Annotated in this window: 53 protein-coding genes, 1 tRNA gene and 1 pseudogene (2 of these 55 only partly in view); 29 read left to right on the plus strand and 26 right to left on the minus strand. The window is 72.6% G+C overall.

Annotation, left to right across the window (positions count from 1 at the left end; all coding sequences use genetic code 11):
- From FM119_RS03520 to FM119_RS03560, 9 genes are all read left to right on the plus strand, one after another.
- On the plus strand, positions 1-35 hold the 3' end of the coding sequence (locus FM119_RS03520; protein ID WP_087136308.1) for an ABC transporter ATP-binding protein. It extends 814 nt beyond the left edge of the window; the window shows 35 of its 849 coding nt (coding positions 815-849); the start codon falls outside the window, past its left edge; its stop codon occupies positions 33-35.
- Positions 32-847: an ABC transporter permease gene (locus tag FM119_RS03525; RefSeq protein WP_087136309.1), complete on the plus strand. Its 816-nt coding sequence runs from the start codon at positions 32-34 to the stop codon at positions 845-847. Before FM119_RS03520 ends, FM119_RS03525 begins: the two co-directional genes overlap by 4 nt.
- 226 nt (positions 848-1073) lie before the next feature.
- The gene (locus tag FM119_RS03530; RefSeq protein WP_087136310.1) at positions 1074-2204 is read left to right on the plus strand and encodes an ABC transporter substrate-binding protein; all 1131 of its coding nucleotides are present in this window, start codon (positions 1074-1076) and stop codon (positions 2202-2204) included.
- A gap of 212 nt (positions 2205-2416) precedes the next feature.
- Complete coding sequence (locus FM119_RS03535; protein WP_087136311.1) at positions 2417-3754, plus strand: aspartate aminotransferase family protein; 1338 nt, start codon at positions 2417-2419, stop codon at positions 3752-3754.
- A 103-nt stretch (positions 3755-3857) separates the two neighbouring features.
- Entirely contained in the window at positions 3858-4628 is a 771-nt protein-coding gene (locus tag FM119_RS03540; protein ID WP_087136312.1) for an SDR family oxidoreductase, read from the plus strand.
- Between the two features lie 80 nt (positions 4629-4708).
- Positions 4709-5869 (plus strand): TIGR03557 family F420-dependent LLM class oxidoreductase, encoded by a 1161-nt coding sequence (locus tag FM119_RS03545; protein ID WP_087136313.1) that lies wholly within the window; start codon positions 4709-4711, stop codon positions 5867-5869.
- A complete protein-coding gene (gene fgd, locus FM119_RS03550; protein WP_087136314.1) occupies positions 5823-6851 on the plus strand; it encodes a glucose-6-phosphate dehydrogenase (coenzyme-F420) in 1029 nt (342 codons plus the stop codon). The genes FM119_RS03545 and fgd overlap by 47 nt, the downstream gene beginning before the upstream one ends.
- Entirely contained in the window at positions 6848-7693 is an 846-nt protein-coding gene (cofE, locus tag FM119_RS03555) for a coenzyme F420-0:L-glutamate ligase (RefSeq protein WP_087136315.1), read from the plus strand. Before fgd ends, cofE begins: the two co-directional genes overlap by 4 nt.
- A 5-nt stretch (positions 7694-7698) precedes the next feature.
- On the plus strand, positions 7699-8427 hold the full coding sequence (locus FM119_RS03560) for a glycosyltransferase family protein (RefSeq protein ID WP_087136316.1): 729 nt from the start codon (positions 7699-7701) through the stop codon (positions 8425-8427).
- Here FM119_RS03560 and cofD read toward each other — a convergent pair.
- Genes cofD through cofG form a run of 3 tightly spaced genes read right to left on the minus strand, consistent with a single transcriptional unit; the run spans position 8391 to position 13689 of the window.
- Positions 8391-9515 carry a 2-phospho-L-lactate transferase gene (gene cofD, locus FM119_RS03565; protein WP_087136317.1) on the minus strand — a complete coding sequence of 375 codons (1125 nt, stop codon included), beginning with the start codon at positions 9513-9515 and terminating at the stop codon, positions 8391-8393. The genes FM119_RS03560 and cofD overlap by 37 nt on opposite strands.
- On the minus strand, positions 9512-11017 hold the full coding sequence (locus tag FM119_RS03570; RefSeq protein ID WP_087136318.1) for a flavin-containing monooxygenase: 1506 nt from the start codon (positions 11015-11017) through the stop codon (positions 9512-9514). Before FM119_RS03570 ends, cofD begins: the two co-directional genes overlap by 4 nt.
- Positions 11014-13689, minus strand: a complete 2676-nt coding sequence (gene cofG, locus FM119_RS03575; protein ID WP_087136319.1) for a 7,8-didemethyl-8-hydroxy-5-deazariboflavin synthase CofG — start codon at positions 13687-13689, stop codon at positions 11014-11016. The genes FM119_RS03570 and cofG overlap by 4 nt, the downstream gene beginning before the upstream one ends.
- A 130-nt stretch (positions 13690-13819) precedes the next feature.
- Here cofG and FM119_RS03580 point away from each other — a divergent pair.
- The 3 genes and pseudogenes from FM119_RS03580 to FM119_RS03585 form a co-directional block, all read left to right on the plus strand.
- A pseudogene (locus tag FM119_RS03580) lies at positions 13820-14665 on the plus strand (DNA-methyltransferase); the annotation flags it as partial.
- A gap of 90 nt (positions 14666-14755) precedes the next feature.
- Positions 14756-14956: a DUF4287 domain-containing protein gene (locus tag FM119_RS14000; protein WP_218778721.1), complete on the plus strand. Its 201-nt coding sequence runs from the start codon at positions 14756-14758 to the stop codon at positions 14954-14956.
- Positions 14957-15036: 80 nt separating this feature from the next.
- Positions 15037-15948, plus strand: a complete 912-nt coding sequence (locus tag FM119_RS03585) for a DUF368 domain-containing protein (protein WP_245827245.1) — start codon at positions 15037-15039, stop codon at positions 15946-15948.
- 9 nt (positions 15949-15957) lie between these two features.
- Here the strand turns inward: FM119_RS03585 and FM119_RS03590 are convergent, their stop codons facing one another.
- Positions 15958-16212 carry a PspC domain-containing protein gene (locus FM119_RS03590; protein ID WP_087136321.1) on the minus strand — a complete coding sequence of 85 codons (255 nt, stop codon included), beginning with the start codon at positions 16210-16212 and terminating at the stop codon, positions 15958-15960.
- Between the two features lie 383 nt (positions 16213-16595).
- On the opposite strand from FM119_RS03590, the gene mgtE reads away from it, so the two are divergent.
- Entirely contained in the window at positions 16596-17942 is a 1347-nt protein-coding gene (mgtE, locus tag FM119_RS03595; protein WP_218778717.1) for a magnesium transporter, read from the plus strand.
- 81 nt (positions 17943-18023) lie between these two features.
- Here mgtE and FM119_RS03600 read toward each other — a convergent pair whose 3' ends face one another.
- The 9 genes from FM119_RS03600 to FM119_RS03640 all read right to left on the minus strand — a co-directional run bounded on the left by FM119_RS03600 (position 18024) and on the right by FM119_RS03640 (position 26276).
- Positions 18024-18719: a GNAT family N-acetyltransferase gene (locus FM119_RS03600; protein ID WP_087136323.1), complete on the minus strand. Its 696-nt coding sequence runs from the start codon at positions 18717-18719 to the stop codon at positions 18024-18026.
- A gap of 93 nt (positions 18720-18812) precedes the next feature.
- Positions 18813-19082, minus strand: coding sequence for an HPr family phosphocarrier protein (locus tag FM119_RS03605; RefSeq protein WP_087136324.1), 270 nt, complete (start codon positions 19080-19082; stop codon positions 18813-18815).
- A 157-nt stretch (positions 19083-19239) separates the two neighbouring features.
- Entirely contained in the window at positions 19240-21282 is a 2043-nt protein-coding gene (locus FM119_RS03610) for a PTS fructose transporter subunit IIABC (protein ID WP_087136325.1), read from the minus strand.
- A gap of 25 nt (positions 21283-21307) precedes the next feature.
- On the minus strand, positions 21308-22264 hold the full coding sequence (locus FM119_RS03615; protein WP_087136326.1) for a 1-phosphofructokinase family hexose kinase: 957 nt from the start codon (positions 22262-22264) through the stop codon (positions 21308-21310).
- Positions 22261-23037, minus strand: a complete 777-nt coding sequence (locus FM119_RS03620; protein ID WP_087136470.1) for a DeoR/GlpR family DNA-binding transcription regulator — start codon at positions 23035-23037, stop codon at positions 22261-22263. Before FM119_RS03620 ends, FM119_RS03615 begins: the two co-directional genes overlap by 4 nt.
- A 182-nt stretch (positions 23038-23219) precedes the next feature.
- Positions 23220-23726 carry a tetratricopeptide repeat protein gene (locus FM119_RS03625; RefSeq protein ID WP_245827246.1) on the minus strand — a complete coding sequence of 169 codons (507 nt, stop codon included), beginning with the start codon at positions 23724-23726 and terminating at the stop codon, positions 23220-23222.
- A complete protein-coding gene (gene sufU, locus FM119_RS03630; RefSeq protein WP_087136327.1) occupies positions 23723-24172 on the minus strand; it encodes a Fe-S cluster assembly sulfur transfer protein SufU in 450 nt (149 codons plus the stop codon). Before sufU ends, FM119_RS03625 begins: the two co-directional genes overlap by 4 nt.
- Positions 24172-25476, minus strand: coding sequence for a cysteine desulfurase (locus tag FM119_RS03635; RefSeq protein ID WP_087136328.1), 1305 nt, complete (start codon positions 25474-25476; stop codon positions 24172-24174). Before FM119_RS03635 ends, sufU begins: the two co-directional genes overlap by 1 nt.
- Before the next feature lie 206 nt (positions 25477-25682).
- The gene (locus FM119_RS03640; RefSeq protein ID WP_179205182.1) at positions 25683-26276 is read right to left on the minus strand and encodes a TetR/AcrR family transcriptional regulator; all 594 of its coding nucleotides are present in this window, start codon (positions 26274-26276) and stop codon (positions 25683-25685) included.
- A 193-nt stretch (positions 26277-26469) separates the two neighbouring features.
- Here FM119_RS03640 and FM119_RS03645 point away from each other — a divergent pair, with 193 nt between their 5' ends.
- Positions 26470-27375, plus strand: a complete 906-nt coding sequence (locus tag FM119_RS03645; protein WP_179205183.1) for an amidase domain-containing protein — start codon at positions 26470-26472, stop codon at positions 27373-27375.
- Between the two features lie 168 nt (positions 27376-27543).
- Here FM119_RS03645 and FM119_RS03650 read toward each other — a convergent pair whose 3' ends face one another.
- Positions 27544-28446, minus strand: coding sequence for a LysR family transcriptional regulator (locus tag FM119_RS03650; protein WP_087136331.1), 903 nt, complete (start codon positions 28444-28446; stop codon positions 27544-27546).
- Between the two features lie 131 nt (positions 28447-28577).
- Here FM119_RS03650 and FM119_RS03655 point away from each other — a divergent pair, with 131 nt between their 5' ends.
- Positions 28578-29033, plus strand: coding sequence for a CBU_0592 family membrane protein (locus FM119_RS03655; protein ID WP_087136332.1), 456 nt, complete (start codon positions 28578-28580; stop codon positions 29031-29033).
- A gap of 98 nt (positions 29034-29131) precedes the next feature.
- On the opposite strand, the gene pgm is transcribed toward FM119_RS03655, so the two are convergent.
- The gene (gene pgm / locus FM119_RS03660; RefSeq protein WP_087136333.1) at positions 29132-30748 is read right to left on the minus strand and encodes a phosphoglucomutase (alpha-D-glucose-1,6-bisphosphate-dependent); all 1617 of its coding nucleotides are present in this window, start codon (positions 30746-30748) and stop codon (positions 29132-29134) included.
- Between the two features lie 117 nt (positions 30749-30865).
- On the opposite strand from pgm, the gene FM119_RS03665 reads away from it, so the two are divergent.
- Positions 30866-31468, plus strand: coding sequence for a GNAT family N-acetyltransferase (locus tag FM119_RS03665; RefSeq protein WP_087136334.1), 603 nt, complete (start codon positions 30866-30868; stop codon positions 31466-31468).
- 10 nt (positions 31469-31478) lie between these two features.
- Positions 31479-32438, plus strand: a complete 960-nt coding sequence (gene pheA / locus FM119_RS03670) for a prephenate dehydratase (protein WP_087136335.1) — start codon at positions 31479-31481, stop codon at positions 32436-32438.
- 58 nt (positions 32439-32496) lie between these two features.
- Here pheA and FM119_RS03675 read toward each other — a convergent pair whose 3' ends face one another.
- On the minus strand, positions 32497-32994 hold the full coding sequence (locus FM119_RS03675) for a methylated-DNA--[protein]-cysteine S-methyltransferase (RefSeq protein WP_087136336.1): 498 nt from the start codon (positions 32992-32994) through the stop codon (positions 32497-32499).
- Between the two features lie 138 nt (positions 32995-33132).
- On the opposite strand from FM119_RS03675, the gene FM119_RS03680 reads away from it, so the two are divergent.
- Complete coding sequence (locus tag FM119_RS03680) at positions 33133-33939, plus strand: hypothetical protein (RefSeq protein ID WP_087136337.1); 807 nt, start codon at positions 33133-33135, stop codon at positions 33937-33939.
- Entirely contained in the window at positions 33936-34652 is a 717-nt protein-coding gene (locus tag FM119_RS03685) for a hypothetical protein (protein ID WP_087136338.1), read from the plus strand. The genes FM119_RS03680 and FM119_RS03685 overlap by 4 nt, the downstream gene beginning before the upstream one ends.
- Here the strand turns inward: FM119_RS03685 and FM119_RS03690 are convergent.
- On the minus strand, positions 34625-35659 hold the full coding sequence (locus FM119_RS03690) for a diacylglycerol/lipid kinase family protein (protein ID WP_179205184.1): 1035 nt from the start codon (positions 35657-35659) through the stop codon (positions 34625-34627). The genes FM119_RS03685 and FM119_RS03690 overlap by 28 nt on opposite strands.
- Positions 35660-35708: 49 nt before the next feature.
- On the opposite strand from FM119_RS03690, the gene serS reads away from it, so the two are divergent.
- The 5 genes from serS (at position 35709) to FM119_RS13485 (ending at position 39403) form a co-directional block, all read left to right on the plus strand.
- The gene (gene serS, locus FM119_RS03695) at positions 35709-36968 is read left to right on the plus strand and encodes a serine--tRNA ligase (RefSeq protein WP_087136339.1); all 1260 of its coding nucleotides are present in this window, start codon (positions 35709-35711) and stop codon (positions 36966-36968) included.
- Positions 36965-37768, plus strand: coding sequence for an HAD family hydrolase (locus FM119_RS03700; RefSeq protein WP_087136340.1), 804 nt, complete (start codon positions 36965-36967; stop codon positions 37766-37768). Before serS ends, FM119_RS03700 begins: the two co-directional genes overlap by 4 nt.
- A 66-nt stretch (positions 37769-37834) precedes the next feature.
- Positions 37835-37922: transfer RNA gene (locus FM119_RS03705), tRNA-Ser, on the plus strand.
- Between the two features lie 450 nt (positions 37923-38372).
- Entirely contained in the window at positions 38373-39029 is a 657-nt protein-coding gene (locus FM119_RS13480) for a hypothetical protein (protein WP_143822613.1), read from the plus strand.
- Positions 39030-39058: 29 nt separating this feature from the next.
- On the plus strand, positions 39059-39403 hold the full coding sequence (locus FM119_RS13485) for a hypothetical protein (RefSeq protein ID WP_147439023.1): 345 nt from the start codon (positions 39059-39061) through the stop codon (positions 39401-39403).
- A 670-nt stretch (positions 39404-40073) separates the two neighbouring features.
- Here FM119_RS13485 and FM119_RS14310 read toward each other — a convergent pair.
- Entirely contained in the window at positions 40074-40202 is a 129-nt protein-coding gene (locus FM119_RS14310; protein ID WP_276327857.1) for a hypothetical protein, read from the minus strand.
- Positions 40203-40372: 170 nt separating this feature from the next.
- Between FM119_RS14310 and FM119_RS03710 the strand changes: the two genes are divergently transcribed.
- Complete coding sequence (locus tag FM119_RS03710) at positions 40373-40639, plus strand: hypothetical protein (RefSeq protein ID WP_087136341.1); 267 nt, start codon at positions 40373-40375, stop codon at positions 40637-40639.
- A 4-nt stretch (positions 40640-40643) separates the two neighbouring features.
- Here the strand turns inward: FM119_RS03710 and FM119_RS03715 are convergent, their stop codons facing one another.
- Entirely contained in the window at positions 40644-41582 is a 939-nt protein-coding gene (locus FM119_RS03715) for an LLM class flavin-dependent oxidoreductase (RefSeq protein ID WP_087136342.1), read from the minus strand.
- A 235-nt stretch (positions 41583-41817) separates the two neighbouring features.
- On the opposite strand from FM119_RS03715, the gene FM119_RS03720 reads away from it, so the two are divergent.
- Together FM119_RS03720 and FM119_RS03725 are read left to right on the plus strand one after the other, a co-directional pair.
- On the plus strand, positions 41818-43104 hold the full coding sequence (locus FM119_RS03720; protein ID WP_087136343.1) for an LLM class flavin-dependent oxidoreductase: 1287 nt from the start codon (positions 41818-41820) through the stop codon (positions 43102-43104).
- A 92-nt stretch (positions 43105-43196) separates the two neighbouring features.
- A complete protein-coding gene (locus FM119_RS03725) occupies positions 43197-44273 on the plus strand; it encodes an acyl-CoA dehydrogenase family protein (protein ID WP_087136344.1) in 1077 nt (358 codons plus the stop codon).
- 30 nt (positions 44274-44303) lie between these two features.
- Here the strand turns inward: FM119_RS03725 and FM119_RS03730 are convergent, their stop codons facing one another.
- The 7 genes from FM119_RS03730 to FM119_RS03760 form a co-directional block, all read right to left on the minus strand.
- On the minus strand, positions 44304-45995 hold the full coding sequence (locus FM119_RS03730) for a dipeptide ABC transporter ATP-binding protein (RefSeq protein ID WP_087136345.1): 1692 nt from the start codon (positions 45993-45995) through the stop codon (positions 44304-44306).
- Between the two features lie 12 nt (positions 45996-46007).
- The gene (locus FM119_RS03735; protein ID WP_087136346.1) at positions 46008-46916 is read right to left on the minus strand and encodes an ABC transporter permease; all 909 of its coding nucleotides are present in this window, start codon (positions 46914-46916) and stop codon (positions 46008-46010) included.
- Positions 46913-47875 (minus strand): ABC transporter permease, encoded by a 963-nt coding sequence (locus tag FM119_RS03740; RefSeq protein ID WP_087136347.1) that lies wholly within the window; start codon positions 47873-47875, stop codon positions 46913-46915. The genes FM119_RS03735 and FM119_RS03740 overlap by 4 nt, the downstream gene beginning before the upstream one ends.
- Positions 47872-49479: an ABC transporter substrate-binding protein gene (locus FM119_RS03745; protein WP_179205185.1), complete on the minus strand. Its 1608-nt coding sequence runs from the start codon at positions 49477-49479 to the stop codon at positions 47872-47874. Before FM119_RS03745 ends, FM119_RS03740 begins: the two co-directional genes overlap by 4 nt.
- Before the next feature lie 55 nt (positions 49480-49534).
- Entirely contained in the window at positions 49535-50878 is a 1344-nt protein-coding gene (locus FM119_RS03750) for an LLM class flavin-dependent oxidoreductase (protein ID WP_087136349.1), read from the minus strand.
- Between the two features lie 16 nt (positions 50879-50894).
- Positions 50895-52124, minus strand: coding sequence for an acyl-CoA dehydrogenase family protein (locus FM119_RS03755; RefSeq protein WP_087136350.1), 1230 nt, complete (start codon positions 52122-52124; stop codon positions 50895-50897).
- Positions 52125-52197: 73 nt separating this feature from the next.
- Positions 52198-53268, minus strand: a complete 1071-nt coding sequence (locus FM119_RS03760) for a GNAT family N-acetyltransferase (RefSeq protein ID WP_087136351.1) — start codon at positions 53266-53268, stop codon at positions 52198-52200.
- A 174-nt stretch (positions 53269-53442) separates the two neighbouring features.
- Here FM119_RS03760 and FM119_RS03765 point away from each other — a divergent pair, with 174 nt between their 5' ends.
- Together FM119_RS03765 and FM119_RS03770 are read left to right on the plus strand one after the other, a co-directional pair.
- Positions 53443-55065, plus strand: coding sequence for an ATP-binding cassette domain-containing protein (locus tag FM119_RS03765; protein ID WP_087136352.1), 1623 nt, complete (start codon positions 53443-53445; stop codon positions 55063-55065).
- Positions 55062-55724: the 5' portion of an ABC transporter permease gene (locus tag FM119_RS03770; protein ID WP_087136353.1), read on the plus strand. Its footprint extends 273 nt past the window's final position; the window shows 663 of its 936 coding nt (coding positions 1-663); it begins with the start codon at positions 55062-55064; its stop codon lies beyond the right edge, outside the window. The genes FM119_RS03765 and FM119_RS03770 overlap by 4 nt, the downstream gene beginning before the upstream one ends.

Below are 55724 nucleotides of genomic sequence, written 5' to 3' on the forward strand. Positions count from 1 at the left end.
GCGCCGCCGCGGGCCAGGGGGTGGAGAACCGATGACGGCCGCGACCGCGGTCCCCTCCGCTCCCGTCGTCGCGCGGCGGCGGGGACTCCCGCCCGCGCTGGCGTCCGCGCTGCCCCCGCTCGTCCTCGTCGTCGTGGCCCTGCTGCTGTGGGAGCTGGCCGTCAGGGCGTTGGAGATCCCCGCGTTCCTGCTGCCGGCGCCGTCGGCGATCGGCGCGGAGTTCGCCCGGCTGACCCCGCAGATCGTCGAGGCGAGCGTCGCAACGGGCACGAACGCGCTCCTCGGCCTGGTGATCTCCGCCGTCGTTGCCGTGCTCCTGGCCATCGCGGCCTCCGGCGCCCGGGTCGTCGACGGCATGCTCGCGCCGGTGGTCGTCGCCCTCGCCGTCGTGCCGATCGCCGCCGTCGCCCCGGTGTTCTACATCATGTTCGGCTCCAGCTCGGAGACGGGGCGCGTGATCGTCGTCGCGATCGCCGTGTTCGTGCCCGTGTTCGTCAACGCCCTCCGCGGCCTGCGCCAGGTGAGCCCCGTGCACCGGGAGCTGCTGCGGGCCCTGAACATCACCGGATGGCGCGCCGTGCGCACCGTGACGGTTCCGACGGCCCTGCCGTTCGTGTTCACCGGCCTGCGCCAGGCGTCCTCCCTCGCCGTGATCTCCGCGCTCGTGTCCGAGTACTTCGGCGGGCCGAAGACCGGCATCGGATCGCAGATCACCACGGCCGCCTCCGGAAGCAACTACGCGCAGGCCTGGGCCTTCGTGCTGGGGGCGATCGTGACCGGACTGGCGTTCTACCTCGTCACGCTCGCGCTGGAGCGCGTCGTGTCCCGGCACCGTCCCTCCCCCTGAGCGGTCCGGCCTCGACCCGGCCCCTCCCGGTCCGGCGCCCGCTCGCCGGCGCCGCGTTCCGCCCACCGACCCGCTCCACCGACCCGCACCGCACCACCCCGCATGACCCGCACCACCCCGCACCACCCTGCATCACCCCGCACCACTCCACCGCTCCATCCGATTCGCTCCACGGCCGACCACGACGGACACCGTCCGCGGCCCCACCGAAAGGAACGTGACCACGATGCACAGCAAAAAAGCAGGCGCCATCGGCGCCGTCCTCGCCACCGCCCTCCTCCTGTCCGGCTGCAGCTCCTCCGGCTCCGAGCCCGAGGCGTCCGGTGACAGCGAGCTGACCCCCGTCAAGCTCCAGCTCCAGTGGCTCACCCAGTCGCAGTTCGCCGGCTACTACGCGGCCCTCGACCAGGGCTACTACGAGGACGAGGGCCTCGACGTCGAGATCATCCCCAGCGGAGGCGACATCGTGCCGCAGGACGCGCTCGCCGCCGGGGACGTCGACTACGCCATCGCCTGGGTGCCCAAGGTGCTCGGCTCCATCGAGCAGGGCGCCAACATCACCAACGTCGCCCAGATCTTCGAGCGGAGCGCCACGCTGCAGGTCGCCTTCGCCGACTCCGGTATCACCACGCCGGAGGACCTCGAGGGCAAGACGATCGGCTCCTGGGGCTACGGCAACGAGTGGGAGCTGTACGCCGGCCTGAACAAGGCGGGTATCACCGACCCGGACATCGTCACCCAGGCCTTCGACATGGAGGGGCTGCTCTCCGGCGAGATCGACGCCGCCCAGGCCATGACCTACAACGAGTACGCCCAGCTGCTGGAGACGACGAACCCGGACACGGGCGAGCTGTACACGCCGGAGGACTTCTCCGTCATCAACTGGAACGACGAGGGCACGAGCATGCTCCAGGACGCCATCTGGGCGGACGCCGAACGGCTCGCCGACGCCGACTCCGACTACGCGGAGACCACGGTGAAGTTCCTCAAGGCCAGCGTCAAGGGCTGGGTCTACGCCAGGGACAACGTCGAGGAGATCCCCGGCATCGTCACCGAGGCCGGCTCCACCCTCGGCGCCTCCCACCAGCTGTGGATGGCGAACGAGACGAACAAGCTCATCTGGCCCTCCGGCGACCGCATCGGCGTCATCCAGCAGGACGCCTGGGACCAGACCGTCGACCTGGCGCTGAAGACGAGCAACGAGAACGGCCCGCTCATCACCGCCGACCCGCCGGAGACGGCGTTCAGCAACGAGTACATCGAGCAGGCGCTCAGCGAGCTGGAGGGCGAGGACGTCGACGTGACCGGCGCGGACTACAGCCCGATCGAGGTCACCCTCGAGCCCGGCGGCGAGTAGCCGGACCGTGCCGGGCGGGCCACCCCGCCCGGCACCCGCGGGGCCGGGGCGCCCGTCACACGCACGGGCCGCCCCGTCCCGGGCAGCCGCCCCCACGCGCACGGCGGGCCGCCACGCCGCACACGCACCCACGCACGGCGGGCGGACCGACACCGCCTACCGCACCCGCCGCGGCCACCGCCGCACACCGCAGGAAGAAAGAGAGCGAAGCCATGCCCACAACCGCCGCAGCGGGACCGGGGCTCGACCCGGACGACAACCGCAGGGCACTCGAGCTCGACAGGGCCGGGGTCTTCCACTCCTGGTCGGCGCAGGCCGAGCTGTCCCCGATGGTCCTCGCCGGGGGCTCCGGCTGCCGGGTGTGGGACTACGCGGGCACGGAGTACCTGGACTTCTCCAGCCAGCTCGTCAACGTCAACATCGGCTACCAGCACCCCCGGGTGGTCGCCGCGATCCAGGAGCAGGCCGCGCAGCTGGTCACCGTCTCGCCCGCGACCGCGAACCTCGCCCGCGGCGAGGCGGCCAAGCGGATCCTCGAGGTCGCCGGGGAGGGGTTCAGCCGGGTGTTCTTCACCAACGGCGGCGCCGACGCGAACGAGAACGCGATCCGCATGGCCCGGCTGTCCACCGGGAGGGACACCGTCCTCAGCCAGTACCGCTCGTACCACGGCGGCACGGGCGCGGCCATCGTCGCCACGGGCGACTGGCGCCGCATCCCCAACCGCTACGCCAGGGGGCACCGGCACTTCTTCGGGCCCTTCGCGTACCGGAGCGAGTTCTGGTCGGACGGCGAGGAGCAGGAGTGCGAGCGCGCCCTGCACCACCTGGAGCGCACCATCCAGGCCGAGGGGGCTGGCACCATCGCCGCGATCCTCATCGAGACGATCCCCGGCACCGCGGGGATCATGCCGCCGCCGGCCGGCTACCTGCCCGGCGTGCGCGAGATCGCCGACCGCTACGGCATCGTCCTCATCCTCGACGAGGTCATGGCCGGCTTCGGACGCACCGGCGACTGGTTCGCCTTCCACCGCTACGGCGTCACCCCCGACCTGGTGACCTTCGCCAAGGGGGTCAACTCCGGCTACGTCCCCGCCGGGGGCGTGCTCATCTCGCCGCGGATCGCCGAGCGCTTCGACCACGACGTCTACCCCGGGGGGCTGACCTACTCCGGGCACCCGCTGGCCATGGCGGCGATCGTCGCGACCATCGACGCCATGAGGGACGAGGGCATCGTCGACAACGCGGCGCGCGTGGGGGCCGAGGTCATCGGCCCCGCCCTGCACCGCCTCGCCGAGGACCACCCCTCGGTCGGCGACGTCCGCGGCTGCGGCGTCTTCTGGGCGATCGAGCTCGTCGCCGACGGGGACGGCGCCGAGCCTCTGGACGCGGCGACCATGGCCGCGCTCAAGGCGGAGCTGCTCGGCAGGGGGCTGCTGCCCTTCGTCACCGCGAACCGCATCCACGTCGTGCCGCCCTGCGTCGTCACCGCCCAGGAGGCGGCGGAGGGCATCGCGATCATCGACGCAGCCCTCGGCGCGCTCCGGCTCTGACGCCCGGCACCACGCCCCGCCGACACTCCGCTCCGCCGGACGCCCGACCACCGCGCGTCACCCCCCCCGCACCACCCCGCCCACGGACACGAACAGGACCACCATGACCGCCACCACACCCGCCCGCCGCGCCGTCGTGACGGGGGCGTCCTCCGGCATCGGCGCCGCCACCGTCCGGGCCCTCGTCGCCGACGGCTGGGACGTCGTCGCCGCCGCGCGCCGCACCGACCGGCTCGAGGCGCTCGCCGCGGAGACCGGCGCGACCCCGCTGACCGTCGACGTCACCGACCAGGCCTCCGTCGACGCCTTCGCCGCCGCGGCGCTGGCCGGGGGACCGGTCACCGCCGTCGTCAACAACGCCGGCGGCGCGATGGGACTCGAGCCGGTCGCCGACGCCGACCCCGCCGACTGGGAGTGGATGTACCGGGTCAACGTGCTCGGGCCGCTCCGCATCACCCAGGCCTTCCTCCCCGGGCTGCGCTCCCACGGCGGCGAGCTCGTCTTCGTCACCTCCACCGCGGCGCACGGCGCCTACGCGGGCGCGGCCGGATACACCGGCGCGAAGAAGGCCGAGCAGATGATCGCGCACACCCTGCGCATCGAGCTGGCCGGCGAGCCGGTCCGCGTCATCGAGATCGCACCGGGCACCGTCGCCACGGAGGAGTTCTCGCTCGTCCGGTTCCGCGGCGACGGGGACAAGGCCGCCGCCGTCTACGCCGGGATGGACCCGCTCAGCGCGGACGAGGTCGCCGGGACGATCGCCTGGGCGCTCGCTCAGCCGGCCCACGTCAACGTCGACTCGCTGATCCTCCGGCCGCTCGCCCAGGTGAGCAACCAGCTCACCGTGCGCAGGGACGAGGGTGCGCGGGGATGAAACCGCCGCGAAACACGCCCGAACGATGACGGGGATAGCGTGAGCGCACCGGCGCGACGACACCGGGGAGGGGAGCAGGGATGACGCACCAGCAGAGGGTCGGCCTCGCCGCGATGGCCGACCGGTTCCCCGCGGCCGAGCTCATGCGGCTGAGCAGCCTGGCCGAGCGGGCCGGCTTCGACGGCACCGTCCTCAGTGACCACTTCCAGCCCTGGCTCGCCCGCCACGGCCACGCCGCACACTCCTGGAGCCTGGCGGGGGCACTCGGCCAGGCGGGTCGTGGGCCGCTCGGCATCGCCGCGGTCACGGCAGGCTACCGGCTGCACCCCGCCGTGCTCGCGCAGGCCGCCGCCACGCTCAACGACCTCTACCCCGGCCGCTTCTGGTGCGCGCTCGGCGCGGGGGAGGCGCTCAACGAGCACGTCGTCGGCCAGTACTGGCCGGAGGCGGCGGAGCGCGTCCGCCAGATGTTCGAGGCGCTCGAGGTCGTCACCAAGCTGTTCGCCACGCTCGGCGACGCCCCGGGTTCGCGGCGCACGACGGCCAGGCACCGCGGCTCGTCGTTCACCGTCGAGACGAGCAGCCTCTGGGCGGAGAACCCCACGCCCCCTCCCGTCCTCATCGCCACCTCGGGCCCGGCCACCGCCCGGCGCGCCGGACGGAGCGCCGACGGCCTGATGACGATCGCCACGACCCCCGAGCGCGCCGGCCTGCTGCGCGAGCGCTTCCTCACCGGCGTCGCCGAGGCCGGACGCGACCCCGACACCGTCCGCACGGTGCTGCGCCTCGACGCGTCCTGGGCGGCCGACGAGGAGACCGCGCTCCGCCAGGCCATCGAGGAGTGGCCGCTCCCCGCGGTGCGCTTCCCCCGCAGCGACGTGCGCTCGCCGCAGGACATGGAGCAGCTCGTCCGCGGCATCGGCGCCGAGGACTTCGAGGGCCGGATGCTCGTGTCGGCCGACACGGACGCCCACGTCCGCGCGATCCAGGCCTACCTCGACCTCGGCTACGACGAGGTCTACCTGCACAACGCCGGCACCGACCAGGCCGGCTGGATCGCGCACGTCGGGGCCGAGGTGCTGCCCCGGCTCCGGCTGCGCGGCACCGGCCACGACTCCACCCCCTCCGCCCGGCAGCACGCACAGGACCTGCCACATGCACCGGGACCGACCCCCAAGGAACAGGACAACGACGATGACCGAACTCGTCCTCGGCTACAAGGCCTCCGCCGAGCAGTTTGACCCGCGCACGCTCGTCGAGATCTCCGTCGCGGCGGAGCGCCACGGGATGCAGAGCGTCGTGGTGAGCGACCACTTCCAGCCCTGGCGGCACACCGGGGGGCACGCGCCGTTCTCCCTCGCCTGGCTGGCGGCCGTGGGGGAGCGCACGAGCACCATCCGGCTGGGCACCTCGGTCATGACGCCGACGTTCCGCTACAACCCCGCCGTCCTCGCCCAGGCCTTCGCGACGCTCGGCTGCCTCTACCCCGGCCGGGTGATGCTCGGGGTCGGCACGGGCGAGGCCCTCAACGAGATCGCCACGGGGTTCCGCGGCGCGGGCGAGCAGGACTGGCCGGAGTTCAAGGAGCGCTTCGCCCGGCTCCGCGAGGCGGTCGAGCTCATGCGGCTGCTCTGGACTCAGGAGCGGGTCAGCTACGCGGGCGAGTACTACTCCACCCACGGGGCGAGCATCTACGACCGTCCGGAGCAGCCGGTGCCCGTCTACATCGCCGCCGGCGGTCCGCTTGTCGCCCGCTACGCCGGCCGGGCGGGCGACGGGTTCATCTGCACCTCGGGCAAGGGCATGCCGCTGTACACCGACACCCTGCTCCCCGCCGTCGCCGAGGGCGAGCGGAAGGCCGGGAGGACGCCGGGGAGCGCGGCGCGGATGATCGAGATCAAACTGTCCTACGACACCGACGCCGACGCGGCCAGGGAGAACACCCGGTTCTGGTCGCCGCTCGCGCTGAGCGCCGAGCAGAAGCACAGCATCTCCGACCCGCTGCAGATGGAGGCCGCCGCCGACGCCCTCCCGATCGACACGATCGCGGGCCGCTGGATCGTCGGCTCCGACCCGGACGACGTGGCCGAGCGCATCGGCGCGTACATCGACGCCGGCTTCACCGAGCTGGTGTTCCACGCGCCTGGGCCCGACCAGGAGCGCTTCCTCGCGCTGTTCGAGCGGGACATCGCGCCACGGCTGCGGGCCAGGGCGGCGTCGTGAGCGGGCCAGGCGCCGGGCAGGCCGACCCGGGGCAGGCGGGCGCCGGGCCGGCTGCCTCCGGGCAGGCGCCCGGCGCGGCCGGGGGAGCGCTCGTCGTCCGCGGGGTGCCCGGCATTCCGGAGATCACGGACGGAGACGACCTCGGGGCGATCGTCGCGGCGGCGCTGACCGACGCGGGCGGGGTGTCCGACGGCGATGTCGTGGTCGTGGCGAGCAAGGTCGTCGCCAAGGCGGAGGGCCGGCTGGTCAGGGCCGAGGACCGGGAGCAGGCGATCACCGACGAAGCGGTCAGGGTGGTCGCCTCGCGCACCGCGCCCGACGGCAGGACCACGCGCATCGTGCAGACCAGGCACGGCTTCGTCATGGCCGCCGCGGGCGTGGACGCGAGCAACGTCCCCGAGGGGCACGTGCTCCTGCTGCCCGTCGACCCGGACGGCTCGGCGCGCGCCCTGCGCCGGGGCATCGCCGAGCGCACGGGACGCCGGATCGGCGTCGTGGTGACGGACACCTTCGGCCGGCCGTGGCGCAACGGCCAGACCGACCTCGCGGTGGGGGCCGCGGGGCTCGCCGTCGTCGACGACGCCAGGGGGAGCGTCGACCGCTCCGGCCGGCCGCTGAGCGTCAGCGTCGCGGCCACGGTCGACCAGATCGCCTCGGCCGCCGACCTGGTCAGGGGCAAGGCCTCGGGCACCCCCGTCGTCGTTGTGAGCGGGCTCGACGTGGTGACCGAGGAGGACGGCCCCGGTGTGGCCGTGCTCGTGCGCGACGCCGGGTCCGACATGTTCCGCTGGGGCAGCGACGAGGCCTACGCCCGCGGTCGCGCCGACGCGGAGCGGGGCTGACCCCGATGGGCTGGCGTCTGATCGTCCCGGTGAAGGGCACGCCGGGGGCGAAGAGCCGCTTCGCCCCGTGGCTGCCCGATCCCGCGGTCAGGATGCGGCTCGCCTCCGCCCTCGCGGCGGACACCGTGGCGGCCGCCCGGGAGGCGGACGGCGTGGACGAGCTCGTCGTCGTGGCCGGCGGGGCCGTGCTTCCCCGTTTCCCCTCGGGCGTGCGCCTGCAGCGGCAGGACCCGTCGCGCCCCGGACTCGCCGCCGCCGTCGAGGAGGGTCTGGCCGGGCTGGGGGACGGACCGTGCGCGGTCCTGCTCGGTGACCTGCCCGCGCTCCGGCCCGAGGAGATCGCTCTCGCGCTGGGGCGGGCGGACGGCACGGCCAGGGGCATGGTCGCCGACGCCGACGCCGAGGGGACCGTGCTGCTCACCGCCGCCGCACCGGAGCTGCTCGTCGCGCGCTTCGGCGGTGCCTCCGCGGCACGCCATGTGGCGGAGGGCCACGTGCCGCTCGTGCCGCTCGTTCCGCTGAGCGGACCGGGTGGCCGGGGGCGGGCGCGGGCGGTCTCGGGAGCCGTCGGCGGGCGCCGTCTGCACGACCGCGAGCCGCTGGCGGGACTGCGCCGTGACGTGGACGGGGCGGACGCCCTGCGGCTCGCGGACGAGCTCGGCCTCGGGCCGGCCACGACCGCCCTGCTGGAGCGTGCTCAGCGCAGCGGGGCACTCCCCGCGCTGGCCAGCTGAGCCCCGAGCGCCAGCACCTCGGCCGCGAGCGCCTCGCCCGTCGCCGCGTCGCTCATCCACAGCGGGACCGCGCGCGCGGCGACCCCCGCTGCGGTCAGCTCGGCGACCGCGTCCCCGTCCGCGAGGTCGACGAGCCAGCCGTCGAGGATCCCGTACTCGTCCTGGTAGTGCCGGGCGATCGCCGTCGCCGACGCCTCGACCCCGATGGTGCGCAGGCAGCTCTCGGCCATGCCGCGCACGGCCTGGCCGGCGATCACGGGCGAGACCCCGACGATCGGCGCGGTCGCGGCGCGCAGCGCGTCCGCGATGCCGGGCACGCCGAGGATCGTGCCGACCGACACGACCGGATTGGACGGGGGGACGATGATCAGATCCGCGTCGGCGATGGCCTCCAACACCCCCGCGGCCGGCCGCGCCTCCGCGACACCGGACTGCTCGAAGCGCACGGCGGGCAGCGCCGCGCGGTGGCGCACCCACCACTCCTCGAAGTGGATGCTCCGGCGGCCGTCCCCGTCGTCGACGACCACGTGCGTCTCGACCTCCTGGTCGCTCATCGGCAGCAGCCGCACCCCGGGCCGCCAGCGCGCGCACAGCCGCTCGGTGACCGTGCTCAGCGGGAGCCCGGCGGCGAGGAGCTCCGTGCGGGCCAGGTGGGTCGCCAGGTCGAGGTCGCCGAGCGTGAACCACTCCCAGCCGAGGCCGTAGGCGGCGAGGTCGGCCGAGGTCCGCGAGCTCTCGTCCCTGCGTCCCCAGCCCTGCTCCTCGGAGACCGCCCCGCCGAGGGTGTACATCTGGGTGTCCAGGTCGGGGCAGACCCTGACGCCGTGCAGCCACATGTCGTCGCCGGTGTTCACCACCACGGTGATCTCGCTCGGGGCGGTGCCGCCGGCGTGCTCCCGGCGCAGCAGCTCGCGCAGCGAGCGGGTGAAGCGGGCGCCGCCGACGCCGCCGGAGAGCACGGTGATCCGGTGCGGTGGCCCGGGGCGCGCCGCGGGGAGGCCCGCGCCGACCGACGTCGTCGCTCCGATGGGGGCCACCGCTCCGGTCGGGGTCGTCGCGTCGGAGGGGGTCGTCTGTCCGGTCGTCATGGGCGCTGTCCGATCTGCGGGGGACGCCCCGTGGCGTCCGGGGCGGGTGAGGGGGAGGAATGTGAGAGTGTCGGCGGCTCCGCCGCGAGGGAGGACGCGCGCAGCGTCGCCACGGCGTCGTCCAGGTGGTCGCGCAGTTCCGCCGCGCGTCCGGGCCAGAGCAGACCGGGCGAGCCGTCGGCGTCGAGGTACCAGCTGCGGCAGCCGCCCGACCACACGGTGCGTCCGGCGAGCGAGTGCACCCGTTCGCGCCAGGCGCGGGCGTCGCGGTCGCTCGCCCTGACCGGCCCCCTCGTCCCGAGCAGCAGCCGCACGATGCCGTCGAGCTGCGCCTCGATCGCCAGGAGCGCCGAGCCGTGCCCGAGCGTGCCCTGCGGTCCGTTGACGACGAACATGCCGGGGAAGCCGGGGACGGCGATGCCCCCGACGGAGCGCATGCCGTCCGACCAGCTCTCGGCCAGCGTCGTCCCCCGCCCCCCGGTGATCAGCGGGGCGTAGGGCTGCGCGCGCACGTCGAAGCCGGTGGCCAGCACGATCGTGTCGGCTGGGATCGTTCTGCCCGCCGCTGTCACGACGCCGTCCCGGCCGATCGCGGCGAGGCCTGAGGGCTCCAGGGCCACGTCCGCGCGTTCCAGGGCGGGGTAGAAGTCGTCTGAGAACAGCACCCGGCGGCAGCCCGCCTCGTCGCGCGGTTCGAGGGCCGAGCGCAGCAGGGGGGAGCTCAGCTGCCGCTCGCGGTGGGCGCGGGCGGCGTCGGCGACGGCGCGCTGCGCGGTGGAGCCGCGGAGGCGGCGCGGGAAGGCCGCGTCCTGGGCGAGGAGCGCGGAACCGGGCGGCGTCGCGGGGGCGCCGTCCTCCCCGGTGCCGACGGTGCGCGGAAGGATCCACGGCGCGCGTCGCTGGAGCACGGTCAGCCGGGCCGCCCGGCCGGCCAGGCGTGGCACGATCTGCACGGCACTCGCGCCGGTGCCGACCACGACGACGTCCGCACCGTCGATCGCGGCGTCGTCCCGCCACCGGGCCGAGTGCACGATGTCGCCGCCGAAGGAACCGTAGCCGGGGACGTCGGGCACGAGGGGCGAGCCGAACCGGCCGGCGCAGAGGATCAGCGCGCGGGTCGCCAGGAGGCCCCGGGGCGTCGTGATCCGCCAGAGCCCTGCCGCCTCGTCCCACGCCGCGGAGCTGAGCGGGGTGCTCGTGCGCAGCCGCTCGGCGACGCCCGGCTCGGCGGCGATGTCGCGGAGGTAGTCCCGGATCTCCGCGCCAGGGGCGAACGGGGCCGTCCACCGCGAGCGCCGTCGCCGGCTGAGCGTGTACTGCGGGGCGGGGATGTCGCAGGCCACCCCGGGGTAGCGGTTGTCGCGCCAGGTCCCGCCGACCTCGGCGGCGGCCTCCAGGACGAGGTGGTCGTCGATCCCCGCCTCCGACAGGGCGAGCGAGGCGGCGAGCCCGGCGAAGCCCGCACCGACGACGACGACGTCGTGCACCCGCGCCGCGGTCATCGCGCCGACACCGCGAGCAGCCGCGCGTCCCTGATCGACGGCCCCGACGGCCCCGGGGCGTCGAGGAACGCCGCGACCCGTTCCGCCGGGGCGTCCGCGTAGCCGGTCAGGCGGTGCCGGAGCGGACGGCCGAGCGTGGCGGCCAGTCGCTCCAGCTCGGCGACGCCCAGCTCCTTGCCCTGCTCGGCCCCGGCGGAGGGGTGGACCCTGCCGTCCCTGAGCACGCCGCCGAGGTCGTCCGCTCCGGCACGCAGCAGCGCGGCTGCCGCCTCCAGGCCGACCCGCGGCCACGGCGCCTGCAGGTGCGGGATCGCGTCGCCGACGAGGAGGCGCGCCACGGCGGTGAGGGCGAGCGCCGCGGGCAGGCCCGGCCCCCGTCCGTGCGGATCCGTGGCCGACGGCGTCAGCCACGGCAGGACGATGAGCTCGGTGATGCCGCCCGTGCGGTCCTGGATGCCGCGCAGCGCGCGCAGGTGCGCGACCGTCTGCGCCGGGCTCTCACCGAGGCCGTGGACGAGGGTCGACGTCGAGGTGAGCCCCGCGCGGTGGGCGGCCTCGATCGTGGCGATCCACTCGGCCGCGCTCGGGCCGTGCGGGTCGACGCGCTTCCGGATCGCGTCGTCGAGGATGAGCGCCCCCGTGCCGGGGATGCTGCGCACGCCGTGGGTGCGGAGCAGCTCGAGCTGGGTGGTCAGGGGCCGCCCGGCTTGCTCCGCGTCCGCGCGGATCTCCGCGGGGCGGCAGGCGTGCAGGTGCAGGAGCGGCGCGGCGGCGTGCAGGGCGTCGACCGCGCGGATGGCTCCGTCGCGTGCCCCGCCGTCCACCCGCCCCTGCAGGCAGAGCTCCGTCGCGCCGAGCTCCCAGGCGTCCGCGGCGATGCGGCCGAGGTCGTCGGCGCCGAGCGGCCCCGAGCCGTCCGCGGCGGTCGCGCGGTCGGTGGCGGCGGGGTGGTCACCGGGTGCGGCGCGGGCGGTGAGGGCCGTGTTCGGGCTGAGACGGATGCGGGTGCCGTCCAGGTTGCGGTTGACGACGACGCCGAGCGCGTCGCCGAGCCGTCGTCGGCGGGCGGCGTCGGCGAGCGCGCAGAGCTCGGCGAGCTGCTCTCCGCGGGCGCCGAGCAGGGCAGCGGCGTCCGCGTCGCCCGGGGCACGGCCGGCGGCCACCCGGTCGAGCGCTCGCCGGATGTCGGGGTCGACGCGGCCGCCGGCTGTGGGGCCGCCGACCGTGTGGCCGCGGGCCGTGGCGCTGTCGCCCGCGGGTTCCGCGATCGCGTGACCCGCGGCGCGGGAACCGCCGCCGACGCGGGCGAGCCCGTCGGCCCCCGCGGCGGAGCGGACCAGGGGTCGAAGGGAGGCGTCGATCCAGTTCTCGGCGTCGCGCACGTAGCCGGGGTGCGCCGTCAGCCGCTCCCGCAGCGTGAAGCCGGCGGCCGCCGTCCGTGCCGCGAGGGAGTCGATCTGGGGCCAGGGGCGCTCCGGGTTCACGTGGTCGGGGGTGAGCGGGCTCACCCCGCCCCAGTCGTCGATGCCAGCCGAGATCAGCAGGCTGAGGTCGGCGTCGTCCGAGAGGTTTGGCGGGACCTGGATGCTCATGTCCCCGCCGAGGACGAGCCGCGCGACCGCGACGGCGGCCAGGTACTCGTGCAGGCCCAGGTCCGCGGCGTTCTGCATCGCGGTGCGCGGCTTCACCCGGAAGTTCTGCACGATCACCTCCTGCACGTGCCCGTGGCGTTCGTGGGCCTCCCGCAGCGCGAAAAGCGCGTCCACCCTGTCGCCGTCGTCCTCGCCGATGCCGAGGAGCACCCCGGTGCTGAACGGGATCGCCGACTGGCCCGCCTCCTCGATGACGCGCAGTCGCAGCGCGGGGTCCTTGTCCGGCGAGCCGAGGTGCGCCCCGCCCGGCTCGGTCCAGATCCGCGTCGAGGTCGTCTCCAGCATCATCCCCATCGACGGCGACACGGGGCGGAGCAGCTGCATCTCCCTCCAGGTCATGACGCCGGGGTTCATGTGCGGCAGCAGCCCCGTCTCGGCCAGGACGCGCTCGCCGAGGTGCCTGAGGTAGTCGACCGTGCTGCCGAAGCCGTGCTCCGCCAGCCACTGCCGGGCGACCGGCCAGCGGTCCTCCGGACGGTCCCCCAGGGTGAACAGCGCCTCGCGGCAGCCGAGCTCGGCCCCGGCGGCGGCGATCGCCACCACCTCGTCGCCGCTGAGGTAGGGGCTGATCCCCTGACGGCGCAGTCCTCCGGGGGTGTCGACGAAGACGCAGTAGTGGCACCGGTCCCGGCAGAGCGTGGTCACGGGGATGAACACCTTCCGCGAGTAGGTGATCACGCCGGGGCGGCCGCGCCGGGCCAGCCCGGCGTCCCTGATCGCGGAGGCGGCGGCGAGCAGCCGGGCCAGCTCGCCGCCGCGCGCGTGCAGGAGTGCGAGCGCGTCCGCGCGGCTCGGCACGATGCCGTCGGCGATGCCGTCCTCGATGCGGCCGAGGGCGTTCCGGCAGGCGTCGAGCCGCTCCGGCGCGGTCAGCGAGGCGAGCCGCTCGTCGTGCGCCGACGCGGGGGCGGGCGAGGCAGGGCGGGCGGGAGCGGAGACCGCTTCGGGGTCAGCGGCTCGGCACTCAGCAGAGCGGCACTCAGCGGACCGGGGGTCAGCAGTTCGGGGGAGGGCAGGCATGTGGGTCCTTGTCCGTCGACGATGTCGGGAGAGGAACCTGCTGCCCAGTGCGGGGACAACCCACCGCGGAAGCGTTCCGCGGGGTTCGCCGTCAGTATAGGCAGCGCCGCGCTGATGCCACAATGAGACCATGTCCCTGCCCTCGCCCTCCGACCGGGTCCTGCCTGAGCGCAGCGCGATCATCCAGGGCGACAACCTCGAGGTCGTCGCGACCCTGCCCGACGGGGCCTTCACCGTCGTCTACCTCGACCCGCCGTTCAACACCGGGAGGACGCAGCTGCGCGAGCAGCGCACCTCCGTGCGGAGCACGGCCGGCGCCGCCGGCTCGGTGAGCGGTTTCCGCGGTCGCAGCTACGGGCACGTGCGCGGCCAGCTCCGCCGCTACGACGACCGCTTCGACGACTACTGGGCGTTCCTCGAGCCGCGACTGCTGGAGGCCTGGCGGCTGCTCGCCGACGACGGCACCCTCTACCTGCACCTGGACTACCGCGAGGCGCACTACGCGAAGGTGCTGCTCGACGCCGTCTTCGGCCGCGAGTGCTTCCTCAACGAGATCATCTGGGCCTACGACTACGGTGCCAAGTCCCGGTCGCGCTGGCCGACCAAGCACGACACGATCCTCGTCTACGTCAAAGACCCGGATCGCTACCACTTCGACTCCAGCGCCGTCGACCGCGAGCCGTACATGGCGCCCGGCCTGGTCACGGAGGAGAAGGCCGCGAGGGGCAAGCTGCCGACCGACGTCTGGTGGCACACGATCGTGTCCCCGACGGGCAGGGAGAAGACCGGCTACCCGACGCAGAAGCCGCTCGGCATCCTCAAACGCATCCTGGCGGCGTCGAGCCGCGAGGGGGACTGGGTGCTGGACTTCTTCGCCGGCTCGGGGACCACAGGGGCCGCGGCGGCGGCGCTCGGGCGCAACTTCGTGCTCGTCGACGCCAACCCCGAGGCGGTCGCGGTGATGCGGGAGCGCCTCGAGCCGGGACTGGCCACGACCGCGGCGCCGCGGCTAGCATCGGCAGCAGCGGTGGCGCAGGGGCGCGGCACGGAGAGCGAGGCGGTCATCATGGCAGACAGGGTCACCGGTCCGGCGTCCTACTTCCCGTCCATCGAGAAGACCTACGGCCGGCCCGTCGAGGAGTGGTTCGCGCTCATCGAGGCGTCGCCGCTCAGCCGGCACGGCGAGCTCGTCTCCTGGCTGAAGGCGGAGCACGGTCTCGGCCACGGGCACGCCAACGCGCTCGTCGCGCACGTGCTGAAGCGCTGAGCGCGTCGGGTCGCGGCCCGCTCTCCCGCTAGCCTGGATGGCGGTGTGCCCGGACCGGCCGGGACCGGAAGCGAGGCTGTGTGCGGTACCTGATCGATCTCCTCCGCGGCGCGTTGATAGGCATGGCCGAGATCGTGCCGGGGATCAGCGGGGGGACCGCCGCCCTCATCGTCGGGGTCTACGAGACCGTGATCGCCTCGGCCGACCAGCTCATCCGCGGTGTCGTCCGCGGCGCAGCCGACCTGGTGCGGGGCAGGGGCGCCGCCAGGGCGCGCGAGCACTTCGCACGCGTGAGCTGGGGGGTGCTGCTCCCGCTCGGGGTGGGAATGGTGACGGCGGTGGTCCTCGGTGCCGCGGTGCTCGGCCCCCTCGTCGAGTCGCACCCCGTGCAGACGCGGGCGGTGATGCTCGGCCTCATGGCGGTCTCGCTGATCGTGCCGATCCGTCTCGTCGGGCCGCGGTGGAGGGCGGGCGAGGTGCTGCTCGCCGTGGTCGCGGCCGTCGGGGCGTTCCTGCTGACCGGCCTTCCCGCAGGCACGGTGACCGACCCGCCGATGATCCTCGTCGCCGCCTCGGCAGCCATCGCGGTGTGCGCTCTCGTCCTGCCCGGCACCTCCGGCTCGTTCCTGCTGCTCGTCTTCGGCATGTACGCGCCCACCCTCGCGGCCGTCAACGACCGGGACATCGGCTACCTGGCGGTGTTCATGCTCGGTGCGGTCTGCGGTCTCGCCCTGTTCGTCAGCGGTCTTCGCTGGCTGCTGGCCACCTACCACCGGGTCACCTTCGCGGTGGCGACGGGCCTCATGGCCGGATCGCTCCGCGCACTCTGGCCCTGGCAGGACGCGGACCGCGGTCTGCAGGCCCCCGGGGACGACCTCGGCGTGGTCACGCTGATGTTCCTCATCGGAGCGGCGGCCGTTGCGGCCCTGCTCATCGCCGAGAGCGCGCTGGTCAGGCGGAAGCGCGCCTCGGGCGCCGCCGTGCTGGACTGAGCGGTCCGGTCAGCCGTTGCGGCCGCGGCTGAGCAGGCGCTCGACGATGATCGAGCCGTCCCAGCGCGGCAGGAACAGCCAGAGGACAATGTACAGGCCGACGCCGATCACCGGGAGCAGGAACGCGACGAGGGTCAGCAGCCGGACGACCCACGGGTTCCAGTCGAAGCGGTTCGCGATGCCGCCGCAGATGCCGCCGACGACGCGCTCGGGCCCGCGTCGGATCGGTGAGCGGCGCAGGGTGTCGAAGAAGCTGTTCGCCATGGGGTCCTCCTGAAGGGGTCGGTGTCTTCGAGCCTAGGCACTCGCACGGTGCGTGTGGTGCGCGCAGCGCGTAATTCAGGGTCGGATCAGGGGAGACCCTGAGGGCACGGATACTTTTCACACGGTTGCGGCGGTCGGGCGACCCACGAGGCGGGGCTGGCAGGGACGGCGCGGGGGTGGGATACTGTGCGAGGCCCCCGCAGCGGGTGGCCGGTTCCCAGCGCGAGGAGGTGGTTTCCGTGGACAGCGGTCCGAGTCGATCGTCGTACGCCACAGGAGGCGACACCCGCGCCATCTCCTCCTGATCCGGCGGCACGTCCGGCGCAGTGAACACCGCGGTGACCCGGCGATGCCGGGCGCCCGCCCGTGGGGAGGAACCCGCCATGCCTGCCATGCCCAGCTTCACCGAGTCGATCGAGGTGGCGCTCGACGCCAACGACCTCGGCAGCGCCAGGACCCAGCTCTCCGGCCTCGACGTCGACGCACTCAGCGAGCACCTGGACCACCAGAGCCCGCGCACGCGTGCGGTGCTGTTCCGGCTGCTGCCGAAGGCCAGGGCGCTCGACGTGTTCGAGCGCTTCGACACGGCCGTCCAGTCGGAGCTGATCGTCGAGCTCAGCGACGACGACACCGCCTCGCTGTTCGACCGGCTGCCGCCGGACGAGCGCGTCGAACTGATCGACGAGCTGCCGGCGAAGGTGGCGAAGCGGATCGTGCAGACCGTCCCGTCGTTCAGCAGGGGCGTCACCGCGACGATGCTCGGCTACCCGCAGGACTCGGTCGGTCGCCGGATGGGCCCCGAGTACGTGCATGCCTTCCCCGACGAGACCGTCGCGCAGGCGCTCGACCGCGTCAAGCGCCTGGGCGGCCAGGCGGAGGAGATCTACACGATCCCCGTCACGGAGCGCTCGCGCACCCTCGCCGGCCTCATCAGCCTGCGCGCGCTCGTGCTCGCACCCGAGGGCGACCCGGTGTCCGCGCACATGATCGACCCGGTCAGCGCCAGGGTGGACGACGAGGCGGAGCTCGCCGCCCGGCGTCTGCTCGACGAGGAGGAGATCTCCGCCCTCCCGATCGTCGACACCGAGGACCGCCTCGTCGGCATGCTCGGCGGGGACGACGCGCACCGCATCGTCGAGGCGGAGGACAGGGAGGACGCGGCGCGCGCCGGGGGCGCGGAGCCGCTGTCGCGCCCCTACCTGCTCACCAGCGTTCTCGGCGTGGCGCGCTCGCGTGTGGTCTGGCTGCTCGTGCTCGCCGTCTCCGGCGTGCTGACGGTCAACGTGCTCGACATCTTCCAGGCGACGCTCGAGCAGCGCGTGGCGCTGTCGCTGTTCATCCCACTGCTCACGGGGATCGGTGGCAACACCGGGTCCCAGGCGGCGACGACGGTGACGCGGGCGCTGGCGATGGACGAGGCGCAGGTGAGAGACATCGGCCACGTGGCCTTCAAGGAGGCGCGCACCGGTCTGCTGCTCGGGGCGATCCTCGGGCTGCTCGGCTTCGCCGTGGCGAGCATCGTGTTCGGACTGGACATGGGCCTGGTGATCGGCATCACCCTGATCGGGGTGTGCACGATCGCGGCGACGGTCGGCGGCGTCATGCCGCTGGTGGCGAAGACGATCCGGGTGGACCCCGCGGTGTTCTCGACGCCGTTCATCTCGACGTTCTGCGACGCGACGGGGCTGATCCTGTACTTCATGGTCGCGAAGCTCGTCCTCGGCATCTAGCGGTCCGCGGCGGCTCGTGCTCCGTGGCCACGGGGGCCGCGGCGCGCATGTCGGCGCCCGTGGCCGCCGTGGGTCCGCCGGTCAGGCGTGGCGGATGAGCCACTCCGTCGCGGCGGAGGACAGCGGGCGGTCGGAGTACACCCGGCGGAGCGAGCCGGGCGCGCTCGGCGGACGGCCCTCCCAGATGAGGCCGAGGCCCAGCCGGTCGAGCACGGCGGTCGACGCGCGGTTGTCGCTGATCGCCCTTGCCGTCACCGGCAGCTCCGGGTGCAGGGCGTCGGCTGCCGCGAGCGCCGCGCGGGCGAGCTCGGTGGCCAGCCCCCTGCCCCAGGAGTCGGGGGAGAGACGGTAGCCGAGGTTCCAGACCGCCGGCTCGGCGAGCAGGCGGACCCCGCCCGTCCCGATCATGCGGCCCGACGCCGCACGCCTCACCGCGGCGGGCGGCGGGCCCTGGGGTGACGATGCCGGCGGGTGCGCGGTCGTCGCGCTCGTCGGGGCCGTCGCTGCCGTCTGGGTCGTCGGGGCCGTCGCGGACGTCTGGGCCGTGTCGTCGAGCAGCCGGACCGCCCACGGGCCGAGCCCGGTCGCCGCCGCGCTCGCGCGCGCCTCGTCGATGAGCTCGACGGCCTGCTCCCTGGCGGTGAAACGCCCGGAGGGGAGGTGCCGCCACGTACGGGCGTCCGCGTACACGGTGAAGACGTCGTCCGCGTCCTCGGGGCGGAGGGGCGCCAGCAGGAGCCGCTGCGTGCGGACGGTCCGTCCCGGTGTCGCGGTCATGGCTCCAGTGTGCCGCGGGCCGCCGACACACGGCTCGGCCCGGGCGCGCTGTGCGCCCGGGCCGAGTGTGCGGGGTCGGAGAGACCGACCCCGTCAGGCGGCGTCGAGGTCGGTCTCGAGCAGCGTGACGAGCTCGTCGAGCACGCGGTCGGCGTCGTCGCCCTCGGTGCGGAGGACGACCTCGGTGCCGTGGCCGGCGCCCAGGCCCATGAGGGAGAGGATGCTCGCCGCGTTGAGCTCCGGGCCGCCGGGGACGGCGATGGTCACGGGGACCCCCGTCGCGGTGACGGCCTCGACGAAGATCTTCGCGGGGCGGGCGTGCAGGCCGGAGGCGCTGGCGATTCGGGCGGTTCGTTCGGCCATGGTGGCCCCTTTCCTCGTGGCTCCGGCGGTGCCGGCGCGGGTGTGCGGTGGTGTGACGTGGGTCTGGTCGTGGTGCTGGCCGGTCGGCCCGGCCGGTCGGCGGGGCTGACGGGTGGCGCGCCGACCGGATCACCCGGAGCGGAGCGCCACCCCGAAACTACACGGCCGCGGCCGTGCGGGCCCCGGGAGCCTCGGCTGGCTGAGCCCCGGCCGCGTCGAGACCGGCGGGACGCCCGATGAACTTCAGTGCGATCACCACGGCGGTGCTGATGACCACCCCGGCGAGGACCGCCGCGGCGAAGCCGAGGAACGGGTTGATCGCGAAGAAGACGAACACGCCGCCGTGCGGGGCGAGCGACTGCACGCCGAGCGCCATGCTGAGCGCCCCGGTCACCGTTCCGCCCGCGATCGCCGCGGGGAGGACCCGCAGCGGGTCGACGGCGGCGAAGGGGATCGCGCCCTCGGAGATGAACGCCGCGCCGAGCAGCCACGACGACGCACCGTTCTGCCGCTCGACCGCGGTGAAGCGCTTCGGGGCGATCCAGGTGGCGAAGGACATCGCGATCGGCGGCACCATGCCGGCGGCCATGACGGCGGCCATGATCGTGTACGGCGCGGGGTTGTCCATCGAGGCGGCCGCGAGGCCGGTGGTGGCGAAGGTGTACGCGACCTTGTTGATCGGTCCGCCGAGGTCGAAGCACATCATCAGACCCAGCAGCGCGCCGAGCGCGATCGCGCCCGCACCCGACAGCGAGGTCAGCCACGCGGTCAGCTCGCTCATCAGCCAGGCGATGGGCCGGCCGAGGACGAGCAGCAGCAGACCGGAGGTGACGATGGAGCCGATCAGCGGGATGATGACGACGGGCATGAGGCCGCGCAGCCAGCGCGGCGCGTTGATCCGGCCGATCGCCCAGGCGATGAATCCGGCGAGCAGACCGCCGACGAGGCCGCCGATGAAGCCCGCGCCCATGAGCACCGACACCGATCCGGCGACGAAGCCCGGCGCGATGCCCGGCCGGTCGGCGATGGCGAAGGCGATGAACCCGGCGAGCACGGGGACGAGGAAGTCCATCGAAGCCTTGCCGATGATGAAGGCGATCGATCCCAGGTACTGGCCGATGCCGCCGGCCGGCAGCTCCCACAGGGAATTGTTCAGGGCGACCTGTTCCGCTTGATCTGTGACGTCGAAGCCGCCCAGCAGGAAGCCGAGCGCGATGAGCAGACCGCCGCCGGCGACGAAGGGGATCATGTAGCTCACGCCGGTCAGCAGCCAGCGCTTGATGCGCGCGCCGACGGACTCGCTCTGCGCCTGCTGCGCCTGGCCGCCCGCGGTCGCTCCGCCGCCGGAGGGCACGTGCTCGGCGCGCGGGTCGTCGATGGCGGCGACGGCGGCGGCGATGAGCTCGCCCGGCGCCTCGATGCCGCGCTTCACCCCGGTGCGGATCACGGGCTTTCCGGCGAAACGCTCGGGCCCGCGCACGTCCACGTCGACGGCGAAGATGACGGCGTCGGCGTCGGCGATCACGGAGGCAGGCAGCGGGGTGTAGCCGCTGGAGCCCTGCGGCTCGACGTGCAGCTCCACGTCGGAGCCCTGCCCGGCGGCGGTGAGCGCGTCGGCGGCCATGAAGGTGTGGGCGATCCCGGTCGCGCAGGCGGTGACCGCGACGATCCGGGGCTTGCGCCCGCCCGCGCCGGTGGCGGCCTGCGGCGTCGAGGTGCTCGCGGCGGGTGCATGCGCCGCGGGTGCGCCGGAGCCGAGCGCCTCGGCGACGAGGGCGACGACCTCGTCATCGCTGCGGGCCGCGCGCAGGGCGGCGGTGAAGTCGGGCCGGACGAGCGCCCTGGCCAGGGAGGACAGCATGCTCAGGTGCTCGCTGTCCGCGCCGGCGGGGGCAGCGAGGAAGAACACCAGGTCGGCGGGGCCGTCGGCCGCTCCGAAGTCCACCCCGGGGGCCAGGCGGGCCATGGCGATGCTCGGCGTCGTCACGGCTGCGCTGCGGCAGTGGGGGATGGCGATGCCGCCGGGAAGGCCGGTGGCGTCCTTCTGCTCACGTGCCCAGGCGTCGTCGAAGAGCGCGTCGGCGCCGGTGGCGCGTCCCGCGTCGACGACGCGCTGGGCGAGCGCCCTGATCACGGACGGCTTGTCGGCGCCGATCCTGGTGTCCAGGCTCACGAGAGCGCTGGTGATGATGTCCTGCATGATGACCTCCGTTGGTCGGTTCTGCTCAGTCGATGGGGGTGACGGGGATGTCCCATGCCGGGATCGCGTCCGGCGTGGGGGGCTGGGTTCCGGGGAGGGTGGCCGCGACCGCTCCGTAGGCGACCGCGGTGCGGAGCCGATCCTGCGGAGATCGTCCGCTGCTCTCGGCGATGAGGTAGCCGGCGAGTGAGCTGTCGCCCGCGCCGACCGTGCTGGCGACCGTGATCCTCGGTGCGCGGGCCCGGAGGGCCACGCCGTCCGCGAGGAGGGCGGCGCCGTGGGACCCGAGGGTGAGCAGGACCGCTCCGACCCTCGCGGGCACGAGCCCGCGCGCCAGCTCGATGGCCTGTTCCACCGTCGGGGCGCTCCCCGCTCCCGCGGTGGGGTGGCCGCTGCCGGTCAGGGCGGCGATCTCCTCGTCGTTGGGCTTGATCAGCTCGGGGCGAGCCTCCGCGACGACGGCGGCGAGGGCGTCGCCCGAGGTGTCCACCGCGATCGCGGGAGCATCGGTGAGCTCGGCCCTGACGGCACGGATGATGCGCACGTACAGCTCGGCGTCGGTCCCCGGGGGGAGCGACCCGGCGAGGACGAGCCAGCGCGCGCCGCGGGCCTGCTCGATGAGCGTGCGCGTGAGCGTCCGCTCCGCGTCGCGGTCGAGCGGGGCGCCGGGGGTGTTGAGCTTGGTGGTGACCCCTGCCGGGTCGACGACGGTCAGGTTGGTCCGCGCCGTGCCGACGACGGGGGTGCGGACCAGGTGCAGTCCGGTCGCCTCGATCATCTCGGCGAGCGGGTCACCGTCGGCGACGGGGACGACGGCCGTGGCGTCCAGGCCCGCGGCGCGGACGGCGCGGGCGACGTTGACGCCCTTGCCCCCCGCGTCGACGCGCTCGCTCGCGACGGTGTGGACGTCGCCGGGGTGCAGCGGGGTGCTCAGGCCGAGGGTGCGGTCGACCGCGGGGTGCGCGGTGAGGGTGACGATCATGCCGTCACCCCCTCGACGCCGGCGGCCGCGAGGGCGTCGGCGAGGGCACCGGAGGGTGCGCGGTCGCTCACCACGGTCCCCACCGCGGACAGCGGGGCGAAGCTGATCAGCGACTCCTCGTCGAACTTGCTCGCGTCGGCCAGGACGACAGTCTCCCTGGCCGCGTCGACGATCGCGGACTTGACCGCCGCCTCCTCGGGGTCGGGGGTGGAGAGGCCGAAGGTGGCGCTCAGGCCGTTGACGCCGACGAAGGCGAGGTCGGGGCGCAGCGTGCGCACCGCGGCGACCGTGTCGCTGCCGACGGCGGCGCCGGTGAGCCCCCTGACGCGTCCGCCGATGAGGTGCACGGGGATGAGACTGCTCAGCTGCGCCGCGATGGGGGCGGCGTGGGTGATGATCGTCGGCGCCGAGCCGGTGTGTCCCCAGCGCTCGCCGATCAGACGGGCGAGTGCCGCGGTGCTGCTGCCCGCGTCGATGAGGATCGAGCCGGTGAAGTCGGTGGGGATGAGTGCGGCGGCGGCGTCGGCGATGGCGAGCTTCGCCGTCTGGTTGCTTCCGCCTCGCTGGTCGAGCGGCTGCTCGGCGGTGCTGCTGTGCCGGAGCACGGCGCCGCCGTGCACGCGGTCGAGGCGGCCGCCGCGCTCGAGCGCGGCCAGGTCGCGACGGATGGTCTCGCCGGTGACGTCGAGCTCGTCGACGAGCTCGGTGACGGTCACGCTGCTGCGCTCGGTGAGCAGCTCGGCGATGCGCTGCTGGCGCTCTCGTGCGAACATCATCGTCCTCCCGGCGGTGGAATCACATCTAATTCCACATAATACAAACGAAATCCACATTTCGCCACAGGGCGCGACGATGCGCCGACACCCCCGGGCGCGGACGTGGGCCGGTCAGGCGCGGCGCCGGTCTCCGTGCTGTTCGCTCCGGCGCCCCGCCCGTCAACGCGGCGCGCCGGGCGCTACGCGTCGAGCTCGTCGACGTACCGGGTCAGCGCGCCCCGGTACAGCGGAAGAGTGGGAACGAGCGCCCGCAGCGCGGTCTGCAGTGCCTCGGCCGGGCGGCCCGCGTCGTACAGGGCGAGGGCGAGGAACGCGGCCGACGCTTCACCGGTGACCGGCGATGTCGGCTCCGCGCGCAGGAGCTCGACCACCTCGGCCGCGGCGCCGGTGTTGCGCAAGGAGCTCGCGAGCTGGACGACCGCCTGGGGTCGCCGCACCTCGTCGAGGCCGGCGTCGAGCGCCGCGAGGTAGAGCGGGACGGCCTCGGCCTCCCTGCCGAGGAAGTCGTGCACCGACGCCCACTCGTACCGCGCGGCGGCGTCCGCCTCCGGCCGTTCGTCGACGAGCGCGCGCATGCCCGCGAGCGCCGCCTCGGGGTCGGAGTCGTCCGCCGTCGACCAAAAGCGGTCGACCCGCTCGTCCCAGTCGTCGGGCCGTGGCGTCTCCGGCCCGGCTGGACGCGTCATGCCCCGTGCTCCTTCGTCATGGCGTGCTCGGTGGCGACCCAGGCGAGCATGCCGCACTTGACCCTGGCGCTGAACTTGGAGACACCCTCGAGCACCACGGCGTCGCCGAGCGGCTCGTCGTCCTGCTCGATGCCCTTGCCCCTGGAGTGCATGAGCGCGCGGAACAGCTCGATCCGCTCGGCCAGCTGCTCGCGGCTCAGGCCCTCGGCGACCAGGTCGCTGAGGATCGACGCCGACGCCATCGAGATGGAGCAGCCCTGGCCCTCCCAGGAGATGCCGGTGATGAGCGCGTCGTCGCCGTGCAGCCGCACGGTGATCTCGTCGCCGCAGGTGGGGTTGAGCTGGTGGTCCTCGGCGAGGAAGCCGTCGCGCAGGCCGGAGCCGTGCCGCTGCTTGGAGTGGTCGAGGATGACCTGCTGGTAGAGGCTGTCGAGTGCGTTCGCCATCACTTGGCTCCGAAGTAGTCGCGGACCTCACCCATCGCCGCCACCACGGCGTCGATGTCCTCGGTCGTGTTGTACAGGTAGGCGCTGGCGCGGGTGGACGCCGTGACGCCGAAACGGCGGTGCAGCGGCTGCGCGCAGTGGTGCCCGACCCGCACGGCGATGCCGAGCGAGTCCAGGTACTGGCCGACGTCGTGCGCGTGCACGCCGTCGACGTCGACGCTCACGAGCCCGGCACGCGGCACGCCGGCGGACGGTCCGAGGATGCGCACGCCGTCGATCGCCTCGAAGCCGCGGACGAGCCGCTGGCCCAGCTCCGCCTCCCACGCGTCGATCCTGTCCATCCCGACCGCCTCGAGGTACCCCACGGCACTGGCCAGGGCGATCGCCTGCGACACCCGCTGGGTCCCCGCCTCGAACCGCTGCGGGGCCGGCAGGTACTCGCTCGCCTCGAGCGTCACCGTGGTGATCATCGACCCTCCGGTGAGGAACGGCGGGAGCGCGTCGAGCAGCTCCGCCCGGCCGTAGAGCACGCCGACCCCGGTCGGCGCGAGCATCTTGTGCCCCGAGAACACGGCGAAGTCCACGTCGAGCGCCCGCAGGTCCAGCGGACGGTGCGGTGCCGACTGGCAGGCGTCGAGCAGCACGAGCGCTCCGGAGGCGTGGGCCAGCGCGACCAGCTCCTCGATCGGGTTGATCACCCCGGTCACGTTCGAGATGTGGGTCACGGCGAGCAGCCGGGTGCGCGGGCTGATGAGCTCCGCGGCCCTGCCCAGGTCGATGCTGCCGTCGTCCTCGATCGGGATGTGGCGGAGCGTGGCTCCCGTGCGCGCGGTGAGCTCCTGCCACGGCACGAGGTTGGCGTGGTGCTCGCCCTCGGTGACGAGGATCTCGTCTCCCTCGCGGAGGCGGAAGCGCTCGGCGGCCGCGCCGCCCCGTCCGGCGCTCGCGTTGCCGATGGCGTAGGCGACCAGGTTGATGCCCTCCGTCGCGTTGGAGGTCCACACGACCTCGTCCGCCCCGACCCCGACGAAGCGCGCCACGGTGGCCCTGGCGTTCTCGAACAGCTCGGTCGCCTCGGCGGCGAGGGTGTGCGCACCGCGGTGGACGGCGGCGTTGTGCTGCTCGTAGAAGTCCTGCTCGTCCTCGAGCACGCACATCGGCTTCTGCGACGTCGCGCCCGAGTCCAGGTAGACGAGGGGGTGCCCGTTGACCTGCTGTTCGAGGATGGGGAAGTCGTTCCGCAGCTGTTTCGCCTCGACGTCGGTGATCGGGTCGGTCGGGGTCAGGTCAGCGGTGGAGCTCATCGGGTGTACTCGCAATATCAGTCGGGGAATGCGCCCGCCGGGACGCCCGGCGTGCCTGCCCCGGGCGTCGGTGCGGTGGGGCGTCACCATTCTCCCGCTGTTAACCGGTGAGCGCTACGTCCTGTTCCCTCGCGGGGAGGACGGCGCCGCGGACGCGACGGACCGGCTGCCGGCGACGGGTGACCCGTGCGGGAGTGCGGCGCGCGCTACGCGGGATCGACGCCGAGGGCGAGGGCCGCGTACCCGACGGCGTTGGCGCGATACATGGAGGCGGCGTGCTCGACCCCGATGAGCGGGTAGAGGTCGTAGGCGTCCTCCAGCGCGACGATGTTGCGTGCGATGGCGTCGACCGGCTGCGCGGGCGAGAAGGCGCCGTCCTCGACACCGGCGGCGATCGTGCCGCGGTACAGCGACACCTGCCGCTCGACGACCGACCGGTGGATGGGCTTGTACTGCGGCTTCTCCTGAAGGAACGCGACGCTCTCGTACAGGACGCGGATCTCCGGCCCGGCGTCGTCGGGGATGCCCGCTTCGATGAGCATCTCGATGCGCTCCCAGTGACCGGTCGTGCCGTCGAGCAGCGCCTCCCTCTCGGTGTGGAAGCGGTCGAGGACGGACTCGACGGCGGTCAGCATGAGCTCGTCGAAGGTGGGGAAGTAGTACAGCACCGCGCCGGGGCTCACCTCCGCCTCGGCCGCCACGGCCCGCACGTTGGCGCGCGTGACTCCCTGACGTCGCAGCACGCGTTCGGTGGCGTCGACCAGGTGGCGTCGACGGGTGCTCTGTCGTGTGGTGTCCAACGGTCGCCTCCGGACGGGGGTAGGGGCTGAGACCTTTCCGACGATGCTATCGCCTCGATCCGACGGCCAGGCCCGGTGCCCGCCGGTGAATCGCCGGGAACTCCCGGTGTCGCGGGCTATCATTCGCAGAGTCGGACTCGCGCCCCCGTCCCGTCCTCGCCCCTCATTCCCGCCCCGATCCCAAGGATGTCCTGTGGCTCCCTCCTCTCGCCGTGTCCCCGTCGCACTGGCCTCGGCCGTGGCCGTCGCGGTGGCCCTCAGCGGGTGCACGGCCGCGCAGAGCGCCCGCCCGGCGTCGAGCGGCACGGCGACGCCCTCCGCCTCGGCGACCCCCACGCCGTCGGCGACCCCCGCCGTCACGGCGCTGTCCGCCGCGACCGGGGGCGTCACGGGAGGGGACGAGCTGACCGTGACCGGAACGGGGCTGTCGGGCGCTACCGCCGTCGCGTTCGGCGAGGAGCGGGGAACGGACGTCGAGGTGGTCGACGACGCGACGCTCACCGTGCGGGTCCCTGCCAGCGTCGACTACCAGACCGGCTCGGTCGCGGTGCGCGTCCTGGACGGCGACGAGCTCCTCGCCGAGGCGGGCGACTACGCTTACGACCTCGTCTCGGGCGTCGACAGGCAGATGCAGTACCTGTTCCAGTACTGGGAGGACTACAACTCCGACGAGTGGGGCGACATGAACGCCGTCGGAGGCGACTGCGCGAACTTCACCAGCCAGGGCCTCATCGCCCGCGGCTGGGAGCAGCGCGACGACTGGTACAGCCGCGACCGCTCCGCGACCAGGAGCGAGAGCTGGGGCTACACCCCCAGCATGGATGCGTGGTTCGAGGAGAACGCGGACGAGCTCGGCGCGACCAGGCTCGGGATGGACGACCTCGACGAGCTCGCGGTCGGCGACATCGGCATGTTCGACTGGGAGCCCAACGACAGCCCTAACCACGTGATGACGGTGTCGAAGGTCGAGAAGGTCGACGGCAAGACGAAGGTGTACTTCGTCAGCCACAACCTGGACGGCGACTACCGCGACCTCGACGAGGTGCTCGGCGAGCAGCACCCGGACGGCACCGCCTGGTTCTGGTCCCTGAGCGACTGAGCGCCCGCGCGGTGCGCCCCGTTCCCCCGTGCGGCGCGCCCCGTTCTCCCGTGCCCGATGCGGCGGCCCGCTGCCGGGTCGTGGTGTGGTCCGCACATTCGGTCGGCCGCACCCGTCTCTCGGCCGCGGTGGCTCTGCCTCCGTCGTTCGGTTGTCGTTCGGCCGCCGTCACTCGACCAGTTCGTACTCCCGGGTGAGACGGAGCAGGCTGTCCAGGACGGCGCGCGTCGGGCCGCCCGGCTCGCGGCGGGTGGCGCGGTGCCGGATCGTCAGGTGCCTGCTCCCCAGCCCGGCCATGTCGATGACGTCGACCCCCTCGGGGACACCGTCCTTCAGAGCGAGCGCGGGCAGCAGCGTGACGCCCTGGCCCGCGCGCACGAGCGACAGCGCCGACTGGTAGTCGTCGTAGCGATGGGTGGTGACCGGTGTGATGCCGAGGGCGTCGATCGCGCGCTCGACGGCGGGGGCCGCCGCCGCGCGCCTCGAGGCGCCGAGCCAGGGCAGCTTGCCGATCTCCGTGATGCTCGGGTCCGCCGTCGAGGCCGTGGGGGCCACCAGGCGCCACGGCTCGTCGAGCAGGGGGACCTCGGCGGTGTACGCGGGCGGGGTCGGCGCGAGGTCCCTGTCCACGATGATGAGGTTCGCCTCGCCGCTGCGGAGCAGCTGCGGCATCCGCTCGGTGGTCCCCTCGGCGATGACGATCGAGATGCCGGGCAGCTCGGCGTCGAGCTCGGGCAGGATCGGGGCCAGCAGTCCGGAGATCACCGTCTGGAACGCTCCGATGACGACCGTTCCCGTCAGGGTGTCCTGCGACTCGCTGAGACGGCTGCGCGCCTCGGTGAGCTCGCGTTCGATGTTCTCGGCGACCTCGACGAGGATCCGGCCCGCCGGGGTGAGGCTGACGCCGCGCGGTCCCCGATCGAGCAGATCGACGCCCTCCTCGCGCTCCAGCCGGGAGACCTGCTGGCTGACCGCGGAGGGGGTGAGGTGCAGGAAGTCCGCCGCTGCGAGGATGCTGCCGTGGCGGGCGACGGCGAGCAGGAAGGACAGCCGTTTAGGGTCGAGATCCATAGTAATCAAATCTTATGGGCCCGATCAGTTTTCGTAAATTGTGCTTAGGGTCTTTCGGGTCGCATGATGAGAGCGTCCCCCGAAAAACACCCCGGGTCCAACACCCGGAAGCGCAGGAAAGCGTGACGCCCGTGGATCTCTCGTTCCTTCTCGTCCTGGCAGGCTGGGCCGGTGCCGCGTGCACCGTCACCGCGTACGGAATGCTGAGTGCGGGGCGCTGGACCGCCGGGTCGCGGCTCTTCCAGGGACTGAACATCGGTGGTGCGCTGCTGCTGTGCGTGAGCGCGACGGCGAGCCAGGCCTGGCCGGCCGCGGCCGTCAACGCCATCTGGATCGTCATCGGGATCCAGACCTGCGTGATGATGCTCAGGGCGGGGCGCCGCGCGCTCACCGCCGAGGCGCCGGCCGCCGATGCCGAGGCGTTCGCGGAGGCCGATGTGTTCGCCGACGTGTTCGCCCTTCCCGAGCGGGTACGCGAGTCGGACCTGGCCCCGACGCTGGTGATGCCGGTCATCACGCAGGAGCAGCTCGAGGCCGCGAGGGCGCAGCACCAGCACGGCCAGGACGTCGCCCGCCTCGCCTCCTGACGTCGTTCGGTCGTCTCGTCTCCTGACGTCGTTCGGCCGTCCGCCCCGCCTCGTGACGGCGCCCGGTCGTGCGCCGTCAGGAGGCGGGGCGGACGGTGTCAGCCGATGGCGTCGTCGACGAGGGCCTTCGCCTCGTCCTGCACCCGACCGAGGTGCTCCGGGCCGCCGAACGACTCGGCGTAGATCTTGTACACGTCCTCGGTGCCGCTCGGTCGCGCGGCGAACCAGGCACGCTCGGTGCAGACCTTGATTCCGCCGATGGCGGCGCCGTTGCCCGGGGCCTCCGTCAGGATGGCGGTGATCGGGTCGCCCGCGAGCTCGTCGGCGCGCACGTTGTCGGGCGAGAGCCGCGTGAGCGCCGCCTTCTGCGCCCCGCCGGCCGGTGCGTCGATGCGCTGGTACACGGGGTCGCCGAACCGTTCGGTGAGGGTGCGGTACAGCTCCGACGGGCTCGACCCGGTCACGGCCCGGATCTCGGCCGCGAGCAGGCAGAGCAGGATCCCGTCCTTGTCGGTCGTCCACACGCGGCCGTCCTGGCGGAGGAAGCTCGCCCCGGCGCTCTCCTCGCCGCCGAACACCACCGAGCCGTCGCTCAGGCCGGGGACGAACCACTTGAAGCCGACCGGGACCTCGAGCAGGCGGCGGTCGTGCGCGGCCACGACGCGGTCGATGATCGACGACGACACCAGCGTCTTGCCCACGGCCGCCGTGGCGGGCCACTGGGGCCGATGGCTGAGCAGGTAGTCGATCGCGACGGCGAGGAAGTGGTTGGGGTTCATCAGCCCCGCGTCGGGCGTGACGATCCCGTGCCGGTCGGCGTCGGCGTCGTTGCCGGTCAGTAGGTCGAACTCGTCCCGCCGTGCCACCAGGGACGCCATGGCCGAGGGGCTGGACGGGTCCATGCGGATCTTGCCGTCCCAGTCGAGGGTCATGAACGCCCACTGCGGGTCGACGCTGGGGTTGACGACGGTGATGTCGAGACCGTACTCCTCGGCGATCGCCGCCCAGTAGTTCACGCTCGCGCCCCCGAGCGGGTCGGCGCCGATTCGGATGCCGGAGCGGCGGATCGCGTCGACGTCGATGATGCTCGCCAGCGCCTTGACGTAGCCGGTACGGAAGTCGTGGGTGGCGACGCCGCTCGGCTCGGCCCGGTTGACCCCGGCGAGCCCGCCCTCGAGGAGCGCGTTCGCCCTGTCGGCGATCCACCCCGTCGCGTCGGTGTCAGCCGGTCCGCCGTGCGGGGGGTTGTACTTGAAACCGCCGTCGGCGGGAGGGTTGTGGCTCGGGGTGACCACGATGCCGTCCGCGAGGCCATCGGGGCCGGCGGCGTTGTACTCGATGATCGCCAGGCTCAGCGCCGGGGTCGGCACGAAGTCGCCGAACTCGTCGACGCGCACGTCGACGCCGTTGCCCACGAGCACCGCGAGTGCCGTCGTCAGCGCCGGCGCGCTGAGGGCGTGGGTGTCAGCGCCGATGAACAGCGGACCGGTGATGCCCTGCGCCGCGCGGTACTCGACGATCGCCTGGGTCGTCGCGGCGATGTGGTTCTCGTTGAAGGAGCCGGTCAGCGCGCTCCCGCGGTGTCCGCTCGTGCCGAAGCTGACCCGCTGCGCGGGGTCGGCCGGGTCCGGCTCGATGGAGGAGTACGCCGAGACCAGCTGCTCGACGTCGATCAGGTCTTCTGCCGTTGCCGGTGTGCCAGCGCGAGTGTTCATGCACACATTGTGGCAGGCGGACGCCGCGGCGCCTGGGAGGCGGCGCACAGCGACCGTTCCGCCCGGCCCGGCAGGTCTGTTCAGGGACGGCCCTGCGCTGGCGGTAGCGTGGCCCGCATGCTCCCCGTGATCCTGCGCACCGAACGCCTGGAACTCAGCGTCCCCGTCGAGGACGACATCGACCCCATCTTCCGTGCGTGCCAGGATCCGGACATCCAGAAGTGGACCACCGTCCCCGTCCCCTACCGACGCGTCGACGCGAGCACCTTCGTGTCCTCCGTCGTCGGTCAGGGATGGCGCAGCGGCGACTCGCTGACCTGGGGAATCCGCCGGTCCGGTGAGCTCGTCGGCGTCATCGACCTGCACGACGTGGCCGACCGCGGTGCCGAGATCGGCTACTGGCTGGGCAGGCAGTGGCGCGGCGAGGGACTCCTCCGGGAGGCGGCGCGTGCCGTGATCGACTTCGCGTTCTCCGCTCCGCCCCACGGGCTCGCGCTCGAGCGCCTGGCGTGGCGCGCGGGGCTCGGCAACGTCGATTCCGCCCGCGTCGCCCAGGCGCTCGGCTTCCGATTCGAGGGCTGCGGACGGAAGGACCTCGTCCAGCGCGGCGCCCGAAGCGACAGCTGGAGCGCGGGCATGCTCGCCGCCGAGGACAGGAGCCCCGTCGACTGGCCGTCGCTCCCCGGAGGCGCAGGGGGGCCGGCGCCCGCGCCTCGCTAGGATTTTGAGAATGAGCACCCCACACGCCCCCCAGCCCGAGCGTCGCTACAGCTACCTGGGGCCGAGGGGGACCTTCACGGAGGCGGCCCTGGCCCAGGTGCCCGAGGCGGTCGGCCAGGAGTGGCACAGCGTCAACAACGTCGGCGAGGCGCTGGCCGACGTCGCGGCGGGCCGCAGCGACGCGGCGATGATCGCGATCGAGAACTCCATCGAGGGCGGAGTGTCCGTCGCGCAGGACGCCCTCGCCACGATCCCCGGGCTCCGTGTGGTCGGCGAGTACCTCGTCCCGGTGTCGTTCGTGCTCGTGGCTCGCAGGGGGACCACGCTCGACCAGGTCAGGCGGATCAACGCCCACCCGGTCGCGTACGCGCAGTGCCACCGCTGGCTGGACGCGGCGATCCCCGCCCACGGCCACGTCCCGGCGTCGAGCAACGTGGCGGCGGCGGCGGAGCTGTTCGACAGCGCGCTCGCCGACGCGGCGATCGCCCCTCCCGGGGTGGTCGGCCTGTACGACGTCGATGTGCTCGCCGAGGGCATCGCCGACTCCGACACCGCGGTCACCCGCTTCGTCCTCGTCGCCCCGACGAGCCGTCCGGTCCCGCCGCGCACCGGTGCCGACAAGACCAGCATCGTCGCCGAGCTTTCGGTGGACCGTGCGGGTGCGCTGCTCGGTCTGCTCGAGCAGTTCTCCACGCGGGGCGTCAACATGTCCCTTCTGGAGTCCCGCCCGATCGGCGACGCCCTCGGGCGCTACCGCTTCGTCATCGATCTGGACGGTCACGTCACCGACGAACGGGTGGCCGACGCTCTGCTCGGAGTGCGCCGCTTCAGCCCCGGGGTGACGTTCCTCGGCTCGTACCCGCGTGCCGACCGCGTGCCGACCGTCGTCGAGGAGAGGTACACCGACGCGGTCTTCGTCGAGGCGAGGGACTGGCTGCGCGAGCTGCTCAGCGGTGCGCCGGTCGACTGACGCTCCCCGTCGGCGCGGTCCGTCGCGGCGTGTGACTGTGACCGGCTGGCGCTCCCCGTCAGATCAGCGGGGGATCGACGACCAGCCGCTCCATGTCGAGCAGCCGTCGCTTGACCTCGACGCCCCCGCCGTAGCCGGTGAGCTGGCCGGTCGCCCCCACGACGCGGTGGCAGGGGACCACGATGCTCAGCGGGTTCCTGCCGTTGGCCAGCCCGACCGCCCTGACGGCGGCGGGCGAGCCGATCTTGGCCGCCAGCTCGCCGTAGCTCGCGGTCGACCCGAACGGGATGCGTTCCAGCTCGTCCCACACGCGACGCTGGAACTCGGTGCCGTCGACCCGGTGGGTGAGCGTGAACGCCCGACGGTGACCGGCGAAGTACTCCGCGAGTTGCTCGGCGGCGAGTTGCAGCACGGACGCTGCGAGCGGCAGGGAGACCCGCTCGCCCCTGTCGCTGGGCGCGTGGCGGTGGTCGCGGAAGTAGACGCCAGCGAGGGCGCCGTCGTGGCTGACGAGGTCGAGCTCGCCGACGGGCGAGTCGATGATGGTGTGCTGCATGGTCCTCCCGGAACTCCTGTGCTCATTGTGTCTGCTCGTCCGAGCGTGCCGCTGTCGCCGCCCCGGCCCGGTCGATACGCTCGGCGTGGGGACACGGTGGCCCCAACCGAGTTGTGCAGGACGAGGGAGCGGAACGACATGCCCGACCAGTCGAGTGACATGCCGGCCAGCGGCTTCGACCCGCGGTACGCGGCCGAGTTCCAGCCGGGGTTCGCGGGCCGCTCTGCCGGCGAGCATCCCGAGCCCCTGACCGCCGAGGCCCTGACCGCCGAAGCCGTGGCCGAGCGCCCCGTGGGCGCCGCACCCGGCGACGGCACCCCGGCCTCAGGGGCGACTCGCCGTCCGCTCCGCGTGACCTCCTCTCGGGCCGCGTCCCCCACCGCCTCGGAGCCCGGGCCGGTCCGGTCGAACCGGGTCGCCCCCGACTCCGGGATCGTGCCGGCGGCACTGGCGACAGGCGAGACACCTCGTGCGGAGGAGTCCCGCTCCGCTCCCGGTCGCTTCCCGCGCGAGACCGCACGACACGGCGCCGACAGCCGCCACGACCCGCTCCCCTCCCCGCAGGAGGGTGCCGTGCCCGCCCGGCGGCGGCTGTGGTCCCGCAACGCCTGGCTCGTCCTGCTGACGATCCTCGGCGCGGTTCTGCTCGTGATCGGCCTGTGGGCGCAGTACACCGCCGCCGCGTCGACGACCATGCTTTACGGCGGCTACTCCGAGGGAATCGATGAGAACGACCTGCAGACGCAGCTCCTGCTGCTGCAGCTCAGTTGGGCTCTGGCGCCGGTCTGCATCGTGCTCGGCGGGGCGACCGTGATTGCCGTGCTCTTCGTGCTCGCCCTCAGCGCAGCCCGTCGTCCGCCGCGGGACGGAGATGCGGGGGCGCCGCGCACGCGCCGGGACGAGGCGGACAGGACGCCCGAGTCGTCGTCCGAGACGGTGGCATGAACGCCCGCCCACGCCCACGCCCACGCCCCCGCGCAGGCGCGCGCATCGCGTCAGACCCCCGGATCCGCGCTACCGCAGGGACCCGTGCGGTCGGGTTCGCGCTGCTCGGCGCGGGCGCGATCATCGCCGCGATCGGCACCGGCATCGTCGCTTCCCAGGCATCCGCCAACGTTCAGGCGGTGCTCGCGGGGCAACGCACTGTGGACAGCGTCTTCGACGACGAGCGCGACCGCATGCTGCAACAGCTGACGGGGGACGACGCCGACACGGTCGAGCAGAGGGCCACACTCCGTGCGACGGCGAGCGACCAGTCGTGGATGCGCATCCCTCTGCTGCTGGAGACCATCAACGCGGGGTCCGCGCCTCCCGAGGTGACGGTTCACATTGGTGACGGGTCCGACGGCGGCAACGGCTCCTGGACCACCACGCACGGGATCACGACGGGGTCTGACGATGAGCCCGAGACCGTCATCGAGACGAGCTGGTCCCTCGCCGGACCGCCGAGCTACAGTCTCCGCATCAGATGGCGGCTCTCGCCCGTCGCAGCGATCGCCGGCGGGGGAATCGCCCTCGCGGTCGCCGGGCTCGTCGTCCTCGCCGTCCGGCGGGACGCGGAGCTTTCCCTGCGGCTGCGCGACGCCCGGGCGTCAGGGGCCGCCCGTCAGCCCGCGGGGGTCACGCCGGCTCAGTCGCCGGACGCGATGGGTGGGTGAGCGGCCTCGGCCGCCTCGGGCCTGACCGCGATGCGCAGCGACGACGGGTCGGCGCTGAACCGCGCCCCGACGACCTCACCCAGGTCGTCCCCGTCCAGCTCGATCAGCCGGGGCCGGTCGAGCCGCAGCGCGATGCCCGACCCGCGCAGGTAGCTGATCGTCTCGCGCGAGCGCTTCGACTCGGGGCTGAGCCGCAGGATGCGCCGACCGATCGCGGTGCGCTTGAGGGCGCTGTTCTCCCAGTGCACCCGTCGCCAGACCTTCAGCCAGCCGAAGAGCCCGCGCGGCTGGAGGATCGCCACGTCGAGCTCCCCGTCGTCGATCGCCGCGTCGGGGAACAGCTCGATGCCGCCCTGGAGCCTGCCGCAGTTGCCGACAAGGACAGTCGAGACGTGGACGGTGTGCCTGTGCCGCCCGATCAGCTGGTAGTCGACGGGGAACGGCTTCGCCTTCGGCAGCGCGCGTGCGCCGGCCTCCACATAGGCGAGCCAGCCGATCGACTTCTTCAGCGACGAATTGGTGCTCGCCATGACCTCGGCGTCGATGCCGAGACCCGCCATCACCGCGAAACTGTGCTCGCTGCGGGAACCGCCGTCCCTGATCAGCTCGACGAAGCCCACGTCGATGGCGCGGCTCGCCCCGCCCAGGGCGATCGCGACGGCGTCGGCCATCGAGCTGAGCGGCAGGTCCAGGTTGCGCGCCAGCAGGTTGCCCGTCCCGCCGGGGATGAGCCCGAGCCGCACCTCCGAGCCGCGCAGCCCCTCCACGACGGCCCTGATCGTGCCGTCGCCCCCAGCGGCCAGCACCAGCTCGACCCCGGCCGCGAGGGCCTCGGCCGCCATGCCCTGCCCGGCGTCGTCCTCGGTCGTCTCCAGCCACAGCGGCTCGGCGAAGCCCGCGGCCCGTGCCGCGGGAGCCACGATCTCGCGCAGCTGGGTGACCGGCATCTTCACCGGGTTGACGATGACAGCGATGCCCGGCGCCTCGTTCTGTCGTCGATCGGTCATGCCCCAACGGTAGACCACCCGCGCCCCGGCGCCCGCGTAGACTTGTCGCGTGATCGATCCTTCCGTGCTGCGTGAGAACCCCGACCTCGTCCGACACTCCCAGCGGCTCCGTGGGGCCTCGCCCGATCTGGTCGACTCCGCCATCGACGCCGACCGCGTGCGGCGCGAGGCGATCGGCCGCTTCGAGGAGCTCCGGGCCGAGCAGAACGCCTTCGGCAAACGCGTCGCCCAGGCGTCCAAGGAGGACAAGCCGGCGCTGCTGGCGCAGGTGAAGGACCTCGCCGCGGCCGTCAAGGCGGCGCAGCAGGAGGCCGCCGCCGCGGAGACGGCATCGGACGCGGCCGCCCGCGCCATCCAGAACATCGTGCTCGACGGGGTCCCCGCCGGCGGGGAGGATGACTTCGTCACCCTCCGCGAGGTCGGCACCCGGCCGAGCTTCGACTTCGAGCCGCGCGACCACCTGGAGATCGGCGAGATCACCGGCGGCATCGACATGGCCCGCGGCACCAAGGTCTCCGGCGCGCGCTTCTACTACCTGCGCGGCGTCGCCGCCCGGCTTGAGATCGCGCTGATGAGCCTCGCGCTCGACCGGGTCCTGGCGAACGGCTTCGTGCCCATGATCACGCCCACGCTGGTCAAGCCGGAGATCATGGCGGGCACCGGCTTCCTCGGCGCCCACTCCGACGAGATCTACCACCTCGAGGAAGACGACCTCTACCTGACCGGCACCAGCGAGGTCGCGCTGGCCGGGTACCACGCCGACGAGATCATCGACGTGACGGAGCCGCTCCGCTACGCCGGCTGGTCCACCTGCTACCGCCGCGAGGCCGGTTCCTACGGCAAGGACACCCGCGGCATCATCCGTGTGCACCAGTTCAACAAGCTCGAGATGTTCGTCTACATCGACCCGTCCGACGCCGACGCGGAGCACCAGCGCCTCGTCGCGCTCCAGGAGGGCATGCTCCAGGACCTCGGCCTCAGCTACCGCGTGATCGAGACGGCCGCCGGCGACCTCGGCTCCTCCGCCGCCCGCAAGTACGACCTCGAGGCATGGGTGCCGACCCAGGGTGCGTTTCGTGAGCTGACCAGCACCTCCAACTGCACGACGTTCCAGGCCCGCCGGCTCGGCACCCGGTTCCGCGGCGAGAACGGCAAGACCCAGCCGGTCGCCACCCTCAACGGCACCATCGCCACGACCCGCTGGCTCGTGGCCATCATGGAGACGCACCAGAACGCCGACGGCTCGTTCACCATCCCGGAGGTGCTGCGGCCCTACCTCGGTGGGCTGGACGTGGCGGCGGCGCTGTGACCGCCGAGCGACCCCGGCTGATCGCGCTCGACCTGGACGGCACCGTCCTCAACGAGGACGGCACCATCGAGCCCGCAACCGAGGCGGCGGTGCGTGCCGCGGCGGAGCGCGGCCACGAGGTCATGTTCGCGACCGGGCGCAGCTGGGAGCACACCGAGCCGATCATGGAGCGGCTGGGGCTCACCCCCTCGTATGCGGTGTGCGCGAACGGTGCGCTCACCCTCCGGCGGCTGCCCGACGGCAGCTACGAGCGCTTCCAGATCGAGACCTTCGACCCCGAGCCGGCGCTGCGGAAGATCCGCGGACACCTCGCAGACGGGCGCTTCATGGTGGAGCTGCCCGACGGTTCGCGGCTGTACACCAACGGCATGAGCGACTGGGACCTCACCCGCGCGACCGAGGTCGAGTTCGACGGGCTGCTCGGCACGCCGGTCACCCGCATCGTCGTCGTGTCGCCGGAGCACAGCGAGGAGGAGTTCCTCCGCGTCGTCGAGCAGATCGGCCTGCACCAGGTCGCCTACGCGATCGGCTGGACCGCGTGGCTGGACATCGCGCCCGCCGGCGTCAACAAGGCGGTGGCCCTGGAGCGGGTGCGCGAGCGTCTCGACATCCCCGCCTCGCGCGTGGTCGCGGTCGGCGACGGTCGCAACGACCTCGAGATGCTCGAGTGGGCGGCCAGGAGTGGCAGGGGCGTCGCGATGGGGCAGGCCCCGTCCGAGGTCCACGCCGTGGCGTCCGAGTCGACGGGGACCGTCGCGGAGGCCGGGCTCGCCGCGGTCCTGGACGGGCTGCCGGACTGACCGGACTGCGGGCCCATCCGGCGGGGCTGCTCGGCTAGACTGACGCGGTACCCGTTCGACGGGTCGGGAGGGCTGTCCGAGCGGCCGATGGAGCTGGTCTTGAAAACCAGTGGGCAGAAATGTCTCGTGGGTTCGAATCCCACGCCCTCCGCCAGAACGCACCTCCTGACATCCGTACAAAGACGAGGGAAGCTGGCCCCCATCGAGTTCGAAGCAATCATGAAGGCCACCGTCGACCTGGCGGCATAAGGAAACGAGCCAACCAAAGGCTCAGCATTCCCCTCAGTGCCCCTGTGCCCGCACCAGACGCCCTCACTCGCGCGGACCGGCGACACCTCGAAGACGCCGCACACAATCCGACAACGTATGACGTCATCGTTCCGTTTGGCACGTACCAGGCCGGTGACGCCATCACCGTGCCCGGCGACATCGCGGTGATGCAGGCCAAGTTCCATCTGAAACGGGGGAGCACTATCGTCGTAGGTCAAGGAATGCTCAGGTCAGCCCGTCACTGCGACGGCTCGACCTGAAAGCGCGGTTGACAATAGTTGCGCGGAGAATAGCGCGCGCTGCGCAATAAGTGCAAAAAGACTCGGGGAAAATAATGAGAATTCTGAAACGAACTGTCGTTGGTTTGCTCAGTCTCGCGCTGGCGGCATCCACCGCTGGCCCTGCGGTCGCTGTCGCCAACTCTGATTCGGAACCCACAATAGTCACGACTTTGGGATACGTTCCGGAAAACGCTGCCTCAGCCCCTATCGAAGAGGTGCTCCTGGCCGCAGAAAGCGAGAACACCGAAACATCTGCCGCCGAGCTAAGCAGTCTCAATCGAGTTGAAATTGACGGTTCAGGTGACGCCATGCAGCGCACCGTTGCTACTGCGAGCGGCGTGAACCCCTACTCTGTAAAATCGCAATGGCGCGACAATAAACATCGCTACGTTGTCGTACGGTATGGGGCTACTAGTACATTCGGGTGGAACCATGCGAAGCCACACAATGTAACGATGGCCATGATAAAGAAGACAACACAATTCCCGAAGACTAGGGTTGTGTCAGGAAAGACGACCGCTTACGAGACGCCCGCAATCGAATGGGAATGTTGGCTCGCTTCTTGTCACGCAAAACGCACGATGACAGTTCGTGCTGTCGTGGCTACGCAGGTGCTTCGGGATAATGTTCAAAAAGGACTTATCACCGCATACTGCAAAGCCGCGCCCTCGCAAAAGTGTCCGGCTTGGGTTGTAAAGGTTGCAGGTTAATGGTTCAAGAACAAATCGCTACGGTAGCCGTGGCTGAAGTTGCAGAACGCCTCATCGAAGAGTTTCCTCATTCGTACCCCCTGGCTAACGTAAGGGCCTTCGCGAGCGGGCGCGAAATCGTCGTGAGTGCCCGAGCGCTTATCGATGGCGCCAATTACCAATTCGCAGCACGGGTTCCCGTCCCCGACCATGTTGGTGATGCGCTGTGGGTCCGATTCGCTGAAGACAGTGATGACCTTGAGTCATGGGTGACATACGCAGTGCAGGTGCTCTTTGTGGAGTCGATCGAAGCCGGAGGGTTGTCGGAAGGACACCCTGATAGCGATGGCGTGTACTGGCTCGACATCTGGAACCAGTTTCCCGAAGCCGAATAAGAGCTTCCATCCCCACTCGCCAGTCGAGTAAAGAAGAACTCGCCGAGCCGCGCACCCTGGGGGGCCTCCCCCCTCGAAAGACCAGTTAACCGCCGGATAGCAATTCCAATCCTGCGTGCGCTTGCTCTGTTTTTTCCGGGGCTTTGTGCGACGCGAGGAGGCGTTTTGCGGCGTTTTCGTGGCAGGGGTGAGGGTCTGTGGGGTGGCGGCTTTCTTGTCGTCGCGTTCGGGGTCGCGTTTCAAATGCGCGCATAACTTCCGCTTGTTTCCGCTGGCTATCCGTAACAGATGCGAGAAGTGGCGTCTGGAGTCGAGGCGTTGCGGGTGGTGCGGGGGCACGATGGTGACCGTGCGTTCCGGTGCGAAGTTCTGCACGACGAAGTGCAGGGTTTACGCGAGGAGGGCCTCGAAACGGGGCCCAAAAAGGTGCCTGATTTCGTGGCAAAACAGCCCCAATTCGTGTGTTTTTCTGACACGAAGCGGCCGTTGATTGTCCGCGGCGGCGCTGCATCTTCCACAGATGCTGGCACGTGGGCGAGCTTTGACGAAGCTGCAGCGTCGCCGGCTGGGATCAGTGTCGGTTTTGTCCTTGGGAACGGTGTGGGGTGTATCGATTTGGGCCACTGCATTGTGGGTGGTGTCGTGGGGGAATCCGGGCGACTGCGGGAGGCTACTGCTTCGGCCCTTTGCGGTTTCTTTTCCCGAAAACGGAGCGGATCCACCACACGGCACCGGCGATCACCGCGGCACAGACAACAACGGTGATGATGGCGTTGATGAGTGAGAAGTTTGAAACCATAGATAACCAGCCAATGGGAAAGACCCGGTCAGGGAGTAGAAGATTGTGTCGCACACTACTGTGACGCACGCGGCGAACGCGGTAGATCTCTCGGCGGGGGAGGACCCGGTGATCCTCCCCTTCTGCGGTGCGGGTCGGCTGCCGTCTGGTTCAGCCGCGACGATGAGTTCGTGACCTGGGCACGGCCGCACCTCGCCCTCGACGAGGACCCGGCCGACGCGGCGGCGACCGCCGAGGCGCTCGGCATCGGGGACGCCGATGAAGTCGAGCCCGCCGACGTGCTGGCGTTCCCGCCGACGATGCGCTTCGCTGCCGCCGGCTACCGCGCCGCGCTCGACCGGGTGGAACAGCTGATGGCCGAGCACCCCTGGCCGAGGGCGCGGGCGTCGTCACGGCGCGTGCGGATCCGGGAGGGACCGCCGATGCTCCGTCTCTGAACCCTCAGTGAAGCGGCACGGGCGCGCGGAACGCCGCCGGTCCGGCGGCCGGCGCGGCGGGGGTGCGGAGGGCGAGTGCGTCGCGGAGGGTGCGCTCAGCCCTCGGCGCGGACACCCTCCACACGCTGCGTGCTCGGTCCAGCGCGGTGAGCGCCACGGTGACGTCGTCGGTGTCGAGGACGAGGAACACCCCGTCCGCGTCGCCGTCGAGGAGAAGCCCGTCGACGTCGTCGACGGATTCAACCCGGAGACGCTGCCACCAGACCGTCCCGTCACCCGCCGAGCGGCCGTCGGGAGCCGTTCGTGAGACGACGAGTTCCGCGTGGGACGGTGCCGCGTCCTCGTCATCGGCGAGGCTGTACGCCAGAACAGGGACGCCCTGCGGCGTCGTCGGCACGTTCAGCGGTCCGGCGACGCCGAAGATGCCTGGCTCCGCCAGGCGGTGGATGCGGTGCGCCTGGGTGTAGACGCCGCTCGCCCGGTCCCCGACGATGCTCGAGACCGGCCAGCTGTGCCACAGCGCCGCGATGGCGGCGGCGGCGTCGGCGGCGGTGGCGCCATCCGCCGGCGCGCTCACGCCCAGCGCGGCGCCCGCCCACGCGTCGGAGGGGTCATCGCCGGAGTCGCGTCGGGCCAGCAGCAGCCCGGAGCGACCCTCGGACAGCTGGTCCAGTGATGCGACGCGCCTGGCGAGGTTGTACGGGTGGTCGTGCTGGACCGACCCGGCGGCCAGCACGGGGACGGGCGTCTCCGCTGCGAGCGCGGTGGCGAGGACCGTGGCGTCCGCGTCTCCGCGCGCGGAGCCCTCGATCCGGTCGATCCCTGCGACGACGAAGGACACGTCGGGACCGGCGATCCGGGACAGCGACGGTGCGTCGTCGAGGATCGCGAGCACGAGCGCGCCCCGCAGTCCGAGCGCCAGACGGGTGCCGGCAGCGTTCATCGGGGGTCCTCCGGGTTCGTGTGGCCGAGTGCGGGCGGGCGACGCCCTCCGCTGGCTGCCAACCGTAGCCGCGGTGGCCGTTCCCGTCCGGGCCCGAGGTCATCGCCCGTCACGAGGTTTCCCCGCGTGACGGAGCATGTTGAGCAGTGTGTCGGCCCGCGGGCCGACGCCCGCGGCGTCGCAATAGGGTTCGAGCACGGGCCGACCGCGGCCGGACGGCGACAGGGAGACAACGATGGGAAGCGAACGGCGGGGGCACGTGATCCTGGGGCTCAACGTCCTCGTCCTCGGCTATGTGCCCTCCGCCTGGCAGACCGAGCTGCTCGACCCGCTCGACCCCGTGCGCGCGGACTACTGGCGGCGGATCGGCGCCCTCGCCGAACGGGCGACCCTCGATGCGGTGTTCCTGGCCGACAGCCCGTCGCTCAGCGACCCGTCCTACGACGCTGGAGCGACGCGCCTTGACCCGACGATCATCTGGTCGACCGTGGCGCGCGCGACCAGCAGGGTCGGCCTGATCGCGACCGCGTCGACGACGTTCAACGACCCCGTCGAGTTCGCACGCCGGCTGCTCACGCTCGACCACGTGTCCGCCGGGCGCGCCGGCTGGAACGTGGTCACCTCCCGCCATCCGGGGGTCGCCGAGAACTTCGGGCTGCCCGCGCACATCGCCAGGGACGACCGCTACGCCAGGGCGGACGAGTTCGTCGACGTCGTCACGGGGCTGTGGGACTCCACGCGCACCGGGGACCGGCTGCGTCACGAGGGCGAGCACTTCCGCGTCGACGACGCCCTCGCCCTTCCCTCCTCCGCTCAGGGCAGGCCGGTGATCGTGCAGGCGGGCGGCTCCGACCAGGGGCGGCGCCTCGCGGGACGCGTCGCGGACGCGGTGTTCTCCGCCGAGCTGACCCCGCAGAGCGCGCGGGCGCACTACCGGGAGGTGCGGGACCACGCGGTCGCCGCGGGACGCGCGGCCGACTCCGTGTCGATCCTGCCCGGCCTGCTGCTCACCCTCGGCAGCACGGAGGAGGAGGCGCGGCGGCGCAGCGACGAGCTGCACGAGCAGGGGCCCCCGGCCTACGCCACCGCGTGGCTCTCCCAGGCGATCGGCTACGACGTCGCCGGCCTCGCGCTCGACGAGCCGTTCCCCGACGACGTCCTCGCCGAGCCGGCGGACCCCGCGGCGTTCACCGGCTCGATCGGCTTCCGCCAGTCCATCGTCGAGCGCATCAGGCAGGACCGGCCCACGGTGCGCGAGTACCTCCGCGAGACCCGCTACACCGGTTCGGGGCACGGCGGCTTCACCGGAACCCCCGAGGGGCTCGTCGACCGCATCGAGAGCTGGTACCGCACGGGCGCGGCCGACGGCTTCAACCTGCAGCCGGACCGCCTCATCGACGGGCTCGAGGTGATCGCGGACGAGGTCATCCCGCTGCTGCGGCGGCGGGGGCTGTTCCGCGAGGACTACGAGACCGAGACGCTGCGCGGACACCTGAACGCGGCACAGGGCAGCGCATCGTGACGGGGAGGGACACCGCGGCGAGGACGGATCTCGCGACGGCACAGCACAGGACACGGCCCGAAACAGGCGGCCCGCAGCGAGGAGGACAGCGCGTGACGACGGAACGAGCAGACGGGGGCGCGCTGGTCGCAGCCGTCGAGGAGTACGCCACGGAGGTGCTGCTCCCCGGCGCGCTCGAGGCCGACCGCACCGAGGTCCCGCGCCGGCACCTGGAGTGGCTGGCCGAGCGCGGGCTCCTGTCCTGGGGGGCGACGGCCGAGGACCCGCGGGTCTCCGTCACGCTCGACGACCAGCGCCGGGTCAGCGAGCTCATCGCGGGGGCGTGCCCGAACACCTGGCTGGTGTGGACGCAGCATTCCGCGGTCGTGCCCTCCCTGCTCGCCCTGCTCAGCGACGACCCGCCCGCGCCGCTGCGCGACGTGCTCCGCCCCGGCGCTCTGCTCGGCGTGGCGATGAGCGACCTCCGCGGCTACCCGCGGAGGAACCTCCGCGCCCGGCCCCGTGCGGACGGCGGCTGGCTCGTCGACGGATCGGTGTCGTGGTTCACCGGTCACGGCCTGTGCACCCACGTGTTGCTCGGGGCGGTGAGTGAGGAGGGCGAGGAACCGCAGGTCGTCGTCGCGCTCGTCCCGCTCGACGAGCGCATCGGCGCGTCTCCGCTTCCCCTGGTCGCGCTGACCGGGTCGCGCACGGTCTCGCTCACGCTCGACGGCGTCGAGATCCGGCCGGAGGAGGTGCTGGTCACGCAGACGTACGCGTCCTGGTCCGAGCGGGACTTGCGCACCGCGGACGGTCCCCAGCCGCACGTCTTCGGGCTCGCGGAGCGGATCGTCGACGAGCTGCGGTCCACGGGCTCCGCGGAGGCCGTCGAGGCGGCCGACGCCTGGGGGGAGGCCATCGGGCGCCTCCGTGCCCGCTCCTACGCGGAGGCCGACCGCGGTGGCGAGGGTGACGTCTCCCTCGCCCTCAAGGTCGGGGCGCACGAGGCGCTCGGGGTGCTGAGCGACGCGCTCGTCTCGGCCAGGGGCGGCCGTGGGCTGCTCGAGACCGAGCGCGCGCAGCTGTACGCCAGGGCCGCGCTGTTCTTCCGGGTGCAGGGGCAGAGCGCGCGGGTGCGCCGGGCGCAGCTGACCGCGGCGGCACAGGCGGCACAGACAGCGCGCGACTGAGCGGGGCGTGGCGCCGCGGCCGCGGTCGGGTCAGCGCAGGACGGCGTCGAGCAGCCCCCTGGTGACCGGGCCGCGCTCGCCGGAGGCGAGGTCCTCCGCGGGGAACACCTCCTGGAGCGCGCCGGAGTCGAGAACGGCGATCCGGTCGCAGAAGGACTCGACGACCGAGAGGTTGTGGCTGATGAAGAGGTAGCTGAGCGACAGCTCGTCGCGCAGCTCGTGCAGCAGCCGCAGGACCTGCGCCTGCGTCGACGCGTCCAGTGCGGACGTGGGCTCGTCCAGAACGAGCACCCGAGGCCGGGCGCTGAGCGCCCTGGCGATCCCGATCCGCTGGCGCTGCCCGCCGGACAGCTCGTGCGGGTAGCGCTGCCCCATGGACCGGGGCAGGTGCACGGACTCGAGAAGGGACAGCGCCTGCTCCCTCGCCTCGGCCCTGCTCGTCGCCACCCCCAGCCGGAGCGCCGGTATCGCGATCTGGTCGACGACGCGTCGCCGCGGGTTCAGCGCCGAGGAGGCGTCCTGGAACACCAGTTGGACGTCGCGTCGGAAGCGACGCCGCTCCGCCGCGCTGCCGAGCTGCTCCGCGGAGCGCCCGAAGACGGTGACCGAACCGGAGCTCGGGGGCACCAGTCCCGTCGCGATCCGGGCGAGCGTCGACTTCCCCGACCCCGACTCGCCGATCAGGCCGAGGACCTCGCCACGGCGGACGGAGAAGCTCACGTCGTCGACGGCGCGGAAGGTGCGGCGGCGGCGACCCGAGCCGACGTCGAACGACTTGACGACGTGCTCGGCGCGGAGCGCGTCCTCGTCGGCACCGCTCCCGTCAGCGGTCGCCGCGCCGGCGGGGGGACGCGATACTCCTGCACCGACGCCGGCGGTCGTCACCCCGGCGGAGGAGCCCGAGACGACGGCCCCGGCGGCCGCGGCCCGGCTCCCGAGGGTGGGGACCGCCCCGACCAACGTGCGGGTGTAGTCGTGCCGCGGGTCGGCCAGGACGTCGGCCGTGCGGCCCGACTCGACGATCCGGCCCGCGCGCATGACGATGACGCGGTCGCTCGTGTGCGACACGACACCGAAGTCGTGGGTGATGAGCAGCACGGAGAGACCGCGGTCCCTGCGCAGGCTCAGCAGCAGGTCGAGGACCTGCTTCTGCACGGTCGAGTCCAGCGCCGTGGTCGGCTCGTCCGCGATGATGAGGTCCGGCTCGTTGACCGCGGCGAACGCGATCACGACGCGCTGGCGCATCCCGCCGCTGAGCTCGTGCGGGAACGAGCCGAGGACGCGTTCCGTGTCGCTGAGGCCCACCGTCTCCAGCCAGCGTGAGGCCACGGCGAGCGCCTCCTCCTCGCCGACCCCGCGCCGGGACCTGATGACCTCGAGGAACTGCGAGCGGATCCGGAACGAGGGGTCGAGCGAGGTGAGCGGGTTCTGGAAGACCATCGTGATCCCTGAGCCCCTCACGGTGTTCAGGCTGCGCTCGGACAGTCCGAGCAGCTCCCGACCCGCGAAGCGCACGCTCCCGCTCACGGTGCTGCTCCGCTCGGGCAGGAGCCCGAGGACGGCGGAGGCGGTGACGGACTTGCCCGACCCGGACTCGCCGACGATGGCGAGGATCTCTCCCCGGTCCACGTGGAAGGAGATGCCCTCGACCACGGGGGTGACCTCGCGTCGGCCACGGAATCCGATCCGCAGCTCGTCCACCTGAAGCAGCGTCGTCGTCATGTCGTTGTGCTCCTAGGAGTGGTAGGGGTCGAGGGCGTCGCGCAGCCCGTCACCGACCCAGTTGAGGGCGGTCGCGACGAGGGTGATGATGAGGCCGGGCAGGAGCGACAGCTGGGGTGCCCCGAGCGCGAACAGCTTCGCGCCGTCCGCGACCATGCGCCCCCAGTCGGCGGTCGGCGGCTGCACGCCGATCCCGACGGCGCTGAGGCTGGCGGCGAACACGATCATCCCTCCGGCCCAGGTGGTCGCGTAGACGATGATCGGCGCGCTGACGTTGGGCAGGATCTCGCGGAAGAGCACGGCCGCGCCTGAGGCACCCAGCGCACGGGACGCCTCGACGTACTCCTTGCCCCGTTCGGCCTTGACCTCGGAGTAGATGACGCGGGTGAGGTAGGGCACCGCGGCGAGGATGATCGTCAGCACGACCGGCCAGAGCCCCGGCCCGTAGAGCGCAGCGAACGCGATCGCGAAGAGCACCGTCGGGAACGCGAACAGGATGTCGACGACACGCATCAGGATGCCGGAGACCAGTTCGGGGGCGTACCCGGCGACGAGTCCGAGCACGGTGGCGAGCACCGTGGCGATCACGACGGGGAGGAACCCGACGAGCAGTGAGGTGCGGCCGCCCCAGATCAGACGGCTGAGGACGTCGCGCCCGATGTCGTCGGTGCCGAGGAGGTGCCCGTCGCTCCCGATCGGGAGCAGTTTGTCGCCGCCGACGCCCGTGGTCGGGTCGTACGGGGCCAGCCAGGGCGCGGCGAGGGACACGAGGACCGCGACGAGGACGATGACCACGCCCGCGCACGCCCACGGCTGACGCAGCAGCCGCTGCCACCACCGGTCCGAGGGCAGGGCCGCGGGGCCCGCGTGGGCGGCGGGCGCACCGAGCGAGACGATGTCGCGTTCGACGGGGGAGCTCATGCGGTCCTCCTCGGGGTGCGCAGACGCGGGTTGAGCGCGTCGAGGGTGAGGTCGGTGATCAGGTTCACGGTGACGAAGGTGACCGCGACGAGCATGACGCCGGCCTGGATGACGAGGAAGTCCTTGGCGGCGATGGCGTTGAACAGCTGGGTGCCGATGCCCGGCCAGACGAAGACCTTCTCCACGAACAGCACCCCGCTCATCAGCGCGCCGATCTGCAGCCCCGTGATCGTGATGACCGTCGGGAGCGTGTTGCGGCCGTAGTGGCGCGCCCGGATGCGCGCCGGAGAGATGCCGAGGGAGCGGAACAGGCGGATGTAGTCGGCGTGGGAGATGTCGATGATCTTGGACCGCACCAGCCGGGCGAGGATGAGCATCGACCCGAAGGAGGCGGCGACGGCGGGGAGGGCGAGGTGCCGGAGCAGGTCGACGACGCCGCCGTCACCGCGCAGGTCGCGCATGCCGGAGGCGGGCAGCCAGCCCAGCCAGAGGGCGAAGACCCCGACGAGCACGACGCCGAACCAGTAGGTCGGGGCGTTGTGGCCGATCTGCACGACGCCCATGCTGATGCGGTCGGCGACGCTGCCCTGGCGGAACCCCGCGACGGCACCGATCAGCGTCCCGAAGACGAGGCAGAGCAGGACCGCGGCGACGGTGAGGACGAGGGTGTTGGCGAAGGGCTCGAGGACGAGCGAGGTCACGGGGCGGCCGCCGCTGAGGGAGGTGCCCCAGTTGCCGATCGCGAACTGGCCGAGCCAGGCGAGGTAGCGCTCCACAGGGGGCCGGTCCAGCCCGTACGCGGCGCGCAGGCCGGCGAGCTGCTCCTCCGTCATGTTCTGCGTGTCCTGACCCGCGAGCGGGTCCCCCGGGGTGGCGTCGGCGACCGCGAACACGACCGCCGACACCCCCAGGAGGACGAGCACTGCCGAGGCGACGCGCGCGACGGCGTACCGGATCATTCGCTCAGGCCCACGGTGGTCAGGTCGACCCAGTTCTGCCCCGGCGAGACGAAGCCGGTGACCCGGTCGCTGTACGCCCACCCGACGCTCGGCGAGGCGAGCGGGACCCACAGCGCCTCGTCGATCGCGAGCTGGTTGGCTTCCTGGAAGCTCTGCACGTAGCTGTCCTGGTCCGCGTTCGCGGCGGCGGCGTCGATCGCCTCGGGGACGGCGGCGTCGATGTACTGCCCGCCGTCGCCGATGCGGGTGACGTAGCCGGAGTAGGCGACGCGGAGCCAGTCCGCCGTGAGCAGGCCCCACGACATGGGCTGGAGGGCGACGTCATCGCCCGGATCGGCGATGTTCTGGGAGAAGGTCAGCCAGTCGCTGGTGCGCACCTCGACGTCGATGCCGACGTCCTCGAGGTTGCTCTGGATGTACTCGGCCGTCTTCGGGACGTACGTCGAGATCGCGAGCGACAGCTCGCCGTCCTCGTACCCGGCCTCCTCGAGGAGTGCGCGGGCGCCGTCCGGGTCGAAGTCGGCGTCCGTCTGGCCCTCGTCGAAGGCCTCGTTGGAGAGGGGGTAGATGTTGCGTGCGACGGCGGCGTGACCGGAGTACACGGTGTCGACCAGTCCCTGACGGTCGATCGCCTTGATGATCGCCTGGCGCACGCGCACGTCCTGGACGGCCTCGTTGGCCCAGTTGAAGGCGTAGAAGTCGATGTTCGCCGCGCCGAGGTTGTCCGGCGTTCCGTAGCCGCTCTGCGCGAGCTCGTCGATGGCGTCGGCCGGCGGGTTGGCGATGATGTCGACGTCGCCCGTGCGCAGCGCGGACGCGCGGGCGGACTCGTCGGTGATGGTGCGGAAGATGAGCTTCTCTGCGACCGGCGCGTCGCCCCAGTAGTCGTCGTTGCGCTCCAGGGTGGTGTGGTCGTTCGCCTTGCGCTCGACGAAGGTGTACGGGCCGGTGCCGACGGGGTGGTCGGCGAGGCCGTCGTTGCCGTACTCCTCCAGCGCGGCGGGGCTGAACACGCCCTGCACGTAGTTGCCCTGCGCCACGTACCGCGGGAAGGCGAGGAACGGGTCGGTGAAGGTGTAGCTGAAGGTGTGGTCGTCGACCACCTCCGTCGATTCGAGGGTGGCGAACACGCCGGACATGCGGGCCTGGCTCTCCTCGTCGAAGTACTCGAAGTCGGGGTCGGTGAAGCGGCGGACGTTGACGTCGAGGGCCTCGGCGTCGAAGGGGGTGCCGTCGCTGAAGGTGACGCCCTCGCGCAGGTGGAAGGTGAAGGTGCGCCCGTCGTCGCTGACGTCCCAGCTCTCGGCCAGCCCGGGGACCAGCTCGGGGGTGCCGTCCTCCGCCGGCGTGGACAGGTCCTCGGTGATGAGGGTCTCGTAGATGTGCCTGTCGATCCGGAAGGTGTCGTAGGAGTACTGGCGGTTCGGGTCGAACACGGTCGGTTCCGTCGGGAGGGCGACGATGACGGTCGGGTCCTCGACGGAGGCCGTCGAGGAGGCATCCGTGGACGCCGTGCAGGCGGTGAGCAGGGAGCCCGTGACGGCGAGGGCGAGGATGCTGGGAATCAGACGGCGCGTGCGGCGCCCGGGGGAGAATGCGTTCACCCGTGAACCGTACGAGAGCGCCCTCCCCCGGTGACAGTGCCCCCGACACGGAGCGTCATCGCGGCGTAAGACTTCGACTCGGAGCGGGCACAGAGGGCAGGCCGAGCGAGTCGCGCAGCGTCGTCCCCGGGTACTCGTGCCGGTACAGCCCGCGTTCCTGCAGGATCGGCACGACGTGGTCGACGAAGAGGGCGAGCTGGCCCGGCTGCGTGTACGGGAGCAGGTTGAAGCCGTCCGCCGCCCCCGAGGCGAACCAGTGCTCCAGGGAGTCGGCGATCCGCTCGGGGCTGCCGATCACCTGGTGGTGGCCGCGCTGGCCGGCGACGCGTCGCGCGAGCTTTCGGACGGTCATCCCCGGCGTCTCCGCGATGCGCTTGTACACCTCGAGGCGCGACTTGTGACCCTGGGCCGTCTCGGGGTCGGGCAGCGGCGGCACCGGCCCGTCCAGGGGGTACTCCCGCAGGTCGACGGTGATGACCTCGCGGAGGCCGCTGAGCACCTGGTCGAGGCGCACGGTGTCGAGCAGCCGCTCGTACTCGGCCTCTGCCTCGGCGTCCGTCGAGCCGATGACGAAGGAGAAACCGGGGGTGATGAGGACCTCGGACGGACGGCGCCCCGCCCTGGCGAGCTCGCGGTGCACGGTGTCGACGAAGGCCCGGCCGAGCTCGACCGTCGTCTGGGCGGTGAAGATGACCTCCGCGTGCTCCGCGGCGAAGCGGATCCCCCGGGGTGAGGAGCCCGCCTGCACGCGCACCGGCTCGTCCTGCGGCGACCGGGGCAGGTCGACCGGTCCCCGCACGCGGAAGTACTCGCCCTCGTGGTCGATGGCGCGCACGGACGCCGGCCGGGCCCACACCCCCTCCTCGGCGTCCCAGGCGACGGCGTCGCCGTCCCAGCTGCGCCACAGCTCCCTCACCACCCGGACGCTCTCCGTCGCCCGGTCGTAGCGCTCGTCGTGGCTGACGTGGTCGGTGAGGCCGTAGTTGCGCAGGGTGTCGGGCGAGTAGCTGGTGACGATGTTCCAGCCCGCCCTGCCACCGCTCAGGTGGTCGAGCGAGAGCAGCTGCCTGGCCAGGGTGAAGGGTTCGGTGTAGGTCGTCGAGGCGGTGACGACGACGCCGAGGGAGCGGGTCTGTGCGGCCACGGCGCCGGCCAAACCGATCGGCTCGAACCCGCCGACCGGGCCGTACTGCCAGTTGCCCTCCGGACCGGCGCTGCCGCGGTCGGCGATGAAGAACGCGTCGAACAGCCCGCGCTCGGCCAGGCGCGCCGACTCCAGTGTCGTCTCCAGGACGTGGGTGCTGTGCGGTGCCACCTCGGCGAGACGCCAGGAGGAGGGCAGGTGCCCGTGGGGCATGTGGAACAACGACAGGTGGATGTGGCGGTCGGGGGCGGTCATCGTGCTCTCCTGGTTCTCAGCCGCGCGGGGCGGGCGCCGGCGCTGGCTGCGTCGCGGTCGGGTCGGCGTCGTTGACGAGCCAGTCCCCGAGGACACGCTCCTTGTAGACGCGGGGGTTGTGGGACACGACGGTCCTGGCGTTGCGCCAGTGCCGGTCGAGGGCGAGGTCGTCGGTCACGGCGGAGGCGCCGAGCGCGTCGAAGACGAGGGTCGTCGCGGTCAGCGTCGCGTCGCTGATCACGAGCTGCGCGGCGGCGTTGTCCAGCGTCCCCTGCCGCAGGGCGCGGCGCTCCTCGTCGACCGCGCCGCGGCGGTGGGCGTCCGCGACGACGTCGATCGCCTCGGCCGACCGTCGCCCAGCCGACTCCCCCGCGAAGACGAGGGCCGAGACCCTGCCGATCACCTGGAGCAGCTGCGGGTCGTCCGCGGGCCGCTCGGTGACCGCCTGCCTGTGGGTCCGCGTCCTCGCCGTCAGCGCCGCGACGCCGTCGCGCCTGGTCGCCCGTGCGATGCCGATGAGCACGGACAGCAGGCTCTGCTGGTAGAAGAGGTTCTGGTAGCTGAAGCGTTCCTCGGCGCGGTAGACGTCGGCCGCGTCGACGGCGGCGTCCCTGTAGCGGACGCTCCCCGACCCGGTGGCGCGCTGGCCGAAGCCGTTCCAGTCGTCGACGACCTCGACGCCCTCCTGGGCGGCGCGCACGAGCGCGACGGCGAACCGGCCGTCCTCGTCGACGCTGAGCACGTCGAGCCAGTCGGCGTACAGGCTTCCGGTCGCGTACTGCTTCGAGCCTGTGAGCAGCCGTCCGCCGTCGTCGGCCGCGGTGAGGCGGGTCCGCATCGTCGCCGCGGTGCCGCCGGCCGCCTCCGTCCAGCCGCCTCCGATGACGTCGCCGCGTCTGAGGCGGTCGATCCAGCGGTGGTCGACGGGGGAGGCGCCCAGACGATCCTCGACGAAGGCGAGGTGGTTCCGCCAGATGTGGGCGACGTTCGGGTCAGCCTCGGCGAGGAGGGAGAGCAGGTGGAACACCTGGGCGAGGGAGGCGCCCGACCCGCCGAGCCGGACCGGGACGCGGAGAAGCCCGAACCCGGCGTCGACGAGCCAGCGGACCTGGTCGTACGGCAGAGTCCGCGTGCGCTCGCGGTCGAGGCTTTCCTCCCCGATGCGGTCGAAGACCGGCTGGTAGCGCCGCTGGAGCGTATCGCTGTCGGTCTCGGGGGAGGAGGGGAGCGCGTTGCGGTCAGGCACGACGGTCCTTTCTGGTGGGGGAGGAGCGGTGGGCGGCACGGTGCGGACACCGGGTCGTCCGGGGGCGGTCGTGTCAGCCGGTTTCGGTGTCGCTGCGGGTTTCGGTTTCGGTGCCGCTGTGGGCCGCCGCCGAGTGGTCCTCCGGCGAACGGTCCGCCGGCGAGGGCGCCCGCAGGTGCGCGGTCGCCGTCTCGACCTCGCGATAGCCCAGGCTGCGGTAGAGCGCCGCCGCCCGGTGCCGGTTCTCGAGGTCGGCGCCGAGCGAGGCGGTCGACAGGCCGGCCTGTGCGGCGCGCGCCCACAGCTCGGACAGCAGCAGCGGTCCGAGCCCGCGTCGCCGGTACTCGGGCGGGACACCGAGGAAGTCGGTGTGGACGGACTCGACGGCCCGCCCGGTGGCGGTGTCGACGTAGTGGGTGTTGAGCGCGTAGGCGGCGATGCGCGGACCCCCGGGCCCCTCCGCCACCGCGGCGAGGGTCAGCTCGGGGATGAACGCCGGGCCGTCCAGGTAGGTATGCCACTGCTCGTCCGTCTTCGTCATCGGCCCCCAGTGGTCGGCGAAGGAGGCGTTGTGGGTCAGGCGGAGCTCGTCGAGAAGTCCCTCCCGCCTCAGCTCGGTGCCGGTGAGGATCCGCAGCCCGTCCGGCGGGGCGGCGCCCGCGCGGTCGGGACCGGTCAGCGTGCGATGCATGCGGGAGAATCGGCGCACCACGTGGAACCCCTTCCGCCCAAGCGCGGCGCGGAGCGAGGTCTGCCGGTCCGTCGTGATCGTCTGGGCCGGGGCAGGTGTGACCGTGGCCGAGACGAGGGCGTCGGTGAGCACGGCCGGTGCGTCCCCGTCGACCAGGATGACGATGGCGGACGGGTCGGCGTCACCGGGGGGAGCCGCGGCCACGACGGCGGCCACGCCTCCGCCGACCCGGACGACGACGCGGCCGTGCCCCGTCGGGTCGACACCGTCGAGGAAGGCGTCCAGCTCACCGCTGCGGGCGCGGAACGCCCGACCGCCGAGGCTCGGCGTCGCGTCGACGAAGGCGAGGACCGCCGGCGCGTCCTCGTGTCGGTACGGATCGGCGGCCGCGGCGACGCCGCGACGCGTGAGCTCGTCCACGACGCGGGGGAGCAGGGGGGCGGCTTCGGGCATGTCCGAAATGATCCCCCATCCGCGTCGCGGCGGAGCCTCCGAGACCGGGCTCGTTACCGTTCGTGACGGTTCGAAACGCTGTGTTAAGCGGCGCCGCGTCGGGTGGTGCCTGGCGACCCTACGGTTGTGCTCACCCGACGACCACGCCCCCGGTCGTCCGACCCGAAGGCCGCCATGACCCTCTTCGAGCTGTCGCATCTGAGCGTGGAATTCCCCGCCGCGGACGGCACGACGGTGCCCGCCGTGAGTGACGTCAGCCTCGCCGTCGACGCCGGGCGCACCGTCGCCGTTGTCGGCGAGTCGGGATCGGGCAAGACCGTCAGCCTCCTGGCCGCCACCGGGCTGCTCGACGGGGCGGTCGTCGGCGGGTCGGCGCGCTTCGACGGCGTCGAGCTGAACGGGCTGGAGCCACGGCGCCGGCGCGCGCTGCTGGGGGCCCGGATCGGCTTCGTCTTCCAGGACCCCGCGAGCAATCTGCACCCGTTCAAGCGGGTGGGGGCGCAGATCGCCGAGGCGGTCAGGGTGCACCGGCGTGGCTCGCGCGCCGAGGTGGCCGCGAGGGTCGCCTCGCTGCTCGCCGACGTCGGTCTGGACGGCGAAGCGCGCATCGCGCGCGCCTACCCGGCCGAGCTGTCCGGGGGCCAGCGCCAGCGCATCATGATCGCCATCGCGATCGCCAACGACCCCGCGCTGATCATCGCCGACGAGCCGACGACCGCACTGGACGCGAGCGTGCAGGCGAGCGTGCTCCGCCTCTTCCGCCGGATCCAGGAGAGCCATGGCACGGCGATCGTCCTGGTCAGCCACGACCTGGGCGTCGCCGGGGCGCTCGCCGACGATATCGTCGTCGTCCGCGACGGCCGCGTGGTGGAGTCGGGGGAGGCGCGTGGTCTCGTGTCGGCTCCGGGCGATCCGTACACGCGGGAGCTCGTCCTGGCCGCCCAGCTGCACGCGCTCCCCGCGGGCGGCGTGGCGCCGTCGCATCGGCGCAGGGGCGACGACGGTGCGCCCGTGCTCCGCGTGTCCGGCCTGGCGAAGTCGTATCGCGCCGGTCGCCGTCGCCGCCCCGTGGTCGACGGGATCGGCTTCGACGTCGCCGCGGGGAGCATCACCGCCCTCGTCGGCGAGTCGGGTGCGGGCAAGTCGACGGTCGGGCGCATCGCTGCCGGTCTCCAGTACGCCGACGCGGGCGTCGTCGAGATCGCGGGCGTCCGCCTGCCCACCGCGGTGGCCGACGGCGTCCCTCCGCTCAGCCCGCAGCTGCGCGCCGAGGTGCAGCTGGTGTTCCAGGACCCGTACACGAGCCTCAACCCGAGGAAGACCGTCGCCGAGACGATCGCCACGGCCCGTGCCGTCCGCCCCGAGTGGGGCCACGCCACGGTGCGGTCGCGCGTCCGCGAGGTCGCCGCGCAGGCGCGGCTCGACCCTGGCCTTCTCGATCGTCGCCCGCATGAGCTGTCCGGTGGCCAGCGCCAGCGCACCGCGATCGCGCGGGCGCTGTTCCCCCGTCCGCGGCTGCTGGTCGCCGACGAGGCGCTCTCGGCGCTGGACGTGACGACCCAGCGGCAGGTGATCCTTCTCCTCGAGGAGCTCCGCGACACGCAGGATCTCGCCATCCTGCTGATCACCCACGACCTGGGTGTCGTCGCGACGGTCGCTGACGCCGTCGTCGTCCTCGGGCCGGAGGGGCAGGAAGAGGCGGGCGAGGTCGACCGCGTCTTCGGCTCGCCGCGGTCGGCGTACACGCGGCTGCTGCTCGACGCCGTCCCCCGCCTCGACGGGAGGGTGGCGGGATGAGCGAGGCGACGGCCACCCGTCGAGCCGCGCGCAGGGCGGGCGATCTCGCCGCGCTGCTCCGGTCCGACCGCTCGCTGACGGTCGGGCTTGCCCTCGTCGTCGGGGTGCTGCTCATGGCCGCCTCGGCCCCGCTGCTGTCCGCGATCCTCGGCCACGGACCGAACGACCAGTTCCCCGACGAGACGCTCGACTCCGCCGGGCTGCCGGTCAGCTTCGCACCCGGCTTCCTGCTCGGCGCGGACAGCTCCGGGCGCGACGTGCTGCTGCGGACCCTGTACGGATCGCACATCTCGCTCGCCGTCGGCATCCCCGCCACGGTGCTGTCCGCGGTCATCGGAACGACCATCGGCCTGGTGGCCGGCTACGCGGGAGGACGCACGGACGCGGTCCTGTCGGAGCTGACCACCATCGCTCTGGCGTTCCCCTTCCTCCTCACGGCGCTGAGCGTGGTCACGCTGAACCGCGGGGCGGCGGGGACGACCGTCGTCGACCCGGTCCTCGTGGTGGTCGGCATCATCGTGCTCTTCTCGTGGACCTCCTTCGCGCGGGTCGTGCGCGGCATGGTCATCGAGCTCAAGGGCAGGCCGTTCGTCGTCGCCGCACGCGGCGCGGGGCGGGGTCACGCGGCGGTGCTGTGGTCGGAGATCCTGCCGAACCTC

This window comes from Mycetocola reblochoni REB411 (assembly GCF_900163835.1).
Classification (GTDB): Bacteria; Actinomycetota; Actinomycetes; order Actinomycetales; family Microbacteriaceae; genus Mycetocola_B; species Mycetocola_B reblochoni.

Excerpts from the sequence above, each read along its gene's own strand:
- FM119_RS03635 (WP_087136328.1), bottom strand. The coding sequence starts at position 25,476 with ATGAGCTCCACCGCTGACCTGACCCCGACCGACCCGATCACCGACGTC.
- FM119_RS03615 (WP_087136326.1), bottom strand. The coding sequence starts at position 22,264 with ATGATCGTCACCCTCACCGCGCACCCCGCGGTCGACCGCACCCTCGGC.
- FM119_RS03525 (WP_087136309.1), top strand. The coding sequence starts at position 32 with ATGACGGCCGCGACCGCGGTCCCCTCCGCTCCCGTCGTCGCGCGGCGG.
- cofD (WP_087136317.1), bottom strand. The coding sequence starts at position 9,515 with ATGACGACCGGACAGACGACCCCCTCCGACGCGACGACCCCGACCGGA.
- FM119_RS03540 (WP_087136312.1), top strand. The coding sequence starts at position 3,858 with ATGACCGCCACCACACCCGCCCGCCGCGCCGTCGTGACGGGGGCGTCC.
- pgm (WP_087136333.1), bottom strand. The coding sequence starts at position 30,748 with ATGAACACTCGCGCTGGCACACCGGCAACGGCAGAAGACCTGATCGAC.
- FM119_RS03740 (WP_087136347.1), bottom strand. The coding sequence starts at position 47,875 with ATGATCCGGTACGCCGTCGCGCGCGTCGCCTCGGCAGTGCTCGTCCTC.
- FM119_RS03675 (WP_087136336.1), bottom strand. The coding sequence starts at position 32,994 with ATGCAGCACACCATCATCGACTCGCCCGTCGGCGAGCTCGACCTCGTC.
- FM119_RS03720 (WP_087136343.1), top strand. The coding sequence starts at position 41,818 with ATGGGAAGCGAACGGCGGGGGCACGTGATCCTGGGGCTCAACGTCCTC.
- cofG (WP_087136319.1), bottom strand. The coding sequence starts at position 13,689 with ATGCCTGCCCTCCCCCGAACTGCTGACCCCCGGTCCGCTGAGTGCCGC.
- FM119_RS03570 (WP_087136318.1), bottom strand. The coding sequence starts at position 11,017 with ATGACCGCGGCGCGGGTGCACGACGTCGTCGTCGTCGGTGCGGGCTTC.
- pheA (WP_087136335.1), top strand. The coding sequence starts at position 31,479 with ATGAGCACCCCACACGCCCCCCAGCCCGAGCGTCGCTACAGCTACCTG.
- FM119_RS03530 (WP_087136310.1), top strand. The coding sequence starts at position 1,074 with ATGCACAGCAAAAAAGCAGGCGCCATCGGCGCCGTCCTCGCCACCGCC.
- FM119_RS03605 (WP_087136324.1), bottom strand. The coding sequence starts at position 19,082 with ATGGCCGAACGAACCGCCCGAATCGCCAGCGCCTCCGGCCTGCACGCC.
- FM119_RS03690 (WP_179205184.1), bottom strand. The coding sequence starts at position 35,659 with ATGACCGATCGACGACAGAACGAGGCGCCGGGCATCGCTGTCATCGTC.
- FM119_RS14000 (WP_218778721.1), top strand. The coding sequence starts at position 14,756 with ATGGCAGACAGGGTCACCGGTCCGGCGTCCTACTTCCCGTCCATCGAG.
- FM119_RS03680 (WP_087136337.1), top strand. The coding sequence starts at position 33,133 with ATGCCCGACCAGTCGAGTGACATGCCGGCCAGCGGCTTCGACCCGCGG.
- FM119_RS03760 (WP_087136351.1), bottom strand. The coding sequence starts at position 53,268 with ATGCCCGAAGCCGCCCCCCTGCTCCCCCGCGTCGTGGACGAGCTCACG.
- FM119_RS03600 (WP_087136323.1), bottom strand. The coding sequence starts at position 18,719 with ATGACCGCGACACCGGGACGGACCGTCCGCACGCAGCGGCTCCTGCTG.
- FM119_RS03735 (WP_087136346.1), bottom strand. The coding sequence starts at position 46,916 with ATGAGCTCCCCCGTCGAACGCGACATCGTCTCGCTCGGTGCGCCCGCC.
- FM119_RS03560 (WP_087136316.1), top strand. The coding sequence starts at position 7,699 with ATGGGCTGGCGTCTGATCGTCCCGGTGAAGGGCACGCCGGGGGCGAAG.
- FM119_RS03625 (WP_245827246.1), bottom strand. The coding sequence starts at position 23,726 with ATGACGCGTCCAGCCGGGCCGGAGACGCCACGGCCCGACGACTGGGAC.
- fgd (WP_087136314.1), top strand. The coding sequence starts at position 5,823 with ATGACCGAACTCGTCCTCGGCTACAAGGCCTCCGCCGAGCAGTTTGAC.
- FM119_RS03610 (WP_087136325.1), bottom strand. The coding sequence starts at position 21,282 with ATGCAGGACATCATCACCAGCGCTCTCGTGAGCCTGGACACCAGGATC.
- FM119_RS03650 (WP_087136331.1), bottom strand. The coding sequence starts at position 28,446 with ATGGATCTCGACCCTAAACGGCTGTCCTTCCTGCTCGCCGTCGCCCGC.
- sufU (WP_087136327.1), bottom strand. The coding sequence starts at position 24,172 with ATGGCGAACGCACTCGACAGCCTCTACCAGCAGGTCATCCTCGACCAC.
- FM119_RS03545 (WP_087136313.1), top strand. The coding sequence starts at position 4,709 with ATGACGCACCAGCAGAGGGTCGGCCTCGCCGCGATGGCCGACCGGTTC.
- FM119_RS03750 (WP_087136349.1), bottom strand. The coding sequence starts at position 50,878 with ATGACCGCCCCCGACCGCCACATCCACCTGTCGTTGTTCCACATGCCC.
- FM119_RS03590 (WP_087136321.1), bottom strand. The coding sequence starts at position 16,212 with ATGGCGAACAGCTTCTTCGACACCCTGCGCCGCTCACCGATCCGACGC.
- FM119_RS03535 (WP_087136311.1), top strand. The coding sequence starts at position 2,417 with ATGCCCACAACCGCCGCAGCGGGACCGGGGCTCGACCCGGACGACAAC.
- FM119_RS03665 (WP_087136334.1), top strand. The coding sequence starts at position 30,866 with ATGCTCCCCGTGATCCTGCGCACCGAACGCCTGGAACTCAGCGTCCCC.
- mgtE (WP_218778717.1), top strand. The coding sequence starts at position 16,596 with ATGCCTGCCATGCCCAGCTTCACCGAGTCGATCGAGGTGGCGCTCGAC.
- FM119_RS03730 (WP_087136345.1), bottom strand. The coding sequence starts at position 45,995 with ATGACGACGACGCTGCTTCAGGTGGACGAGCTGCGGATCGGATTCCGT.
- FM119_RS13480 (WP_143822613.1), top strand. The coding sequence starts at position 38,373 with ATGAGAATTCTGAAACGAACTGTCGTTGGTTTGCTCAGTCTCGCGCTG.
- FM119_RS03715 (WP_087136342.1), bottom strand. The coding sequence starts at position 41,582 with ATGAACGCTGCCGGCACCCGTCTGGCGCTCGGACTGCGGGGCGCGCTC.
- FM119_RS03765 (WP_087136352.1), top strand. The coding sequence starts at position 53,443 with ATGACCCTCTTCGAGCTGTCGCATCTGAGCGTGGAATTCCCCGCCGCG.
- FM119_RS03620 (WP_087136470.1), bottom strand. The coding sequence starts at position 23,037 with ATGTTCGCACGAGAGCGCCAGCAGCGCATCGCCGAGCTGCTCACCGAG.
- FM119_RS03685 (WP_087136338.1), top strand. The coding sequence starts at position 33,936 with ATGAACGCCCGCCCACGCCCACGCCCACGCCCCCGCGCAGGCGCGCGC.
- FM119_RS14310 (WP_276327857.1), bottom strand. The coding sequence starts at position 40,202 with ATGGTTTCAAACTTCTCACTCATCAACGCCATCATCACCGTTGTTGTC.